The organism is Mariniphaga sp., from assembly GCF_041687215.1.
Taxonomy (GTDB): Bacteria; Bacteroidota; Bacteroidia; order Bacteroidales; family Prolixibacteraceae; genus Mariniphaga.
This window is the reverse complement of sequence record NZ_JAWLCI010000033.1, coordinates 1-54,060: the sequence shown is the minus strand read 5'-3', so window position 1 is coordinate 54,060 and position 54,060 is coordinate 1. Positions and strand designations below refer to the sequence as shown.

Below are 54,060 nucleotides of genomic sequence, written 5' to 3'. Positions count from 1 at the left end.
AATATTTACAATGTGGAGTTTTTTGTGGGTGAACAATCTATTCATCAGGGGAATACACAAACAGGTAATTTTATGTTCGAACCTTCGCCATGGGGAATTGGGGTTGAAACCATGACCATGGTGGTTACAACCAACTCGAAAACAGGCAGTCTGGCCGATTTACTGGGTGTGGAAGAACTGGTTTTTCAGCACAGTTGGGAGGTGTTGCTGGACGGCGGAAATCCAATTCCGGTAGAAATTACCAGCATTGAAAATAAAAACGGCGTGCTCGAAATTGAATGGGAAAAATACGAACGGTTCAATTTTCAAAAATACATTTTATACAAAAATTTTGGAGAAGTGGAATGGGATGGCGAAAAGCATAAGATTGCCGAAATAAACAATCAGGAGATTCACCGTTTTGCAGACTCTTCGTTTGTTGGCGGAACCGGTATTTACTGGGTTGAAATTTATGCCAGCAACCAAAAGGCGGTAAGTCAGAAGCACCGGTTCGATTATCCGTTTCCGCAACTCGACACAACCTGGATTTCAGGTGGCAGTGCCCGGTTTAGCTGGGCAAAAAACGACTTTTACAATGCTGTGGAAAAAGTGACCCTCACCATGCCCGATTACTATCCAAATCCCGATATTGTTCTCTTTTCATCTGAAAATTTAAACGATACGGCAGTTGTAGTTGACAACCTCCGGTTTGGAAGTGAAACAGAATACACACTTTCGTTTTACCCTAAATCGGACATCCGCATTTATGAGGAAAACCAGTTAGCCCGCTCGGTTTTAAACTTCGGCACTGGAAAAACCATTCCAGAATTCAGCAAAATTATTGGCTCGCCGAAACACGACAACGTTTATTTGTATTGGGACGGAATTGTTTCCCAATATAAATTTCCGGGAATGCAACTGAACTCAGCCGGTGAGTCCGGATTTTTTTCTTCATGGTTTATTTCAAATTACGATTTTAGCCTGGTTACCATGGTGAACAGTTTCATGAAAAAATATAATTCAGGAAATCTCAGTAAATACACTTCGTCGGAATGCTGGGATTACGGGTTTCACTGGTTTTCAAGCAACTCTTCTATCTCAGAAAACAACCGGATGATTGGTCCCGCCGGTTTCGGTGTAGGATTGTACGACGGAATTGCGGGCAGATTGCTTTTTACACAGGAAGATGACAACCTTTCACAACTTGTTTTGTCGCCCGACGGAAATTATGCATTCAGCCTAAAAAGTAACGGAAACGCAGGGTTGGATGAAATTTTTGTTTTTAATGTCACGGAAACTGGATTTGAGCTGGCCCACAGGTTTTCAGCACCGATTATTTCACGTGCCGGGTGGGTAGCTGAAGAGAGCCATTTGTTCTGGTTTCTGGAAGGAAATGAACGACAATATCCCGGCGAAACCGGTAATGTTTTTGGACTTTACAATGCCAGTCAGCTTAAAAAGGAAATTGAAATCCCCGTTAAAAAAGGTCATTTTTGCGGAATAGATACCAATTTGAATGAGGTTGCTTTTTGGGATGAAGTGAAAGGAAGCGACACCAAACAAAACCTTTACATATACGATTACACCACCGGCGAAATTAAAAAAACAATTGGGCTGAAACACAACTTCGACGTGGTTTACTTTTGGAATAACCACGTGTTCAGCGACAAAGGCTTTTACATCAACTCCTCTGAATATTAACCGATGAAGAAACAATTGATTACCATTGTGGTTTTTGTATTTTCTGTTTCTGCTTTTGGGCAGGAATGGTCGTTTGGCGCAAAACTGGGAATGGGAACTTACAATATGCTTGAGTTGAAAAACTTTCAGCGCTACCGGGTCAGGCAAAACGACCTGCCGCTTAAAACCACCGAAAGTTATCCGGTTTCGCCCATTTACAGCGCTGAAATTGCTTTGGGAAATGTTTTATACCTCGATAAAATCGGTATTTTTTACACTTTCAGTTCCACCGGTTCGCGGTCAACAATTTCCGATTATTCCGGACGGATTGATTTGGATGCCATTGTGAACGGCAACCAGCTCGGGCTTTCGTTTTTAAAGAATTTTTATCAACAAAATAATTTTTCAGCCGGGCCTTACCTCGAAGCTTCCTACCTGTTTTCTTTCCTGAAAGGTAAAGATTACTTTGAAATTAAATCACCAGCGGAGGTTACGGTACAAGAAAATTACCTGTTTCATTCGAAGGGTGCTGGTGCAGAATTCGGAATAGCTGCCACTTACCGGCTTTCCCCCATCAGCTTTCAGCTTAACCTGGGGTATTTACACGATTTTCCCGGAAAACTGTACCCCGAAGGAAACAAAGACTGGTGGCTGGCCGTGGAAAATTCGGAAATAAGAACAGCCTGGAACGGTTTCCGGATGGGGTTGCTGGTGGCGTACACCATTGCACCTAAAAACAAAAGGCTATACGAAAACCAATTTGCCGGGCGTTAAAGAACAATAAACCATTCAGTTGGTCTCCACAAAGTTTTTCGCCATCCTTGGCGAGGTCGTATGTTGTAAGCAAAGTCGGAAGTATTGAGTAAAAACTCCGGAAGAATTTACACTTTTATGATTGTTGGGCCATGCTCGTTTCACTTGTACAAATACTTCAGCGAATCCATCAGGTTGCAGAGTTCGGCAAAAGGTTTATCGCCGTGGTTCTGGTAAACGTTGCTGTGAAATTCATCTATTTCTTCCAGTATCTGCATGGCTTTTTTCCACTTGTTGTCGTTAATGGCTGTTAAAAACATTTTATTCTCGTCGCTCATTCGTTTATTGGCCAGTGCCAGAATTTCGTGTCCTTTTTTGGTAAGCACCAGTAATTTTGCCCGTTTGTCCGACTCGTCAGGAACTTCATCAAGTAAACCATTGTTTGTTAGCCTTCTTATGGTGTCCATTCCGGTTGTATATTCCAAATGATAGATATTTATCAGATCGGTTTTTTTTGCCTTTTCCATAAAATCCACCGTCTGAAGGAATAAGAACTCGAGCCGGGTATTAATTACCAAATCTTTTAAAGCTTTCCGGGAATAGAACTCGTGGTAACGCGCAATGCGCGAAACTGATTCCAAAAACCGTGTTTTCTCGTCAAACTTTTTTGTTACGGGAACTTCGTCGGTAAAAACACCTGAAATTTTATCTTGTGAAACTTTCCGGTTCAGTTCCGGTTCTTCGTCCAGTTTATTGGTAATCCAACGGGCAAACGATAAAAGATCAAGGTGTTTTTCATTCTGCTCGTAATCTTCGTATAAATCAATTACTTGCTTCAAAATGGCATATTTATTCTTTCCCATTCAGTCAAATTTTTTGTAAAAGTATAAAAGTTTTATTATAATTGCATCGGATACGATATATTTAAGTCGGATACGATAAAAATTACATAATTATGGAACAAAACATCAATATTACAGAGCAGGATTACATTAGCTTATGTGAACTGCTGAAAACGGAAAAGTTTTTACACACTACAGAAAAGCGAAATGTCGATTTTCTGGGCTCCGAAATTAAACGGGCCAAAAAAATAAAAGGCAAACGAATTAAAACCGATTTTGTGCGTATGAATTCGCTTGCTGAGGTACTTGATTTGGACACAAATCGTGAAATGAAAGTGCGTTTGGTTTACCCAAAAGATGCAGACTTTAAAAAAGGAAACATTTCCATTTTGTCCATGTTTGGCAGTGCATTGCTGGGTTATAAAGCCGGCAGCACCATCTCTTTTAATGCTCCGCGGGGAGTTAAAAAGGTGAAAATTAAAAATGTCATTTATCCCGAAGAAGTACATTAATTATTAACACAATAAAAATTTAAGTCATGGCAAAAAAAAGCATCGGGCTTAAAGAAGCCCAAAAAAGTCTGAAAGAACGACAACAGGAAAAAAGGCTAAAAAAACAAGAGGGAAAAGTAAAAAAAAAGAAAATCCAGAATTTAGTAAATTAATCTTTTGAATTTCAGATGATTGAATTTATTAACCAATAAAAGAAAATTACACAAAACCATAGTTGCAAAATGTAGGGCCGGTCCTTTCCAGGGCCGGTTTCTTTTTATCTGAAATTGGCAAAAACAATTTTTCTACCTTTGCAATCAAGTCAATTCATTCCAAATTTTATAAGGCAACAAAATGGATTACAGCGAAAGACGACAACGGGTGGAAGACCTTCCCATTTACAAGAAGGGGGAAGAGATTTATCAAATGACCCGGAAAATCTGTGATTTAATTCCCGAAGATAATGAACACCTTCAGTTTGTAAAAGGAGATATGCTTGCGGATGCCAGCATGCTCACCGTAAAGATTGCCGGCGCCGAGGGTGGCGATTTATACGATCTGCGCATGGAAGCGGCAGCCATAATTCGTAAAGCGGCCCGCGATCTGATGGTTTCGAACCATTCGCTGGAAATGTTTGGTTTTGAAGAAGTTGAATATTTCGAAATGGTGCGCGACCTGATTGAAGAGTACCGCCTGTTGTTCATCGACTGGGTTGCCGGATTCGACCGGTGGAACTACATCATCGACCGCTGGGGGTTGTTTAATCCGCCCGGTGTAGGGCCGTTCGACAAAGACCCGGATGATGATATTCCGTTTAATCCCGATGAGTTTTTCGGTGATGATGACGATGTTTAAATTAACGTCTCAAAAATCAAATCTCAAAAATCAACTAAATCCAAAACTGAAGACAAAATCAAAAACTGGATAAGCCATATTGGATTTAGATTTCCTGGAATTTGAAAATTACCTGCCCGTCCGGTTCAGGCGGGTTTGGAATTTGTTTATTTGTCTTTTGTTATTTTTTGTGCATCCCGGATTGGCAACGCATTTCGTTTTATGATCAGTCCGGCCCTGGCCAAAGTCATCACCAAAACACCGACAACAGTAAGAAGCCCACCAAGAAGCTGGTGCGGCAGGGGCAAGGTGCCAAAAAACAGGTACGCGCCGATGAGCACAAAAACACCTTTCGTGCTTTGCACCACCGATGATTTGGATGCTTCCAGATAACGAAACGAATAGTAAATGGTAAGAATGGCAAGAAAAGGGCCTAGTGTTGCACCAATGGCAATGTTCCTTAATGCAGAAACAGGAATCACGAACGACTGCCCGTAAACAAAAAACATCACCAGCGAAAAGAGCAACAGCCAGACTGAGCGATTGAGATTCAACAATTCCGGGCTCAGTTTTTTTACGTGTACTTTTACCACCAGTGAGGTTACCGTGGCAAAAAAAGCATTCAGCAAAACGATTCCTGTGCCGGGGATAAATAGTTTTTTCAGCTCGGTTTCACCTGTGTAACCGATAATAAAAGCACCGGCAATAGCCAGAAAACCACCAAATATCTCCACCGGACCAAATCTTTCGCCCAAAACCAAAACTCCGCCCAGTACCAGCATCACAGGATACATACTTCCTAAAAATGAAGTAACTGCGGGATCGGGAATAATATGGATGGAGAGGTAAAACGAGGTAGTTGTAAGTATTTCAAGAATGGCCAGTGCCAGTAATATGCGAATCTGCTTTTTGGTTAACTGCCTTATTTGACCTAACTTTTTATTCCATGCTGCATACAAAAAAATAAGCACGGAGCTTATGGCAAACCAGTAAACCCCGAACTGCGCCATGTGCACTTCATTCATTGCAGCTTTGCTGAATATGTATTCGTTGGAAAATGCCAGCGTGCCAATAATGGCAAAAAAGTACCCTTTAAATCTGTCCGATTTCATGCTACCGCTAAAAATTGGGGAGCAAAAATAAGAAAAATTAAAAGGGTAAATTCCAAATCAATTTGTTATTCCAAAACAAACCTGGTTTCCTTCACCTCATCGCTGCTGGTGCCTATGAAAACGATAAACTCGCCGGGTTCGGCCACAAATTCCAAATCGTAATTGTAAAATTTCAGGTCTTCTTCTGAAAGGGTAAAACTAACTTCTTTCGATTCCCCTGCTTTCAGGAATATTTTTTGAAACCCTTTCAGTTCCTTCACAGGACGGGTAATGCTGGTCACTACATCGCGAATGTAGAGTTGCACCACTTCTTCCCCGTCGTAATCACCGGTGTTGGTCAACGTCACCCTGGCTTCCAGTGTTTCATCCGCAGAAATTGTCGTTTTACTCAATGTTATTTCGCTGTACTCAAATTTGGTGTAGCTCAACCCGTAACCAAAAGGAAACAGCGGCGAGTTGGGTGAATCGAGGTAATTGGTTTTGAATTTCTCAAATGTATCGCCTTCCTGTGGCCTTCCGGTGTTGCGGTGCGCGTAGTAGATGGGAATCTGTCCCACATTTCGAGGGAAAGTCATGGTTAGTTTTCCTGATGGATTATAATTCCCGAACAGCACATCAGCAATTGCATTTCCGGCTTCCACGCCAGGATGCCAGACCTGCAAAATAGCATTGGCCAGTTCGTTTTCCTCTACCAGTGCCAGCGGGCGGCCGCTCATCATCACGAGCACCAAGGGTTTTTCTGTTTTTGCGAGCGCACGCACCAGTTTTTTCTGATTTTCGGGAAGTTGCAGGTTGGTTCGGTTAGCTGATTCACCGCTCATTTCGCTGGCTTCGCCAACCACTGCAACAATTACATCTGCCCTTGCCGAAACAGCCAGTGCCTCGCGAATCATTTCTTCCGGCGAGCGCTCATCGATTTCTACTTTCGGCCCGAACACATTGATTTTTTCAGCATATTCCGGATCATCCACAATATTGGCTCCTTTGGCGTAAAGGATTTCTACCTCGTCACCAACAACAATTTTGACTCCATCGATAACTTTCACTGCCAGGTGATGTTCGCCCGTGGGCGCCCAGGTTCCAAGCATGTTGTTCTGGCTGTCGGCCAGCGGCCCCACCAACGCCACCGTTCCCGACTTTTTCAGCGGCAAAACCTGATTGTTATTCTTTAGTAATACAAACGAACGGGCTGCCACATCACGCGCTGCCTGCCGGTTTTCAGCCGTTAATATTTCTTTTTCAGGACGCGTTTCATCGAAATATCTGTACGGATCATCAAGCAAGCCCAGTTTATATTTCGCCTCCAAAATTCGGCGACAGGCCAAATCAATTTCCGCTTCTGTCACTTTTCCTTCTTCCAGTGATTTTTCGAGGGTCGTTAAAAATCCTTCGCCCACCATGTCCATGTCGAGACCGGCTTTGAGCGAAAGTGCTGAAACCGCCTGTAAATCGCCCATTCCGTGTGCAATCATTTCATTTACAGAAGTGTAGTCGGAAACAACAAAACCATCGAATCCCCACTGGTCGCGCAGTAGATCGGTAAGCAGCCATCGGTTTCCCGAAGCAGGAATTCCGTTCACATCGTTAAACGACGACATCACACAGCCTGCACCGGCATCAACAGCCGCTTTGTAAGGCGGCATATAATCATTAAACATCCGGTTACGGCTCATGTCCACTGTATTGTAATCGCGACCTGCTTCCGAAGCACCATACAATGCCATGTGTTTTACAGTGGCCATCATTGTATTTTCGTGTGCCAGGTCGTCCTGTTGATAACCGCGTACCATGGCTTTGGCCACAAGCGAACCGAGAAACGGGTCTTCTCCTGCACCTTCGGCCACACGTCCCCAGCGCGGATCGCGGGCAATATCGACCATGGGCGAGAAATTCCAGAAAATACCGTCGGCAGTGGCTTCCTGTGCTGCAATGCGTGCAGTTTTTTCAATGAGTTCCATGTCCCAGCTTGCAGATATTCCAAGCGGAATGGGGAACGTGGTTTTGTATCCGTGGATTACATCGGAACCAAAAATCATCGGGATTCCCAAACGGCTTTCTTCAATGGCCAGTTGCTGAGCCTGCCTCACCTTTTGGGGACCGGAAACGCCAAAGATTCCACCAACATTACCTTCTTTAATTTTGGCCTCCACATCGGTACTTACCACTGAACCGGTCGGAATTCCTCCGCCGGGAGTTATTAAGTTTAGTTGTCCAATTTTCTCCTGAACGGTCATTTGGCTCATTAAATCGCCGACAAACCGGTCCATATCCGATTCTTTTTCCTGCTGTCCGCACGAAATAAACAAGGCAAAAGCAATTGTCAAAAACAATAATTTCTTCATAATTATCTGATTTTTATTCAATTTCAATGATTTCTGTTTGTGCTGAAATGCCGTTCTCATTAAACGCTTCTATGGTGAAATAATAGGTTGTATTTTTATCCAGGTTGCGCATCAGCAATTCGTCGTCTTCATAAATCAGCCACGACTGATACAATTTGTCCGGCGCAATTCCCCAACGGATGTTGTAGCCTTGTGCGCCTTTTACCGGGTTCCATGAGAAAGTGGCATCTCTGCGGTCGGATTCACGATTAACTTTAAACCCTTTTACCTGAGCTGGTTTTTCACCTAAACCCAACCCAAAAACCCTGATTTCGGACATCGCCAGGTTCGCGCCCGGCACTTCAATATTATTATACCGGATAAATTTACCATTAACCGGATGACTGAGAACAATGTAGGCATTGGGTGTGTCTTTCCAGCTATTGCTTCGGTCAACCACTGTTTGCCAGGTTTCGCCATCTTCCGAAACCTCAATGGTGAATCGATGCCGAAGCCCATCCACGCGTGTGTATATACCCGATTCGTGATCGTGATAATTCAGTTGAAAGGCATAAATTTTTCCCGGGTTCACCATTTCAATTTCCACCCATTGTTTATCGTCATTGGCTTCTGCCACCCAATAGGATTTGGGACTTTCATCGGTCAGTAATTCCGAAGTAATTTCTCCTTCTCTGTTCCTCACCAGCGGCATTTCAGAAATTTCATAATCGTCATCGGTTGAAGTACTTTTCCGAATTTGCATTTGCGATGAAGAGACGGTGGTTTTGCCTTTGTAAGACAGCAACATCCAACCGTTATGCTGTCCGGCTTTTGTTGGGTGACTGGGCGCAAACCGCGGGTAATCGCCGTAATGCGTATCGGAGTGCATCAGGCCTTCGTCATCAAAATAAGTGGGGAACATGCACACACGGCGTTCCCAGTGTGAGTTGGAAGCCAAAGCCATGGTGGCAAAATGCCAGTACTGCCCGTTGGTTTGTTTCACCGTTACCCCGTGGCCGGCGCCGTTGGTAAAGCCACCCGGCTTAAAACTCATCGGATTGTTTTTCATGTAAGTAAACGGGCCGAGCGGTGTTTCCCCAATGTAAACGCCATCGGCATAAACATTAAATTGGGTGCCGGGCGCGGCATACTGCAGATAGTATTTGTCATCATGTTTTGTCATTGAGGCACCTTCCATGTAACCCTCTTTTAGCGTTGGATGGAAATTGTTTTCGCCAAAACGTTCCCAGCCGTGTTCTTCTTCCACCAGGTTGATTAATTCTTTTTGCACCCCGGTTTCCAGAAAACGATCGTTTTTATTCAGTTCCTTCACCCGAATTGGATGTACATTGGATGAACCCCAGTACAAATAAGCTTTTCCGTCATCGTCAATAAATAATTCGGAGTCCTGAATGTTGTTGGTGATGGAAGCGGTGGGTGTCCATTTCCCGCTTTTGGGATCGTCGGTATAAAGAATGCTCCCGTACCCGGCGGGGTCACCGGCAAAATAAACCACCGAATCTTTGTAATTAAATGCCGTTGGCGCGTTGCTTCCTTCGAAAAACCACTGCGCCGGTTTGATAAACTGCCAGTTGACCAAATCTGTTGAATGCCAGTATCCAAACGAGCGGGTGACAAACATGGAATATTCGCCCCTGAATTCAATGACTGCCGGATCGGCGCCCGAACGGTAAGAAATATTCCGGCTCGAATTGTAAACCATGTAGGTGTAATCGATGTCGAGCGGGTTGCAGTAGGTTTGCGGGACTGGTTCCTGCCCCAGAGCAGAAAAACTTATAATTATAAACAACGCGGCAAAAGTTCTTTTCATTTTAATTTGTTTTGAATCAGCAGTTTTGTATTAAAAATGAATTCTCCGTCGGACAGTTCAACAATATAAAATCCGGAATCAATACCCGAACAATCCACTTTGAAATCCGCAGGAGACGATGCAATTTCTTTCGTTAAAACAAGTTTCCCACCGAGATCTGTCATTCTTATTGTAATTTTTTTGTTCTGAAAAGAAGGATTCGAATTGATAAAAAAATAATCTCCGGCAGGATTCGGATAAATTTTCAGGTCAGCTTTTATTTCCTGTATTTCTGAAGAAGAGGAAACTTGATACTGAAATCCCAGTTTATCGAGTCCGGCCTGCACATCGGCGTCCTCCATCACGGTATTCCAAAGCAGGCCGGTGCGGTGGTTTTCCAGCATCACTACAATGGGGCCCTGGTCGATTCCAATATACGCTTCCTGCACCCAGCCGAGGTTGTCGTTAAATGCATCGTACGGTCCGAATTTCCCAAACAATTCTTTTCCTCGTTCGCGGTAAAAATAGTTGAGTGCTTTCATGGATTCCTCGGGCGTGTAGGGCATGCTGCCCAGTGCTGCCGTGGGGCTGATGGTCCCGTTGTCGTTGTGTACCGGCTGGTGGGCGGTGTAACCATACGGATCGTCGCTGGCGGTGAGCCCCCAGTTTTTATCGCTGTAATTGGCATGATCCTTCGGATTATCGATTGCATACGTATGATGGATTTTTGCCGTGTTCACGTGTTCCTGCCAGTAATTGGCATACTTGTCGGATAAACCGTGCGGATTGATGCCCAGGTGTGAATAGTGAATCCAGAACAGCGGGCCGCCCCAGTCGGGCGACAAACGGATTTCGTGGTCGTAAAATGTGCGCGGATTAACCATGGCGCCATTGCCTGCCCAACCCTGATCGTAAACCACTTTGGAAACACCGTGGGTGGGAGAGGAGGCAGCCATAACATAAGTTACGAGGCATTCGTTCCAGCCGGTTACTTTCATGTTTTTCTGAAAGTTGATGTTGGGCGACCAGTGCCAGAACAACACATTTTGGCCGTTGCGGTACCAGTCCCAGTCGATGCCGCGCCAAAGTTCATCAGCCGTCTCCCGAATTTGAACCGATTTGGCATCGGCGTCGGTGAAATAGTTTTTCAGGGCAATCAACCCCTGGGCAACAAACGACGTTTCCACAAGGTCGCCGCCATCGTCGTCGGTAGAAAAGGGCTGTGTTTCGTATGTGTCGGCATTGTACCAGTGCGACCATGCGCCATGGTGCCGTTCGCAATTTTCCAGAAATTCCAGGATATTCAGAATCCGGTCTTTGATTTCTTCCTGTTGTTTGTATTCCCGTTCGTGGGCCACAATCATGGCCATTAATCCCATGCCGGTGGCGCCCGAAGCGGCGGTGCTTCCGTTTCCGTTGGAGCGTTCCAGTGCCATGCCGGTAGCCTGGTGGGCGCCTTCCCAAAAATACCGGAACGAATATCGCTGCACCATGTCCATCAGTTCATCATCAGAAAAATCGCGGATTTGAACTGAGGTTTCTGCCGGCTCCGATTCATTTTCCTGAAAAGTGGAAACCACCCGGTAAAGCACCTCGCTGTTCCGCTCCTGTTCCGAAACGAAATCGAGGTAATAATTTTCGGTGGTTTCGGCACGCTGTTCATAATTCGCTCCCCCGTCGAACGAAGCGTAAATACGGTAAGCCAAATCTTCCATGGGAAAATCCCAGTTCAGTTCGGCATGACTGTCGTAACCTGTTGCCACAAGATTTTCTACGGCAGGAATTTCGGAAATTTTTTTATAGGCTGAAATTTCGTCAATCAGAATCAGTCGCGATGTTCCGTTACTTTCCGACTGATTAAAAATGATGCCTTTTACTTTGGTGAAATCGAGGTCAGCACTTTCGCTGTCGTTAAAAAGCACAGATAGCGGGAATTTCACTTTTGTCCATTCACCTACCGGAATATTTTCGTTGTAATCTGCCAGGGAAAAAAGTTGCGAGTTCACATCGCCCGAACCATTTTTATTTACCGCCCGGAAACCAATTAAGGGCAATGCTGAGGCCGGAAGTTCAGTCTCATAAAAAAGATAAAATGCCAGCGAATCCAAACAGGAAATATCAGCGGTTGACCAGTCGGAACGATAAATGGTAGCCCGCCAGTTGCCGTCTTCAGCCGAAATGTAGTTGAATTTCAGCGAAGTGGAACCTTTATATGCCGTGGTGGAGCAAGGTACTTTGTCGTTGTATTGCGGAGCGCCGGGCGGGTGCGTAAATTCGAACGTACTTTCTCCCAGATTGTCTTTACTAACTACACCTTGATCGTAAAATGTATTGTCGGTTCCTTCGGTAAAAAAGAATACTTCCTGCGCCCGGGCAATTCCCTGTGCAAAAATTAATATTCCGGTTAAAAACAGGATTCTTACCATGATTAGTCAAAATGCGGACTGCTAAAATCCAGTTTTTGCAATCCCTGCTGCACATCTTCATTTTGCATGAATAAATTCCACAACAACCCGGTGCGGTGGTTTTCTATCATCACCGGAACCGGTCCCTGATCGATGGCAAGGTAACGTTGCGGATACCATTCGTACTCTTCGCTAAATGCATCGTAAAAACCGTATTCACCCCGGATTTTATCGCCCAGATTTTCGTAAAAATGACGGATAACCGGCATTACTTCATCGGGTGCATACGGAAATGATGAGAGTGCCGCTGTGGGCGAAATCACACCCAAATCGAACGACGGACGGTGCCCGGCATAACCGGTTTGCCCGGAATTGCCTGTTTCTGGTTTTTCGTCGGTCTGCCCTCTGAAAAACTGTCCGGCACCCGGAACAGAATAACTTGAAGTAAGTCCCCAGCAGTTTTTGCCGTAACCTTTATAACCGTTTGGATTTTCGATACAATGCTGCCGGTTAATCATGGTGTGGGCAACGTTCAACTCCCAGTAATCGGCATATTTGTCAGTGAGCCCGCGCGGGTCAAGGCCGAGATAAGAATAATGCGCCCAGAAAAGTGGTCCGCCTTTTTCGGGATCGGCGTGGTGCTTTAAACGCAATGTGTGGCCCCAGGTGGTATTTTCACCTGAAATAGCGCCGTTTTGCGCCCAGCCTTCGTGATAAACTTCGGGTTTAACAGGATGAGTGGGCGAAGCAGCTGCCAGAATGAAAGTAATCAGGCACTCGTTGTACCCGGTAATTTTATGGTTCATTTCCCAGCCCACATTAGGCGACCAGTGCCAGTAAAGTGCGTTTTCTCCGCGAGTGTACCAGTCCCATTCCACTTCGCGCCAAAGTTGGTCGATTTTGGCCGACAGTTGCTGTTCTTCGGCATTTCCGTCTTTAAAATATTCTTTTACCGCCAGTAACCCCTGAACCAGTAACGACGTTTCCACTATGTCGCCCCCATCGTCATTTTTTGAAAACGGTTTCACTTTCCCGGTTTCGCCATTCAGCCAGTGCGGCCAAACACCGTGAAAACGGTCGGCCTTTTCCAGGAAATCCACAATATGCTGAAAGCGTTCAAGACCCTGTTGCCGGGAAATAAAACCGCGTTCGATTCCCACAAGAATTGCCATGAGGCCAAACCCGCTGCCGCCGGTGGTTACAATGTGTTTATCGTTTTGCGGATAGACGTCATCGGCATGGAACCGTTCGCGTGCCATTCCGGAGTTGGGTTCGGCGCCATCCCAGAAATACTGAAAATAGCGGTACTGCACTGAATCGAGCAGTTGTTCGTCGGAAAGAGAAACGGCACTTTTTGTTTCCTGCTCTCCTCCGTTTTTCTTAGATTGCCCGCATCCTGTTGCCAGAAAAATCAACAAACCAACCATTATAAAATTCTTCATATTCTCTGTTTAAAAAAAGAAAGGCCGCCCGAAATTAAACCAGGCAGCCTTTCAACCTACTAAATGAAACTAACTAAACTAAACTAACCTGGCCATGAAAAACAGAAAACGTATTAAAGTTCTGCATTCATCATGGCTTGAACATCTTCCTGCGAAAGTGCTTTGTGGAATATATATAACTCATCCATCTGGCCAGGCTCTGCATTATGATTCCATCCGGAAAAATTTGGCTGGCCTGACATAATTGATAAATCGCCAACTCCTGACCAGTCAATCCCCGGAAATTCGACCTGGCTAACCTGCACTCCGTCCATGTAAAATGCTGCCTCAGTTTCTGTAATTGAAATCGCGAAATGAACCCAATCGGTTTGAGATGTTGGATCGATGGTTGCCGGCGCGCCGGGGTTTAACCAGGTTGCGTTTGTTCCGTTACCAATAAGGAGCAAAAACTTCTGGCTGGTAGCGTTTCCTTCTCGGATGAACCCAAACCCGCTTGGTTTATCTGATGGACCTGCCGGTTCAGCAGGTGCTATTGAAATAATTCCAGCCCTATCTGCAGAGGCATCAATTTTTAACCAAAAACTGGCACTAAATTCTGATCCTTGAGCTAGTCCTGCAGACGGAAAAGTTAAATATGAATCGGTTGCTCCAAGATAGGAATCTCCTGATAAACCACCCCCAAAACTGAAAGAGGGAGATCCAACTTCGGTTGCTTCGGTTTCACTAACTGCATCTTCATAATTCCCATCAAAATCCATATAAAATACAGCTTGTTCCTTAAGCATTATTGTTTTAACTTCTTCCTGGGTAAGTGCTTTATTAAATAATCTTAATTCATCCATCTGGCCAGGCTCTGCATTATGATTCCATCCGGAAAAATTTGGCTGGCCTGACATAATTGACAAATCGCCAACTCCTGTCCAGTCAATGCCCGGGAATTCTCCCTGACTAACCAGTTCGCCATCCATATAAAATGCTGCTTCTGTTGCTGAAATCGTGATTGCAAAGTGAATCCAACCATTCTGAACTGTTGGATTTATTGTAGCCGGATCTCCCGGGTTAAACCATGATGCATTGGTGCCATTACCAACAAGAAGTAAAAACTTCTGACTGGTAGCTCCACCTTCACGTATAAATCCAAACCCGCTTGGTTTATCTGATGGCCCTGCTGGTTCAGCAGGTGCTATTGAAATAATTCCGGCCCTATCTGCAGAAGCATCAATTTTTAACCAAAAACTGGCACTGAATTCCTCACCTCCGGCAAGACCTGCTGAAGGGAAAGTTAAGTATGAATCTGTAGCTCCGTCATAACCGGTACCACCAAGGATACCTGGGCTAAAACCTGGAGAACCAACTGCTGCAGCACTGCTAAGACTTACCATATCTCTATATTCATTGTTAAATGGCATATAAAATACTTCGCCCGGATACAATGGAACATAAGGCGGTGCTTTGGAAAAATTCACATTTTTTGTTGTGGTTTTTCCTTCCAAATCAGTAGCGGTAACAGAAAGTACATGGGTTCCTGTGGTTACATTATCGAAAAGGTATTTTTGTTTAAAAACACGGTAATCCAGAAAATCATTAAAACTGGCAATTTCATTTCCATTAATTAAAATTGAAACAGACCCAATCTCAATGTCATCGCGTACTTCAAAATCGATATTTAGTGAAGCAACGGCGTCATTGGTCTGAAGCTCGTATCCTTCAGGCGGAAACTTTACGGTTACCTGTGGTGCTGTTTCGTCGGGCCCCGGTTCCACTTTCGATATATCATCGATATAGTTTTGTGTACATGCACCGGCTAAAAAAACAGCCAAAGCAAAAAATATAATTTTGTTTATGGTTTTCATTGTATTCATTTTTTAGTTAATTCCTTCTGCCAATTGTGGTAATTCAGCAACCTGATCGGCCGGGAACGGCAAATAGGCTTTATCCATGGTGAATGTTTTGCCTTCGTGGCTCAATTCTGCTGTGTTCTCAGTTCTTACCATATCGTAAAAACGAATGCCCCATTCGGTTGCCAGTTCAGCAAATTTTTCATCCAGAACCTGCTGGGTTGTTACATTACTCAAATTGGTGAGTCCGGCCCTTGCCCGCACCAGGTTTACTGCCTGGTCTGCCGTTAAAGAGGCACTTCCTGATGCCCCTCTGGTTAATGCTTCGGCATACATGAGCAACATTTCGGAGTAGCGGATTACAATCAGGTTTTTGTTGCTTCCGAAACCTGTTCTTCCGGGAATGAGTTCAGTTGAAGGCTGAACAAACTTGCCGCTTACAAAATTGAGGCGGGCATTATTGTTGAATATATCACCTTCACGATTGGTGTTGGTTATCCATTCCGGAATGGAACCGTATTCGTTCTGAACCTGCGTAATACCATCGGGCGTAAATATAACCGAGGTTTCAAGACGCACAGTTTCTCCCCTGTCGAGCATAAATTTGATGTATTTCATGGTTGGTTCATAAAAACCCCAACCTGCACCTGCGCCTGATACTTTCGGTGTCCAGCCACCAATTCCAAATGGAGCAAAGCCGTGACCAAACCGGTCGCCTTCACCCTGGTTAAAGTCTGAAAACTGGAATTCAAGAATGTTTTCATCATCCAGTTTTCCGGCTTTTTTAAACAGGTGGTAAAAATCGTCGGCCAGCTCATATTCCCCCGAATTGATTATCGCAGAGGTTGCATCGGCTACGCCCTGGTAGTTTTCCAGTTCGAGATAAGCCAAGGCCTGAATGGCATAAGCTGTATATCTGGTCATTCCACCACGGATATCATTTCGTTTGTTGGGGTGCATATCAGGCAGTTGGGGAATGACCTCAGCCATTTCGTCCACAATGTATTGCATAACTTCCGCCTTATTGCTCAGCGGCGTATTTTGAATATTATCCAGTTCGTCGATGATAATGAGGCCGCCAAATGTTCGTGCTATGTTGAGGTATAAATAGGACCGAATTACCCTGCATTCGGCAATGTATTGATTGGCAAGCGCATCATTACCTGCAGCAGGCCTGTATTTTTCAATTTCATCCATTGCCGTAAACACATTCACAACATCGTTATAATGTCCCTGCCAAACGGCATTGGCATTCCAGTGGCTTGGAAAATATCTAAACTCATCCTGTTCCTGCATGGGAACCTGGTCTCCGGCAGCGTTTACATCATCACCACGTATTCCCAGCGTTACAGGTTCTTCCCAACCACGGGTATATAGTCCCTGGTAGGCACCCAGCAGAGGGAGAATCATATTTTCACCCACAGTGTAATCCACATCGCTTGTAAATGTTTCATTTTCAAAAGGAGCATCCAGTTTATCGGTGCAACCGATTACTGAAACCATTAATAATCCTGCAATAACAACAGGGATATTGAATTTGAATATATTTTTTACTTTCATCTTTTTCATTTTTTAGAATTTAAGATTTAGTCCCAATGTATATACTGCCGGCACAGGATCGAACTGTCTGTCGATTCCGTCGGGTATTTCCGGATTAAAGCCGTTGTATTTAAACAGGGTTAACGGTCTTTCGGCAGTAAAAGTAATTCTGGCATCGGGCATTCCTTCGCCAAAAAGTTCAGAGCCTTTTAAATTATAAGCCAATTGTGCATTTTGTATTCTGAAAAACGAACCGTCTTCTACCAGATAATCGCTGAAATTTTGGTTCCAGCCCCTTCTTAAACCTGAAGCCGACGGGTATTTATTGGAAGTGCCTTCGCCATTCCACAATCCGTTCGCCAAATCGGCATCAATGTTTGTATCATTGGTCCAGATAATTTCGCCACGTTTGCGGTTCAGAATTTTGTTGCCGGTTTGCCCCATGATATTCATGGAAAACTCGATGTTTTTGTAAGCTATTCCCATGGAACCTCCATAATTAAATGTAGGAATGTAGGAACCCAGGAATACCTTGTCATCATCGTCCAGCACATCATTTCCATCCTGATCTCTGAATTTTAAGTCTCCGGGAACAAGACCATTTGCTGAAGCTATGGGGTCGTTGTTAATTTCAGCTTCAGTTTGATAAACTCCTTCCACTTCGTAGCCATAAAAAGACATTAGAGGTTCGCCAATTTGTGAGCGCTGACGAAATTCTGCCGATCCTCCGTTTATATAAGCCTGACCGTAAAGGTCGGTTACCTCGTTTTTCAACGTGGAGAAATTGGCGCCAATATTGTACCTGAAATCGTTTGAAATTTTATTGCTCCAGTTCAAAACCACTTCAAAGCCCTGGTTACGAATGGTTCCAACATTTCTCAATACACTGCCACCCTGCAGCTTAAGACTAACCGGAATGGCTGCATTTTCGGTATCTCTGATATAATAATCCGATTCGATGCTTAAACGGCCATCAAACATTTCGGCTGTAATACCTATATTGGTGCCTGAAACGGTTTCCCAGCCCAGGTATCCAAATGTACTGGTTGTAACTGTTCCGTTCACTTGTGAGTCGTCTATTGCCAGAAAAACCGGATTGGTTGTATTTGCTCCGTCCTGCCGGGCAATTCTGTCATTTCCCAACTGGCCCCAACCGCCTCTTAATTTCAGATAATCGAACAGGTTAACTCCCTGGAAAAAGTTTTCTTCGGAAACTACCCAACCCAAACCAAATGCAGGGAAGGTTCCCCATTTTTCCTGGTATTTTGAAGTACCTTCCTGGCGGAGGGTAAAATAGGCAATGTACCTGTTGTTGTAGTTGTAGGAAATCCTTCCGAAATAGGAAACACCGTAAAGTCGTTCCGCATTGTCACCCGCAGTTTTAGATGATTGCGACAAGGATTGATCGATATACCATGAATTTTCATTCAGCGGAATATCTTCAGCATAACCGCTCAGGTAATCATACCATTCGTCACGATAGGAGGTACCCACCATAGCAGTTAAATTATGGCTGCCAAAACTATCGGTGAAAGTAAGTGTATTATCAAAAAACTGATTTACTTCGGTAGTCCGGGTGGATGATATCGATGAAAGCGCCCGGTTTGTGGAATTGGTAATATAATAAGGTAATCCAATATTCCTGCCTTTTAAAAACATAAGCGAAACATTGTAATTAGTTTTAAATTTCAGTTTATCCTGAATTAAATCTACCTCGGCATATATTCCGGAAAGTGCTTTCCGTATATCCTGTCTGTTTTCGTTAAAATCAAGGCTTAAAAACGGGTTTTGCGAACCACGGTATCCTATGAGCTGCGCACTTGAATAACGGCTTGGGTTAGCAATTTCGTCAGACAGGAGCTGTTCATAATTTTCATCATCAAAAACCGGCAAAATGGGCACTGCATGATATGCGCTGAACCAGGCTCCATCGCTTGCAATATACCTGGTTGCGTTGCTTATATTGAAGTTTACACCTGCTTTAAGCCAGTTGTTGGCCTGATGATCAATTTTAGTTCTTAAATTCAACCGTTTAAATGAACTCTCGCTTTCCAGCAATCCTTCCTGATCAAAATAGCTCATTCCAAGCGAATAAGAGGTTTTGTCATTCCCTCCCAGAATCGACAGTGAATGATTTTGCTGCAAGGCATAAGGTTTCATTATTTCGGCATACCAGTCGGTGTTCATATTGGGAACATTCGGATTTATCCGGCTTCTGCCATAGCGTTGCATGGCATTTTCAATAAAACTGATGTCGGCTGCTGAACCGGTTTGGTTGATGTTAACCCACAAACTGTTGGGCATTTGCCATTTGCAGCATATTTTGCGGCACCTGCATCCCAATGTAACCTTCATAAGTAATAACAGATTCAGTATTAAGTGACCCATCTTTGGTGGTAATAAGAACTACGCCATTTGCAGCTCTTACCCCATAAATAGCCGATGCCGATGCATCTTTTAATACCGAAAGTGTTTCAATGTCGGATGGATTCAGAAAATCGATATTATCGAAATACATTCCGTCAACCACATAAAGCGGCGATGAGTTGCTGCTGGTTGGGAACGATCCAATCCCGCGAATTCTTACCGTTGGTTCACCTCCCGGAGAACCGGCGCTAACAATTTGTACACCGGCAACCTTCCCCTGCAATGCCTGCATAGCCTGGCCGGAGGGTGTTTTTACAAGTTCATCTGCATTCACAGTTGTAATAGACGATGTAAGGTCTCTAACCTTTAACTGTCCATAACCCACAACCACAATTTCTTCTAAACCGATAATGTCTTCATTCATTTCTAAATTAATAGCGGTTGACCCATCAACTGCTATTTCTTCTGTAAGAAAACCAATGTAGCTAAAAACCAGGGTTGCATTAGAAGGAACCTCAATGGAATAATTTCCGTCAAAATCGGTTACTGTACCGGTTTGAGTTCCTTTCACCAGAACGGTCACACCTGGAAGTCCCAGGTTTTGTTCATCAGTTACCTTGCCTGTTACAGTTATATTTTGCTGTGCAAAAAGCATGGTAACCGAAAGAAAGAGAAGAAAGAAAATTGATAATTTTTTCATAGTTCATATTTTATTTCAGTTGTTTTTTCAAATTTCCGACATCCTTTAATAAATAAAAAATTACGTGCCTCACTACTGCTTCTCAATGGAAAATGAAGTAAGAGGTCGGCCTCATTTTTACCTCATCAAATTCAAATTTTGTTACTTATATATATATAATTGAGATGTTTAAAAATTGTTCATTGTTAAAAATTGAAATTAATTCAATACTTATTTTTATCGAATAATGTAGCTAATTTTCGATGGACAGATAAAATAAAATAACATTGAAATGGGTTACTCTATCTTATTATTGTTATCCACCAGCTTAATGATTAAAGATAAATCAGCCTGATTTTTAAAATGTTACATTATTTCTGAAAAATGTTACATTATTCACATATTTTTACATCAAGCGTAATTTTACTATCTTTTGCCTGACCTAATTTATATGAAAAAATATTGTTCCATATTTCAGGTTTTCATCCTCTTTGGTGTTTGTCAAAGCTCCTTTTTATGGGCGCAAACAACTGAACCGGGGCTAAAAAACTTTACCAAAAAAGAGTACAATGCTGCCAACCAGAATTGGTCGGTGGATGCCAGCCCAAATGGTTTTATGTATTTTGCCAACCATGCCGGATTACTCGAATTCGATGGCACAAGCTGGAAACTTTATAAACTACCCAACCAAACCATCCTGCGTTCAGTAAAAGTAATTTCTGACAGTATTATTTTTACCGGCGGATACCGGGAATTGGGATATTGGGAAAAAGATTCAAACGGAAAACTAAACTATCATTCATTAAATGAACTCGCAGGAGAACATCTTTCGCGAAATGATGAATTCTGGACCATTTGTACTTTGAATGATGAGGTATATTTTCATTCCTTTTCTAAAATTCTGAAATACAGTAATAATACCATTTCGGGAATATCGTTTTCAGGATTTGCCAACACCATGTGCAAAGTGGGTGATAAAATTCTTCTCGGAGTTTCGGAACAGGGTATTTTTTCCATTGAAAATAACGAAGCAGTACCTTTTATTACTGATGTAAGATGGCAAAACACGAGTTTCAGATTTATACTTCCTTACCATAATGAACAAATTTTGATAGGGACAATCGCCGACGGTATCTTTCTCTGGAACGGAGAAGAATTAAACGAATGGAATCCGGAATGGAACGATTATTTTATAAAAAATGAAGTGAACAGAGCGCATATAAATCCAAACGGAGAGTTGTTTATAGGAACAATTGTTGACGGTCTTTCGGTTTTTGATAAAAATGAGCAGCGGATTAAAAATTACAAAACATTAAACGGACTTCAAAATAACACGGTACTTGGAATTTCATCAGATATTTTTGGAAACACCTGGCTGGCATTAGACAGCGGTATAGATTTTATTTCAGAGAATTTCAACAATGGGATTGAGATTGAATCAATTCCCGGAATTGGCAGTATTTATGATGCCGCAGTTTTTGAAAATAAAATTTACCTCGGAACAAACCGCGGATTGTTTTCAAAATCTTCCGCCACAGGCAATTCCGGCTACCAGTTTATACCCGAAAGCCGGGGGCAGGTTTGGAACTGCTCGGTTTTAAATAATCATTTTTTCGTGGGTTTTAACCATGGAATATTATACATACAAAATGATCAAACCCAATTAATTTCTGAACAGGCAGGTGGTTTTTCCCTTAGGGAAGACCCCTTTGTTCCCGGACGAATAATTGAATCTACATACACCAGCATGGTTATTCTGGAACAGGAAAATTCGGTTTACAAACAAACCGGAATCATTAAAGGTTTTTACGATCTTATCCGCTATATTGAATTCGACCATCTGGGCAATCTTTGGGCCAGCCACATGCACCGTGGAATTTATAAACTTCAGCTTAATTCATCGCGCGACAGTGTTGTAAGTACTCAATATTACGGCGAAAATTCAGCCTTTAAAAAAGATCATTCCATTCATGTATTTAAAGTTGAAAACCGGATTGTTTTCACAACTGCCGATAAACTATTTACCTATAATGATTTGGATGACACCATTGTGCCTTTTACATTTTTAAATGAAGAACTGGGGCACTTTGCATCGGCACACCGGATTGTTACCGCACCTGAGAGCCACTATTGGTTTATTACCAAAGAAAAAATCGGATTATTTCATATTAGAGATAATATGGTAAAGCTGGTAAAATCAATTCCAAAACAGGTTTTTTCGCCCTATGAAATGATAGATGATTTCGAAAATATTCTGCCTCTGACATCAACAAAAGCCATTGTTTGTCTGGAAAACGGAATTGCACGGGTGGATGCTGCACAAACCGATACCCTATTTGAAATTAAAAATTTTACACCTACAATGCGGGAAATTTTGTTGACCAGCAGCCAGGGCGATAAGCTTATTGTTCCGGGAAACAGTGACAATGTTGAAATTAAACACCGGTTTAACAATGTCCATCTGCGTTATGCATTTCCGCATTTTACCAGCCAGCCCATTTATTTCCAGGCAAAACTGGAAGGGATAGATCAGGACTGGTCTGCGAAAAAAACGGAACCGGTATTTACTTTCGACAGGTTGCCGCCCGGTGAATTTACCTTGCTTATAAAAGCAACTGATGTATGGGAGAATGAAAGTAAACAGCACCAGCTTTTTATTGAAGTTTTACCGCCATGGTACCTGACCAGTTATGCACGAACCGGCTATGTTCTGGTTTTATTGCTAACAGTATTTGGGTTACAAATTTGGGGAATAAAGCGAACCCGAAAAAAGGAACGCAGACGGCTTGAAAAAAGAGAACAGGAACTGATAAAACTTCGAAATGAAAAGCTCCGAAACGAAATTGAGCATAAAAGCAAGGAGCTGGCCAACTCAACCATGGCGATAATTAAAAAGAATGAATTTCTGCTTAAACTGAAACAAGATTTTTCCAGGCATAAGGACCAGTTGGGTTCCCGGTATCCCGACAAATATTATTTAAGCCTTACCAGAAAAATTGACGACAACATATCCAGCCAGGATGACTGGCATTTATTTGAAACCAATTTTGAACGTGCCCATGAGCAATTCCTCCACAATTTGAAAGAGCAATTTCCTGATTTAACTCCCAAAGATTTACGATTATGCGCCTTTTTAAGAATGAACCTTTCATCGAAAGAAATTGCGCCGTTGCTGGGCATTTCTGTGCGTGGCGTGGAAAATCACCGCTACAGGTTGCGCAAAAAAATGGGGCTGGACCACGACGACAATTTGATTGATATGATTTTGAAAATGTGATGTTTCTATTAATTTAAGGTGTAGTTATACAATTTTCCACCTTCGCTGCCAACAACCAAATTTAAACCGGTTGAACTGTCGGAAAGTTTTCCAATGGTAAATTCGCTGTTCCCAAACAAAGGAAATCCCTGATGCAGTTTGCCATCTGGATTAAAAAGATAAATATGGTTTGATGTGGCATCTGTAACTCCAACTTTTTTCAGATCGGTAGCAAAAGTGTAAATATTTGGCTGGTGACCAATTGGATTGTCCAGTTTTTGGCTGAAGAGTTTTTTCCCGTTTTCATCCATTACAGTAACTTCACTTCCATCAACAAAAACAAAATCAGGAATGTCATTTCCATCTAAATCATCTGCAGTAAAAAAATGGTTTTCGCTAAACCGTGCCGTTTTCTTTTCTTCCACTTTTCCGTCGAAATAGAGATAATACACTTTTCCACCTGAATCGGTTGCCACTATTTTTGGCGTTCCGTTCAGATTAAAAACCAGCGGATTTTTACTGTTAGTAAACTGTTTAGAAACCGGAACCCGTGTTTCTCCCTGCCTGTCCTGAATGTAAATTTTCGAATTATCCTTAAATACGATATAATCATTCCCCGATATCCTGAAATGCTGAACCGGAGTAACTACCTCAGAATCAGTCTGACCAAAAATCCAACCCGAAATAATTTTCCCCTCAAAATCGTATGCATAAATTTTGCGGTCTTCCCCGGCTACAAAGTAGCGGTAATCGCGGTTATTGTAATAATCAAATACATTTACACCATTGGTGGCCGGAGATTTTAAGGTAATCGGAAAATGAGCCACATTGTTGCCGTTTCGGTCGATGAGGTACAATTTATCTTTGGTATTGAAAAGAAACTGCAATCTGCCGTTTTTGTAATAATCCACCTGTTTAATTTCGCTCAATACCGGGCCTGGCAGCGGAACAGTCCAGCGAATAAAACCTGAACCAGATATCAGGTGAAGGTTTTGCTGAACATCCTGAAAAATGATTTCACGATTGGCCTTGTCGGTGTGATTTATTACCAGCAGGGGCTTGGTAGCAATATCACTTCCGATTTGACTTTGCCAGGTAGTTTGTGCATTTTCATCCGTTTCGGTTTGGAAATCAATGGCCAGCGAATTCAAATATGAATTTTTGTTACGCTGAATTTGCCAGTTAACCATTCCAAACCGGCGAAGAGTTTCCTCTTTTTCCTCAATTTGTTTTAAAAGGCCGGTTGCGAAAATCTCATTTCGAAGGCTAAAAGCTTTATTTACATCCACAAATACATTAATATTTGTCCGGCTCAATCTGGTTTGCCGGAATTGCTGATACCCATTATCGCGCGCAAGTGTGGAGCCCCGAACCATGTTTAGCAAATATTCCTGCAAGCCCTGTTCGGTGTTTGAAAACACCAATAAATTATCGTAAACCGTTACAAACCTTGCATCAGCCAATTCAAAAGGACTGCCCATCCACAATCCGGGAAAAGAGGGATAAGGAAAGCGGTAAATGCGAAATTTAGTTTCATTATCTGTTGAAAAATCGGAAAACAAATTATTGATTTCGGTTTCGGTGAGGGTGGCATAATTAGCCATTAAATTCTGAAGTCGCTCTTCAGTTGCAGAGCGTCCTTCGGTATGTAAAATGAACAGGGTTGTTTTATTTGAGGGGTCAACCGGGATGGTTGTAGTGGCTGCAATCACTTCATCTTTTACCATGTCCTGAAAAACTTTTCGCACATTGGCCCTGAAACCCCGGTCGAATCTTTTCATCCGCTCTTCGCGGTGATAATATGCCGGAGAGTGGATATAAAACTCTTCCAGTTTTTCGAAATATGATTTCTTATCGGAAAAAGAAAAACTGCAAAAAAAGGAGGTATTGTATGGCAGAATTTCTTCTGCTTTGGAACGAACTGGTTGCTGGTTATCAAAAACCGACATAAAATGATTGAGCGAATCGTCGGCAGCAGAAGTTCCGTTTAATACAAGTTGTCCGTCTTTAAATTGAAAACCAAGTTCGCTCCAGGCTGCAAACTCCCTGAACTTTTCGGCATTTGATGTAAACTGAAAACGCGTGGTTACCCCAAATTCATCTGCTTTTTCAAAGGCTTTACGATTTAAAACTCCGGTAAAAAAACTGTTAATCCAATTGTGATTAATAAACAATGAAACGTCTTGAGATGAGGAATTCCTGTTCACTTCCAGAAAATACGGATTGTTTTGAATTCCGTTGGTTGAAAGTTGCCTGATGGCCTGTTCGATAATAATTGCCCGGTTACTTGCCAGCAGCAAATCGTCTGCAAAAGAGAAGAAAAGAATCTCTTTATTATTATTGTCAGTAATTTCCGTTATCTGATGTTTCCCGTAATCCCTTGAGTAATAATTAAATATTTCAGGAGGATATACGGTTTCAATAAATTCTGTCAAAGCATTTTCCCGGCTATTCGAACCCGAATTTGTGATGAGCAGAGGTACCAACTCATTTCTGCCGGCTGTTCCGTAAGCAAGCAGAAAAGAAGTGTTGCGTAAACTTTTTGGTAAATTATCCTTACCCAAAATTAAAGAATCTGCTTCATGTAAAAAGCTGAACCAGTTAGCACCAATTCCTGCTTTTTCCAATTCATTTACAAAAGAATTTTCGAATGGTATGCTCCGGATGGAATTCAATTCAAAAAAGAAAGGCGCCGATACCGGGACTGCCCTGTAAACAGAGGTGTCCTTTAAAAAAGGATTTGATCTGTTTGTAAAATAGAAGTATCCTGTGGCAGCCGCCAAAATGATAATTACAACAATAACCAGGTTACGTTTCATTTTTCCTGAGTTTTCCCCAAAACTACTAAAACCGGTGAGCTGGAAAGCAGAATTTTCTGATTAATAATGAAATGCCTGTTGTTGATAACTTGATTGCTACAACTGTTTGGCTACCTCAACTTCCTGGAATGCTTCAACGTGGTCGCCAACTTTCATGTCGTTAAAGTTTTCGATATTCAATCCGCATTCGTATCCGTTTTTCACTTCTTTCACATCTTCTTTAAAACGTTTCAGAGAGCCAAGGTTCCCGGTGTAAATTACAATACCATCGCGGATAACCCTGATTCTTGAATTCCGGGTAATTTTGCCATCGCGCACAATGCAACCGGCAACGGTACCTACTTTGGTCACCTTAAATGTTTCGAGGACTTCAGCAGTCCCGGTAATTTCTTCTTTAATATCAGGTGAAAGCATTCCTTCCATTGCTGCCTTTATTTCGTTAATGGCGTCATAAATAATGGAATACAAACGAATATCGATTTGTTCTTTTTCGGCGAGTTTACGCGCACTCATTGACGGTCTCACCTGGAATCCGATAACAATAGCTTCGGAGGCAGCGGCCAGCAGAATATCTGATTCTGAAATCTGACCCACCGCTTTATGCTTAATGTTTACCTGAATTTCTTCGGTAGAGAGTTTAATTAACGAATCAGCAAGCGCTTCAATTGAACCATCCACATCGCCTTTTACAATCAGGTTCAGTTCCTGGAAGTTTCCAATGGCAATGCGACGTCCGATTTCATCGAGGGTAATATGTTTCTGGGTGCGGAGACCCTGTTCGCGGGCAAGTTGTTCACGCTTGTTGGCAATGTTGCGGGCATCGCGTTCATTTTCCATTACGTTAAACTTATCGCCAGCCTGTGGCGCACCGTCGAGACCTAAAATGATGGCTGGTTCAGCCGGCCCGGCAGCATCAATCTTCTGATTTCGCTCGTTAAACATGGCTTTTACGTGGCCGAAATACTGTCCGGCCAAAACAATGTCACCGGCTTTAAGTGTTCCGTTTTCAACCAAAACTGTGGCCACATAACCGCGCCCCCTGTCCAGTGTCGATTCGATAATAGTACCTGTTGCCCTTCTGTTTGGATTGGCTTTAAGTTCCAGTAATTCAGCCTCAAGTAAAACTTTTTCAAGAAGTTCATCGATGCCAGTGCCTGCTTTTGCCGAAATATCCTGCGACTGGTATTTTCCTCCCCAGTCTTCCACCAAAAAGTTCATGTTGGCCAGTTCTTCCTTAACGCGTTCAACATTGGCGTTGGGTTTGTCAATTTTATTTATGGCGAAAACAATGGGTACGCCAGCAGCGGTTGCGTGATTTATTGCTTCAACTGTCTGGGGCATAACGTTATCGTCGGCAGCCACAATAATAATGGCAATATCGGTAACCTGTGCACCACGTGCACGCATGGCAGTAAATGCTTCGTGGCCCGGGGTGTCGAGGAACGTAATTTCACGGCCGTCTTCCAAACTCACGTGGTAAGCTCCAATGTGCTGGGTAATACCTCCGGCTTCACCGGCAATTACGTTGGTGTCTCTTATGTAGTCGAGCAATGAAGTTTTTCCGTGGTCAACGTGTCCCATAACAGTAACAATGGGCGGACGAGGTTTTAAATCCTCTTCGGCATCTTCTTCAGCGTCAAATGAATCCTGCAGATCGGCACTTACAAATTCAACTTTGTACCCAAATTCTTCGGCCACAATAGAGAGCGTTTCAGCATCGAGCCGCTGGTTAATGGACACGAACAACCCAAGGCTCATGCAAGATGAAATAATTTCATTTACATTTACATTCATCATATTGGCCAGTTCGTTAACCGAAACGAATTCGGTTGCCTTCAATACTTTTTTATCCTGGGTTTGTTTTTCCTGGTCTGCCTGTGCCCTTTCACTGGCTGCAGCTCTTTTATCACGACGGTGTTTGGAACCTTTTGATTTTCCTTTTGAGGTCAGACGTGCCAGCGTATCTTTAATTTGCTTTTGAACTTCTCCTTCGTCCACCTCTTTTTTAAGCAGAACTTTTTTTCTTTTACCGGTTGGTTTCTGTGATTGTTGATCTCCTCTTCCCTTTTCTCCGGGTTTATCTTCAAATTTTATCCTGCCTGATTCTTTGACTCTTTTTCTTCTTTTTTTCCTGGCAGTTGAATCGGAAGTATCTTTTTGAACACCTGTTTTTTTCTCGGGTAAATCAATTCTTCCAACTACAGTTGGCCCGTTAAGTTTGCCTGATCTGGCCCTTATTATTTCTTCTTTTTTAACAGGTACTTCCGAAATCTGTTCTTCTTGTTTGGCGGGAGCCTTTTCTTCCGGTTTGGTTGTGGGTGTTTTTTGTCGCCTGCGTTCTTTCCGTTCTTTTTCGCGTTCTTTTCTCGATTTTTTCGCAGGCCGCGTTTTTTGATTCAACGCATCAAGGTCAATTCTCCCGATTACTTTGAGTTCTTCCACTTTTGGAACTTCTGTTTCTATGGTTTCTTCTTTGGTTTTTTCCGCTTCTTTTTCCGGCTCTTTTTCTGGTTTTTCTTTTACTTCCGGGGTCTCAACCGGTTCTGGTTTTTCTTCTTTTTTGGCTGCAGGTTTTGCCTGTTCCTCAGTTTTTTCAACTTTTTGTGTTTTCTCTTTTTCAGGTTCTTTTTCCTGCTTTTCGGGTGCTGTTTTTTCTACTTTTTTTGCAGGTTTTTTCAGGCTTTCCAAATCAAACTTTCCTACAACCTTAATTTTATCTTCAGGTTTAGGCTTTTCAACAGGAGCTTCCTCCTCTTTTTTCTTTTTAACCTCGGGAGCTGGTGCTTTTTTGGGAGTTACTTTGGGAATTTCTTCTTCGAAATCCTCCTCTTCATCGTCAAAATCTTCTTCTTCTGCAGGCTTGTCATCAATAGAAATAACCTCCTGTTTTGGCCTGTGGCTTTTCAGAATTATTTTTTCTGATTCCTTTTTGAGGTTCAAATCAACTTTATACTCTTTTTCCAAAAGTGCCAAAGCGTCTTCAGAGATTTTCGTATTCGGGTTTGTATCGTAATCAAAACCTTTCTTATGCAGAAATTCCACGATGGTGTGAATTCCCACATTGAATTCTCTTGCAAGTTTACTAAGCCTTATTGTCTTGCCTGCTGTCATATAATCTTTTTTTCTTTTCCTAACCCTATATTAAAAGTCTCTGCAAGTTTAGCCAAAAGCTTTAAGAGTAGTTTAAAATTAAGTTTAATTTTTAGTTACTCAAATTCAGCCTTTAACACTTTCAGTACATCGTCAATGGTTTCTTCTTCCAGGTCGGTTCGTTTAATCAGCTCATCCCGCGGAATGTTCAATACATTTTTGGCGGTATCGCAACCAATTCCCTTCAGTGCATCAATAACCCAACCTTCAATTTCATCGGCAAATTCATCCAGGTTCACATCGTCGTCATCTTCTTCCATTTCGCGGTAAACATCAATTTCGTAACCTGTTAACTGGCTTGCCAGCCTGATGTTCAGACCACCTTTCCCAATGGCCAGCGAAACTTCTTCGGGTTTCAGATAAACCTCCGCCCTTTTGTCTTGTTCGTTTAATTTAATGTTGTTGATTTTTGCCGGATTTAATGCACGTTTAATGTACAACTGCGTGTTTGCAGAGAAATTAATTACGTCAATATTTTCATTCCTCAACTCACGAACAATTCCATGAATACGGGAACCTTTCATTCCCACACATGCCCCAACGGGGTCAATTCGTTCGTCGTATGATTCAACAGCCACTTTGGCTCGTTCGCCCGGTACACGCACAATTTTTTTGATGGTAATCAGTCCGTCAAAAATTTCAGGAATTTCAAGCTCGAAAAGCCTTTCGAGGAAAGTCGGAGCTGTACGCGATAAAATAATAAGCGGATTGTTGTTTCGCAGTTCCACCTTATAAACAATTGCCCGCACGGTATCTCCCTTGCGGAAATAGTCTGATGGAATCTGTTCCTGTTTTGGAAGGATGAGTTCATTGCCTTCGTCATCCAGAATCAAAATTTCTTTTTTCCAAACCTGATAAACTTCACCGGTTACGATGTCGCCAATTTTGTCTTTGTATTTGCCATAAATATTGTCTTTCTCCAGTTCCATAATTTTACTGGCCAGGTTTTGACGAAGATTTAAAATGGCACGCCGGCCAAAATCAATCAGTTTTACCTCATCAGTCACATCTTCACCAACTTCGTAATCGGAATCAATTTTTTGCGCTTCAGAGAGTGAAATCTGCAGGTTGGGATCTTCCAGTTCATCGTCTTCCACCACCTCGCGGTTTCTCCAAATTTCAAAGTCTCCTTTGTCGATGTTAATAATTACATCGAAATTTTCGTCGGAGCCGTACTGTTTAATCAGCACGCTTCGAAAAGCATCCTCGAGTACGCTCATCATGGTCACCCGGTCAATGTTCTTCAGTTCCTTGAACTCGGCAAAAGTATCGATAAGGTTAATATTTTCCATCGCTATTCTTTTTATTTAAATGAAACTACAACTTTTGCGCTTTTAATGTCGCTATATTCAATTTGATGTTCTCTCACAATCAACTGTTTCTTTTTATTTCCTTCCACTTTTTCGCGGGCAGAAGTTTCAAACAAAATAAATTCAGGTTTTACTTCTTTTAAAAGGCCTATACGTTTTGTTCCGTCGGCAGTTACAATTTCCAATTCACGTCCGGTGTTTTTCAGGTACTGCTCTTTTACCCTGAAACTTTCAGTTAACCCCGGCGATGAAACCTGCAATTCAAAATCTTCTTTCTCCCTGTCGAGGTTGCTTTCCAGATGCCGGCTGATTTCCACACACCGGTCGATGGTAAGGCCGTCGAAACTGTCAACAAACACTTTGATGGCATTTGACGCACTTACCTGCACATCAACAAGGAAAGCCTTTTTATCAAGCTTTTCCTTTACCAGTTCCTCTATTTTCGCCTTGTTCACCATATTTGCCAGTAACAAAATAGGGAACCTCTGGTCCCCTATTTCAGGTTTTCTGAAAAATCTGCGCAAAAATAGTAATTTCTTACTTAAATACAAAAAATTGAGGAGTTGATAAATGCCTTAAAGCGAATTAATTAATCTTTTGTATTTTTAGCCTTTGAATAAAAGAAAATAAGTGACTGACTATTTTATAAACAAGAAGAAAATAATTAACGACCCGGTGTTCGGGTTCATCAATCTGCAGTCGGAACTGGTATTCGACCTGATTGAACATCCTTATATGCAGCGACTTCGGCGTATAAAACAGCTTGGTCTTTCATACCTGGTTTACCCGGGAGCCAATCATTCGCGGTTTGAGCATGCACTTGGCGCCAGTCATTTAATGCGGCAGGCTATTTCGGTTTTGCGGCTGAAAGGCCATGAGATTTCAGAAGAAGAAGCTGATGCAGTTACGGTGGCTATTTTGCTCCACGACATCGGCCATGCCCCGTTTTCGCATGTTCTGGAAAACACTTTGGTGGAAATTCCGCACGAAACCATTTCCCTGCTGATGATGAACGAGTTGAACCGGCAATTTAACGGAAAGCTGGACCTGGCCATCAAGATTTTTAAAAACCAATACAAAAAACAGTTTTTGCACCAGTTGGTTGCCAGTCAACTGGATATGGACCGGCTGGATTACCTAAGCCGCGACAGCTTTTTTACCGGTGTGGCTGAGGGAATTGTGGGCATTGACCGCATTATTAAAATGTTAACAGTTTGGAACGACCAACTGGCCGTTGATTACAAGGGAATTTATTCCATTGAAAAATTTCTGATTGCCCGCCGGTTGATGTACTGGCAGGTTTATCTTCACAAAACAGTAGTTTCAGCAGAATTCCTTTTGATTAATATATTAAAAAGGGCAAAAGAACTTTGGGCACAGGGTGAAAATTTATTCACCACACCCACACTGAAATTATTTCTGGATAATAATTTTTCGCACGCTGATTTTTTTCAAAATATATTGGTACACGGGAAAAATGTACTTGACTGGTACGCATTGCTCGACGACAACGATATTTTATCTTCGGTAAAAGAGTGGCAATCGCATTCCGACCCGGTTCTTTCGAAACTTTCGCAAAATCTAATTAACCGGCAACTATTCAGAATAAAACTCACTGACCGGCCGGTTTCTAAAAAATGGATGGAAAAAACGTTAAATCAAATTACAAAACAGATTACAAACGATAAAAATTTGTCTTCCTATCTGCTCATGTCAGGTGAAATTACAAACAGCGCTTACAACCGGCATACCGAAAATATTAAGATACTTTTTAAAAACGGGAAAGTAAAAGATATGGGGAAAGCATCTGACATAAACCTCTCGGTTTTAACCAAAACCGTTAGGAAATATTTTACCTGTTATCCAAAAGAATTGGACATTAATTAGTTTAAACCTATATTTGCATCGCAAAAAAAATGATGAATGGAATTTAAAGCTACAGACATTGCTTCGTTTCTGAACGGAGAAGTGGTTGGAGACGGCAATGTTAAAGTGTCTGGCGTTTCGAAAATTGAGGAGGGGCAACCTGGCACACTCTCTTTTCTGGCCAATCCGAAATACGAAAATTACATCTACAACACAAGTTCATCCATTGTATTGGTGAACCGAACGTTTAAGCTTAAATCAGAAGTACAAGCTACATTAATTAAAGTTGACGATGCCTACCAGGCTTTTGCCTCGTTACTTGATTTATATATGCAGGCAAAAGAGAGCACCCGCCAGGGAATTGAGTCACCCGTTTCTATTCACGAAACCACAAACATTGGAACCGATGTGTATATTGGAGCATTCACCAGCATCGGAAGAAATTCCAAAGTTGGAAAGGGCACAAAAATATTTCCGCAGGTATTTCTTGGTAACAATGTTAGTGTTGGCGAAAATTGTATTTTATACGCAGGTGTTAAAGTTTATGACGATTCTGTAATTGGTAACAACTGCATTTTACACTCAGGATCTGTAATTGGTTCCGACGGGTTTGGGTTTGCACCGCAAGAAGACGGCACCTACAAAAAAATCCCTCAAATAGGGAATGTAATTCTTGAAGAGAATGTGGAAATTGGCGCAAACACGGCAATTGACTGTGGAACATTTGGTTCTACCATTATCCGCAAAGGAGCAAAAATTGACAACCTGGTGCAGATTGCCCATAATTGCGATATTGGAGAAAACACCGTAATTGCTGGTCAAACTGGTATGGCAGGCACTACCAAAGTAGGGAAAAACTGCAAATTTGCCGGCCAGGTTGGGCTTGCCGGTCATCTAACCATTGGCAACAATGTTCAGATTGGCGCCCAGTCAGGTGTTAGCAAATCAATTAAAGATAACGAAATTGTACTGTCTTCGCCGGCAGTAAATTACAGAGAAGCAATTAAAACATATACCATTATCCGGAACTTGCCAAAGCTCCGCGAAGAATTAATACAGCTTCAAAAAGATGTTGAATCCTTGAAACAGGCAAAAAATGCCGGTTCAAAGTAAATTTCAGGAATGGTGGTAAAACAAAAAACATTAGCCAATTCATTTAAAATTGAAGGCAAAGGGTTGCACACAGGTGTAACTGTAACCATGAATTTTTTGTCGGCTCCCGAAAACCATGGATTTAAATTCAAGCGTATCGATTTGGAACACCAACCCATTATTGACGCCGATGTTGATTTGGTGGTAGATACATCGCGGGGAACATTGCTTGAAAAAGATGGCGCCCGCATTGGAACCATTGAACATGCACTTGCTGCACTTGTTGGCATGGACCTCGACAATGTACTGATTGAGGTGAACAACGAAGAAGCCCCAATTATGGATGGCAGTTCACGTTACTTTGTGGAAGCCATTGAAAAAGCAGGCGTGATTGAACAGGATGCTGAACGGGAATATTTCGAAATCAGTGAAAAAATAGAAATTTACGACGAAATATCAGATTCCCATATTGTTGCCCTACCTGATGACGATTACCGTTTGAACCTTACCATTTCATTTAAATCGAGGGTGCTAAACAACCAGTACGCCACCTTGGAATCTATCGGTGACTTTAAAACCGAAATTGCAAATTGCCGAACCTTCGTGTTTTTACACGAACTGGAATTTTTGCTGAATAACAACCTGATAAAAGGTGGCGAACTGAATAATGCCATTGTAATAATTGACAAGGGAGTAAGCCAGGAAGAACTCGATCGCCTGGCAGAACTTTTTCACCACGACCGTGTGGAAGTGAAACCACAGGGAATTTTGAACAACCTTGAATTGCATTTCGATAATGAGTGTGCACGACACAAACTGCTCGATGTAATCGGGGATTTGGCACTTTGCGGAAAACGTATCAAAGGCCGGATTATCGCTTCAAAACCAGGACACAGACCCAATACCATTTTTGCCCAGGCGTTAAAAGATGCCTGGAAAAAAACCCAGACCGGTGCGCCGGAATACGATCCCGAGGCCACCCCATTAATGGACACTGTTCAAATAAAAGAATATTTACCTCACCGCTATCCGTTTTTAATGGTGGATAAAATTTTATCCTTTACCGAATCGGAAGTAATTGGAATAAAAAACGTTACCCATAACGAACCATTTTTCCAGGGACATTTCCCTGACGAACCTGTTATGCCCGGCGTATTACTTATCGAAGCAATGGCTCAAACCGGCGGTTTGCTTGTTCTTTGCAAACTCGAAGGAAAATATTCAACATATTTTATAAGAATAGACAATGTAAAGTTCCGCAAAAAGGTAGTACCCGGCGATACACTTATTTTTAAGGTTACATTAACTTCACCCATCAGACGAGGCATAGCTACCATGAAAGGAGTAACTTACGTGGGCAGTAAAATTGTTGCTGAAGGTGAATTTATGGCCCAGATTGTAAAACAAAATGATAATTAATCCAGAATCAGAATAGCATTATGAAACAACCACTGGCTTATGTTCATCCCGATGCAAAAGTTGCAGAAAATGTTGTAATTGAACCTTTTGTATCCATTGATAGAGATGTAGAAATTGGCGAAGGAACCCACATTGGTTCCAGCGTAACCATACTGGCAGGCACAAGAATTGGTAAAAACTGCAAAATATTTCCGGGAGCAGTTATTGGCGCCATTCCGCAGGATCTTAAATTCAGGGGCGAATACACAACCGTTGAAATTGGCGATAATAATACCATACGTGAATATGTGACTGTTAACCGTGGCACAGCTTCAAAAGGAAAAACTGTGGTGGGAAACAACAACCTGATTATGGCGTATGTGCACATTGCCCACGACTGCAAGGTTGGGAACGCCGTTATTTTGGGAAACAACACCCAACTGGCCGGGGAAGTGGTTGTTGACGATTGGGCCATTATTTCGGGAATGACCGGAATACACCAGTTTTGCCACATCGGTTCTCACGTTATGATTGCAGGCGGATCGCTTGTGCGTAAAGATGTACCGCCTTTTATTAAGGCTGGCCGTGAACCGCTTTCCTATGTTGGGATAAACTCCATTGGGCTGCGGCGCAGAAATTACTCCAACGAAAAAATCAGGGAGATTCAGGACATTTACCGCTACATTTACCAAAAAGGGTTGAACAACGCCCAGGCAGTGGAAATAATTGAAGCCGAAATGCCGGCCACCCAGGAACGTGACGAAGTGTTGCTCTTTGTTAAAGATTCGAAACGAGGAATCATCCGGGGGTATTATCCAGATTAATTTATTCTCTGGCTTTATTTTTAAGCTTTCCTTTTAAATAAAATTTAAACAAATCCGGTTTCAAATTCAATTCCGATTTTGAAGAATGGATAATTGATTTATTTCAAATTATGACACGTACCATATTATTCAGCATTTTCCTGCTGTTTTCATTTTTTGTTTCAGCGCAGAATAACCATAATCACCATAATCATGAGCACACCGATTTGCATAAATACCACATTGGAGTGGGCGGAACGGTCGCATATTTAAAAGGTGAGTCTGGTTTTGCCCCAGGCGCTCACCTGCATTTTATCCGTCAGTTTGGGCATCAAAACCGCTGGGGACTGGGACTTGGTTATGAAACCATTTTTGACGAACACAAACACAACGGATTAAACCTGCTGGTAAATTATCATCCGCTGAAGCATTTGTCGCTCAACGTAGGCCCTGGGATTATTTTCAGTGAGCATGACGGAGAAAATGAAACGAAGCCGGCATTTCACACCGAAGCTGTTTACGAATTTAATGTGGGTAAATTCCACATTGGCCCCATGGCCGGTTTTGGAATCGACAAAGAAGACACCCATTTTTCAGTGGGTGTACATGTGGGGATTGGATTGTGAAAAAATAAAACAGTTGCTTTTTATAAAGAATTTCCATGCTCCCATCCCTGCGCCTGCAACTCTATTTTCGTACCGCCAGTAGTCATCAAATTTGCTCCTCCAGAAGCTTCGATAATTTCGCCAATGATCGTAAAATCGGGGTCGTTTTTGAGTTTTTCGACGTCATCTGGCGATAGGGTGAAAAGCAGTTCGTAATCTTCACCGCCGTTTAGAGCGGCTACCAACGGATTGATGTTCAACTCTTCGGCCATTTTTTTGGTTTGTAAATCCATGGGCACTTTTTCTTCAAATAAATTGCAACCTACTTTGGAGTTTTTGCACAGGTGCAGAATTTCAGAGGAGAGTCCGTCGGAAATGTCAATCATGGAAGTGGGTTTTATTTTCAGCTTTTCGAAGGCATTCACCACATCGCCTCGGGCTTCGGGTTTTAGTTGCCGGCCCAAAATGTAATCGTATCCATCAAGTTTTGGTTGTTCGTTCGGATTCACTTTAAACACTTCATTTTCCCGCTCCAGAAGCTGGAGGCCCATGTACGCACCGCCCAAATCACCCGAAACGCAAAGCAAATCGCCCGGTTTAGCGCCGTTGCGGTAAACCAGTTCTTCCGGCCGGGCTTCGCCCAGTGCGCTGATGCTGATGGTCAGCCCCGTGAGCGAACTGGTGGTATCGCCGCCCACCAAATCTACCCCGTAGTTTTCGCAGGCCAGGTAAATGCCGGAATACAACTCCTCCACCGCTTCCACCGAAAACTTATTCGACAAAGCCAAATTCACGGTAATTTGTTTCGGACGGGCATTCATGGCGTAAATATCCGACAGGTTTACAATCACCGATTTGTACCCCAAATGTTTCAGCGGAACATACATCAGGTTAAAATGTACACCTTCAGTAAGCAAATCGGTGGAAAACACCACGCATTTGTCACCGTAATCAAGCACTGCGGCATCGTCGCCCACGCCTTTTAACGTACTCTTGTTTTTTAACTGAATATGTTGTGTCAGCCGGTCAATCAGGCCAAATTCACCTATCTCCGAAATTCTTGTTTGTTTCTTTTCTTTGCTCATTGTTAATAAAAGACAAAATGGTGTTTTAATCAATTCTTTCCGGGACAAAATTACCCATACTTTTATATCTTTGCAATTTATTTGTAAACAGTCTGGATAAACGTTTGTTGTTTATTCAAAACACGTTAAAAAAATGACAGACCAGGATAAAATATTAGCGGAAGTAACGCAAAGCGAATATAAGTACGGCTTTTTTTCCGACATTGAAACCGACATCATTGATATAGGTTTGAACGAGGATGTGGTCCGTACCATTTGGGAGAAAAAAAAGGAGCCTGATTTTATGCTCGAATTCAGGCTGGATGCTTTTAGAAAGTGGCAAAAGATGAAAATGCCCAACTGGGCTTACCTGAAGGTGCCACCCATCGATTTTCAAAGCATCAGCTATTATGCGGCGCCAAAGAAAAAGCCACAATACGAGAGCCTCGATGAAGTGGACCCCGAATTGCTGGAAACTTTCAACAAGCTGGGCATTCCGCTGGAAGAACAGAAACATTTGGCCGGCGTGGCTGTAGATGCTGTAATCGACAGCGTTTCAGTAAAAACAACCTTCAAGGAAGTTTTGGCTGAGCAGGGCATCATTTTCTGTTCATTCAGTGAGGCGTTGCAAGAGCACCCCGATTTGGTAAGAAAATACCTCGGACAATCTGTTCCTGTGGCCGACAACTTTTTTGCAGCGCTCAACTCGGCTGTTTTCAGCGACGGTTCGTTTTGTTATATTCCCGAAGGCGTACGTTGCCCCATGGAACTCTCCACCTATTTCAGAATAAATTCGGCCAATACCGGACAGTTTGAACGCACACTGATTGTAGCCGACAATGACAGCTACGTGAGTTATCTGGAAGGTTGCACCGCTCCCATGCGCGACGAAAACCAGCTTCACGCGGCCGTGGTGGAAATCATTGCGCTCGACCGTGCCGAAGTGAAATACTCGACCGTTCAGAACTGGTATCCCGGCGACAAAAACGGAAAGGGCGGGGTTTACAACTTCGTAACCAAACGTGGGGTTTGCCGCGGAGTTTCATCCAAAATAAGCTGGACGCAGGTGGAAACCGGTTCGGCCATCACCTGGAAATACCCAAGCTGTATTCTGTTGGGTGACAACTCGGTGGGTGAATTTAACTCGGTGGCGGTGACCAACAACCATCAGCAAGCCGATACGGGTTCAAAAATGATTCACATTGGGAAAAACACCAAAAGCACCATTATTTCAAAAGGGATTTCCGCAGGGAAAAGCGATAACTCGTACCGCGGACTGGTGAAAGTATTACCAGGAGCTACCAACTCGCGCAACTTTTCGCAGTGCGACTCGCTGCTGCTGAACGATACCTGCGGTGCGCACACGTTTCCGTATATTGAAGTGGGTAACAAATCGTCCATTGTGGAACACGAGGCTACCACGTCAAAAATCGGGGAAGACCAGATTTTCTATTGCAACCAGCGTGGCATTGACACAGAAAAAGCCATTGGCATGATTGTGAACGGTTATGCCAAGGAAGTGCTGAACAAGCTGCCCATGGAATTTGCTGTTGAAGCGCAAAAGCTGCTGCAAATCAGCCTCGAGGGAAGTGTTGGTTAAAAATCCGGAAATGAAATAACAAAAAATCAATGTTAAATACGAGTAATGGTCATTGTACTCATTACTCAAAATCTCAGTACTAAAAATGTTATCAATTAAAGACTTATATGTTTCCGTAGAAGGAAACGAAATTCTGAAAGGAATCAACCTTGAAGTAAAACCCGGTGAAATTCATGCCATTATGGGACCAAACGGGTCGGGCAAAAGTACGCTGGCCAATGTGATTGCCGGAAAGGAAGAATATGAAGTAACCCATGGCGAAATAACTTACATGGGTGAAGACCTGCTGGAAATGGCGCCCGAAGACCGGGCCAAAGCCGGGCTTTTCCTGAGTTTTCAGTATCCGGTTGAAATTCCGGGTGTTCCAATGGTGAATTTCCTGAAAACAGCCGTGAACGAACACCGCAAACACCGCGATGAAAAAGAACTGACTGCCGGTGAATTTTTAAAGTTCATGCGCGAAAAAATGGAGATGGTGGAAATGCACGCCCAACTCACCAACCGCTCGGTAAACGAAGGCTTTTCCGGAGGTGAAAAAAAGAAAAACGAAATTTTCCAGATGGCGCTGCTGGAACCCAAACTGGCCATTTTAGATGAAACCGACTCCGGGCTCGACATTGACGCGCTGAAAACTGTTGCACACGGGGTAAATGCCTTGCGCACGCCCGAAAATGCAACCATTGTTGTTACCCATTACCAGCGTTTGCTCGAGTACATCATTCCCGATTACGTGCACGTGCTGTACCAGGGAAAAATTGTAAAATCGGCTGGCAAGGAACTGGCTATTCAACTGGAAGAAAAAGGGTACGACTGGATTAAACAAGAAAACGGAAATTAACATGAGTGTACTGGTAGAAAAAGCAGATTTATCCTTAAAATACACCGCGCATTACAACGAGGTGAAGGAAAGTCTGCGCGAGGATTCGGCCGATGTGCTGAATACACCGCGCAACAAGGCTTTTCAGGACTTTGTAATGCAGGGAATTCCCACGCGGAAAAATGAAAATTACAAATATACCAACCTGCAGCCGCAGTTTTTCCCGGAATACCGGTTTATTCACCGGCGCGAACCGGCCAAAGTGGATTTAAATGCCGTTTTCCGGTGTGATGTGCCACAACTGGACACCCACCTGGCTTTTATTTTTAACGGTTGGTATTACGAAAACAACCAGCAGGTAGGACAGCTTCCCAAAGGAGTTATTCTGGAAAGCCTGGAAAAAATGGCTCATGAAAAACCCGAACTCCTGATAAAATACGCATCGCTGGCCAATACAGGCGATGACCCGCTGGTGGCGCTGAACACAGCCTTCGCCAAAGATGGCTATTTTCTGTATGTGCCGAAAAATACGGTGATTGAAAAGCCCATTCAGTTGATTAACTTTTTGAAGGCCAATCAGGATGCGTTTGTTACACAGCGGAATTTCATTTATGTGGAGGAAGGCGCCGATGTGAAAATCATTTCGTGCGACCACACCCTTAACCTGAATAAATACCTCAACAATTCAGTAACTGAGGTTTTTGTGGGCGCCAATGCAAACTTTGAGTATTACACCCTGCAGAATCAGCACAACAGCACCACCAGCCTGAATTCGGTGTTTATTCATCAGGAAAGAGATTCCAGAGCAACCACACTTTACTCATCGCTGCACGGCGGGTTAATACGCAACAATTTGAAATTTATCCTCGACGGTGAAAATGCCGAAGCCAACCTTTTCGGAATGGCATTTATCGATAAGAAACAGCATGTGGATAATTTCACCCAGGTGATTCACGCAAAACCGCACTGTCTGAGCAACCAGGTTTACAAAAATGTACTCGACGACGATTCTACCGGAGCCTTTTCGGGTCGAATTCATGTGGTACGCGATGCCCAGAAAACCAACGCGTTCCAGCGGAACAACAACCTGTTGCTCACCGACAAAGCCACTATGCAAACCAAACCGCAGCTTATTATCGATGCCGATGATGTAAAATGCAGCCATGGTGCAACCGTGGGCCAAATTGACGAGGAAGCTTTATTCTATCTCCGTGCCCGCGGAATAGAAGAAAGCAAAGCCCGTTTGATGATGATGAATGCCTTTGCCCACGAAGTGGTACAGCGTATTTCGGTAGAGCCGTTGCGCGACCGCATCGACGAACTGGTGGACAAACGGCTGAAAGGCGAAGTGGCCCGCTGCCACGAATGTGCCTATAATTGTGAATGTTAGCACGTAATGTGCTGCTCAGATATTCACCCGCAATATTCCTTTAAAAGTTGGAAATTGCGGGTTTCTTTTTTTTGAAACGGTTTTTCTACCTTTATCACCTGTAAATATTTGGAAGATGAATTACGACGTCCACAAAATACGAAGTTATTTCCCGGTGCTGAAACAGGAAGTTTACGGCAAACCGCTCATTTATTTCGACAATGCGGCCTCTACTCAGAAACCCGTTCAGGTTTTGATGGCGCAGGAGCGATTGCAAAATGATTACTACGGAAACATTCACCGGGCAGCGCACTACATGGCCGACAAAGCCACGGTGGAATTTGAAGCGGTGCGCGACAAGGTGAAGGAATTCATTAACGCCGAAAGTCGGGAGGAAATCATTTTTACCAAAGGAACCACCGAAAGCGCCAACCTGGTGGCGGCATCGTTTGGCGAGCAATTCCTGAAACCCGGAAGCGAAATCATTGTTTCCGAAATGGAGCACCACTCCAACATTGTGCCCTGGCAACTAATTGCATTAGCAAAAGGAGCTAAAATTAAAAAACTGCCCATTTCGGAGTCGGGCGAGTTGCAAACCGGCCTGCTGACGGAACTCATTTCATCGAAAACCAAACTGATTGCCGTGGCCCACGTTTCCAACGTGTTGGGAACGATTAACCCGGTGGCACAAATCATTGAAACAGCACACAAACGAAATGTTCCGGTTTTTGTGGACGGAGCGCAGGCGGTGCAACACATTCCGGTGGATGTGCAGGCGCTGGATGCCGATTTCTATGCTTTTTCGGCCCACAAAATGTACGGTCCCAACGGCGTGGGCGTACTTTACGGGAAACGGAAATGGCTGGAACAGATGCCTCCCTACCAGGGTGGCGGAGAAATGATTGCCGAAGTTTCATTCGAAAAAACTACGTTCAGCGAAATACCTTTTAAGTTTGAAGCGGGAACGCCAAACATCACCGGAGTGATTGCTTTTGGCGCGGCCATCGATTTGCTCCGGGAAACCGGTTTGGAAAACATTTCGGCTTGGGAACAGGAGCTGCTTTCTTATGCCACTTCACAACTAAAAGAAATTGAAGGCTTACGCATTTACGGGGAGGCACCAAAAAAATCGGGAGTTATTTCGTTTAATATTGCCGGAATTCATCCGTATGATTTGGGCACCATGCTCGACAAAACGGGCGTTGCCGTGCGTACCGGTCACCATTGCGCCGACCCGCTGATGAAGCATTACGATATTCCCGGAACCGTGCGGGCATCGTTTGGCCTGTACAACACGAAAGAGGAAATCGACCGTTTTATGCAGGCGCTGAACAAAGTGGTGCAAATGTTGACTTAAGATGAAAAAATATATTCCAGACTGGTTTATTTCCGGCTTGTTCCTGATGATTTTAATTGCCTGGCTAAAACCCGGCATTGGCATGGATTTGCAACCGGTTCATTTGGGATTGGTTATTGACATTGGGGTTATTCTTATTTTTTTCTTTTACGGTTTGAAACTCGACCCGGCCAAACTGAAAGCCGGCATGAGCAACTGGAAAATGCACGTAGCCATTCAACTCACCACTTTCCTGTTGTTTCCGCTACTCATTTTGCCGTTTTATCCTTTGCTGGAAGGCACGAACCTCGAAATGTTCTGGATTGGAATGTTTTTTCTGGCTGCATTGCCATCCACGGTTTCATCATCGGTGGTCATGGTTTCCATTGCAGGCGGTAACATTCCCGGCGCCATTTTCAACGCAAGCATTTCAGGTATCATCGGCATTTTGATGACCCCGTTTTGGATGGGACTATTCCTGACGGGCGCTGAAGAGGGTTTCGACTTTTCGCATGTACTGGTTCAGCTTATCACCCAAATTATTGTACCTGTGGTTGCTGGCCTGTTGCTTCACCGGTATTTTGTGCGTTGGATAACCCGTCATCTGCCTAAACTGGCGGCATTCGATAAAATCATTATTTTGCTGATTGTTTACGAATCGTTCAGCCGTTCGTTCATGTCGGGAATCTTCACTTCGGTAAGCTGGCTGGCGTTGGGCGGGCTTTCTCTGGCCGTTGTTCTGCTCTTTTTTATTGTTTTGAATTTCACCGGATGGACAGCGAAAAAGTTGCATTTTACGCGCGAAGACCGCATCACACTCCAGTTTGCAGGCACCAAAAAATCGCTGGTGCATGGTTCGGTGTTTGCCAGTGTGTTGTTCGGTGGCATCAGCGGAGCCGGAATTTTCCTGTTGCCCATCATGATTTATCATAGTTACCAGTTGTTTTACATCAGCATCCTTGCACGGAAAATGGCCAAAAAAAAATTGAAAAGTCCGGCTTAAAACAAGGGTAACTTTTCTGCAATTTGAACATCAGAAATTTGTGTAGACACAAAAATTTCCGACATTTGTATCCTTAATTTCACTTTTGAAAAAATGACGATTGAAGAAGTTCAGCAAGAGATAATTGACGAGTTTTCAGTTTACGAAGACTGGATGGATAAATATGCCTATCTGATTGAGTTGGGAAACGAGCTGGAGCCGCTCGACCCGAAGGATAAAAACGACCAGAACCTGATAAAAGGATGCCAGTCGCGGGTTTGGCTGGTGGCCGAAAAGGAAAACGGGCAGATTCAATTCAGGGGAGAAAGCGATGCGGTAATTGTTAAAGGTTTGGTTGCGTTGCTGTTGCGGGTGGTTTCGGGAAGAAAACCAAAAGAAATTCTTGAAAACGAAATGCACTTTATAGATGACCTGGGATTGAAACAGCACCTTTCGCCCACAAGGGCTAACGGACTGCTTGCCATGGTAAAACAAATCAGGCTGTATGCTGTTGCTTATGACAGGTTGGAAAAATAAGAAGGAGGAATAGAAATGGACAAAAGAATAGACCAGATAATCGAAAACCTGAAAGAGGTTTACGACCCGGAGATACCGGTAAATGTATATGATTTGGGATTGATTTACAACGTGGATGTGGACGATAAAAACAACGCCAACATTGTGATGACGCTGACAGCACCCGGCTGCCCCGTGGTTGACATACTAATGGACGATATTACCCAGGCTGCCCGTGCTGTAGAAGGCATTGAAAACGTAAACGTTGACCTCACCTTCGACCCGCCCTGGGATAAATCGATGATGAGCGAAGAAGCCCGTTTGGAATTGGGGTTCTTCTAAACAAAATACATCAGACGAAAATTGACCTCTGAAAACCCCTGATTCGTTTTCTAAATGATTATGATTGGCAAAATGCCAGTTTTTGTTTTTGGCTTTATTTTCAACTTCGAAAATCAAATTCTTTTTAAATTTCGGGAAAATTGGTTTTATGCAACCGGAAAAGAAGCAGTTGGAAATTTTACTGATGCACTATTTCAGGGAATGTTATTCCGGTTTTCCGAGGGGGAAACTGGTTCCTTCTGAATCACCCGATTTTATTCTGACCCTGAAAAGCAGGAACAATCTGGGTATAGAACTTACCCGTTTAAATCCTTTGAATGCGAGGTTGCCAGACGAAATGGAACTTCTGAAAAACAGTACCAGGAAAAAAATAATTGAAACGGCCAGATTTCTGTTTGAAGAAAATTCCTCTTTGAAATTATTTGTAAAATTCCTTTTTTCAGAAAACAAACTTATACCGGAAGAGAGAGAACTTCCGGTTTCTGCACAATTGACAAACATTATTCGCAAGGCCGTTGCAGCCAAACACCCCAATTCATTTTTCAGAGAATCTTTTGAATCTGAGGTTTTGCCTGAAGGTCTTGACGCTCTTTTAATTGTACACCATCCTGAACTGCTGGTTTCTTTTTGGGAACGCTCCAACAATCTGGGCGTTTCCGATGATGTTGTGGCCGACATCAGAGAAGCGATTTACAAAAAGGATGAGAAATTGCGGCATTACCAAAAGCGGAGGTTAAACTATTACTGGCTGCTGATTAACACTGACCGCCTGCGAGGTATAAAAAGTTACAATCTTCCCAATAAAATTTTGAATCACAACTTTCAATCACGTTTTCAGCACGTTTTTTTATTCGATTTAATCAAGTCTGATGTATTTCAGCTTGTTTGAATCATCATCTTGCTAAAATAGTATAAGTTCTTGTTAATTCTTTATTAAACAAAATTGGGTTTCATTCGTAACCTTTGTAATTCCAAATTGAATTGTAAAGGCATGAAAAAAGCATTCGAAGTTGAAAATCCCGATTTTAATTTAAGTCCGTTAACCGGAATGACCCGGCAGCACTACATTGAAATGGCAAAATACCTGCTCGAAAGGGCTTTTACCCATATCAACTCGATAGAGGATCCGCTAACATTTCCACCCGTTCCAGGGAAAACCTACCCTCAACCCGACGATCCCGACTGGCGCTGGCGTTCGCTGGAATTTGAGGCGCTTGAACGGACGTTTACTTTAGCCGGGCCGCTAATTCACGTCGATCCGGAAGTGGAAATCAAAGGGATTAAACTGCGGGATTATTACAGTTTGCAGTTGTATAATGCACTAACTCGGGGCCATAAAAATTCGTTGCCCTTGCCCGAAGATTTACCCGATTCAACTTACCAGTTTACCTGCGAATTTGGTGGCCTGTTTAAGACGCTGCTGCTGATGCCCGAAACACTTTGGACAACCTATACTGAGGAACAAAAAAATGAAATGGTAGTTACCATCTCAAAATGGGCACACCACCGAACCACCCAAAATAACTGGCGGATTTTCAATATAGTCACACTTTCTTTTCTGAAAAAATATGGTTACGAAATTGATGATGAACTGCTGAAAAGCCATTTGCTGTGGGTGGCTTCCTACCACTCCGGTAATGGCTGGTACCTGGAGCAAACTTATAATTATTATTCCATTAGTTTGTTTATTGTTTACACCACTATTTGGTGCCGCACTTTTGGCGATGAATATTATCCTGAAATTGCAGAAATTATTGAACGATCGGCGAAAAAGCTGATGGAATCCATCACCAGTTTTTTTGGTCGCGACGGGTACATTAACATGTGGTCGCGAAGTATTTGCTACCGCACCTGGGTTTCGGGGGCATTCCCGGTTGCATTTATGCTAAAGGAAGACCCTTTAATCGACGCAGGTTTTGCACGACGCCTCTGTACCGGATCTTTATTGCAGTTTGTAACTCGCGAAGAGTTTTACCATAACGAAATCCCCAGTCTCGGTTTTTACGGGCAAAAGGAATACATGGTACAAAACTACAGTTGTCCGGCCAGTCCGTTTTTAATGTTTCTACCGTTTATTTGTCTGGCATTGCCAGAAGATTCGCCCTTTTGGACTGCCCGCGAAAACGAGGGATTCTGGGAAGAATTGGGTGAAAATTCAAAAACAACGGTGCTTAAACATCCCGGGCTGGTTCTGGCCAACCACGGAAAATCGGGAGCTTCGGAAATCATTCCGGGAAAAGTATATTACGACGATCCCAATTATTCCAAATTAATTTACAATACACATTTCCCCTGGGAAGATCACAATCCTGCAGGCGGAACGTCCATGGAATATAGTTTTAGAAGCTGGGATCCGCGTGATGTTCGGGGCGATGATATTAATTTTTATTTAACCGGGCTGAAAGTGGACAACAGCGCAGAAAAAAACCGGACTTTTTCCATCTCGCAGAGTATGGTTTTTAACGGAGTTAAAGATGGTGTGATTTACCGTCAGGCGATAATGCGTAAACCGCCGAATAACGGAGTGGGTTATATCATCGATTTGGCTGACATTATTATTCCGGGTGGTGTAATCCGGGTGGACCGCACCCGGCTGGCATTCGAGCACGAACTTACATTGGGTCACTTTGGATTGCCACACATCAAAGGCGAAAAAGCTGTGGTGAATCAATTTGCTGAAGGCAATAAAAAGGTTATAACAGCAGCCATTAAAGGGCGCCGGGTAGCGTTGATCAATTACACCGGTTGGGATGAGGTTGATTGTTTGGTTCATGAAAACCGTAATGCTGAAGCCGATGAAAGCACTGTGCTTTTTACCCGAAAAAAGCGGCTGGCAAAAAACCCCGCCATGGAAATTATGATTACGGTAATGTTGCACAAAACCGACAATTCGAAGTGGACACCCGAAGAACTTTCACCAATTAAAAATTTTGAAATAATGGAAGTTACGCCGGTTTTTTCTACAATGGGAGCAAAAATTACGCTGGCTGATGGGAAAATTTATGAAGTTTATTTTGAAGAAATAGATGGAAATCGCAGGTGCTGAATCAAGCTGAATTTTTCAATACTGATTTTCAGTGAATTTTAAATATAATTGAAATATTGGATTTTTGTGTTTCTTAGTAATTTTGTGCTTTGGTAGCATTTTTCCTTTTGCCACAAATACACCAAGACACTAAACTTCACAAAGATTAATTTATTAATTTTGATTGCGATTTCAAAAATGAAAAACCATGCGAAACCTTCTTCTGCTTTCAATTTTTGCCTTGTTTCTTTTCTCTTGTAAAAGAAAAGGAACCAACGAATACCTCATTTCTCCTGTGCCTTTTACAAAGGTGACAGTTGACGACGATTTCTGGTCGAAACGCATAAAAACCAACCACGATGTAACCATTCCCATCGCCATCCAGAAAAGCGATGAAACCGGACGTATCGATAATTTTGCCATTGCCGGCGGATTACAGGAAGGCGTTTTTTGTTCGCCTTTCCCGTTTGATGATTCTGATATTTACAAAATTATTGAAGGGGCAGCTTACTCGTTGCAAATGTTTCCTGATCCAAAACTCGAAAAAACCATCGACTCGCTCATTTATCTTATCGGCGAAGCGCAGGAAGATGACGGGTACTTGTTTACCAACCGCACCATTATGGGCGACAGCGGGCATGCGTGGATTGGGACTGAGCGTTGGGAAAATGTGGATGATTTAAGCCACGAACTTTATAACCTGGGTCATTTTTACGAAGCGGCCACCGCGTACTACCAGGCCACCGGGAAACGCAAAATTCTGGATATTGCTATAAAAAGCGCCGATTTGGTTGACCGTGATTTTGGTTACGGTAAAATTGAAAACTGGCCCGGGCATCAGGAAATTGAAATTGGCCTGGCAAAACTTTACAGGGTAACCGGAGAAAAAAAATACCTCGATCTGGCTAAATTTTTTCTCGATATCCGCGGAAAAGGTATTGGAGAAAAAAATACCTACAATCAGTCGCACCTGCCGGTTGTTGAACAAACCGAAGCAGTGGGGCACTCGGTCCGTGCAGCTTACATGTGGACCGGCATGGCCGATGTGGCAGCGCTTAACGGAGACCAGGCTTACATCGAAGCCATTTCAAAAATATGGGAAGATGTGGTTTACAAAAAACTTTACATAACAGGAGGAATTGGAGCTGAGGGCGGCCACGAAGGATTTGGCGGATCGTATGAATTGCCCAACGAAAAAGCGTATTGCGAAACCTGCGCTGCCATCGCCAACGTGTTCTGGAACCACCGGATGTTTTTGATGACCGGCGATGCCAAATACATCGACGTTTTGGAACGTTCGCTTTACAACAATGTGCTGTCGGGAGTTTCACTCAGTGGCGACCGGTTTTTTTATCCCAATCCGCTACAATCAAATGGGCAACACGAACGTAGCGAGTGGTTCGGGTGCGCCTGCTGCCCGTCGAATATTTCGCGGTTTATTCCGTCTATGCCCAATTACATTTACGCTCAAAAGGAAAACGATTTGTATGTTAACCTTTTTGTTTCGGGTTCAACCACATTCGAAACGACGAAAGGTAACATTAAACTGACGCAGGAAAGCAACATGCCATGGAATGGCCATATCTCCATTACTATTGAGCCGGAAAAGGAAACCAAAGCTAATTTGTATGTTCGTATTCCGGGTTGGGCTGCTGAAAATCCGGTTCCGGGCGATTTGTATGAGTTTATGAATAAACCGTCTGCTTTGCCAATATTTAAAATTAATGGTGCCGAAATTTCTACTGAGATCAAAAACGGGTACGTAGTTCTTTCCAGAAGTTGGGAGCCGGGAGATAAAGTTGAGGTAAATTTTCCCTATGAAATACGAAAAATTAAGGCACATCCCAACATTGAAGACGACCGTGAGAAAATGGCGTTGCAACTTGGTCCGCTGGTGTATTGTGCCGAATGGCCCGATTACGAAGATCCCTATATTTTCGATTTGTTTTTGGTCGAAAATGAAAACCTTTCATTCGGATATTCTCCCGGAAAACTGGATGGAATGAACGTAATTTCAGGCCATGCATCTGTTCTTAGAAAAGGTGAAGGACCAGACAGGGGAGAGGTTTATCCGCGTAATTTCACTGCCATTCCATACTATGCCTGGGCTCACCGCGGAAAAGGCCAGATGATGGTGTGGATACCCGTTTCTGAAGAAGCCACCCGGCAAAAACCTGTGCCAACCATAGCTTCTGAAAGTCATATTGAAGCTTCGCATGTAACCAATGCCCTGCAGGGAATTAACGATCAGCTTCTGCCCAAAAATTCGGCTGATAAAAGCCATACGGTTTATCACTGGTGGCCGGCTACCGGAGAAAATCACTGGATTGTTTACAATTTTGCACAACCTGCAAGGGTTTCTGAGTGTGGCATGTATTGGCTGAAAGATATTCCCAACGGAGGTTGCGATTTGCCTGAGTGGTACAAACTGTATTACAGAAGCGGGCAAAACTGGGTGGAAGTGGATGCTGAAACACCTTATCCGATGATGGAAGACGAGTTGAACCGGATTGTTTTTGCACCCGTTACCACCAATGCGTTAAAACTGGAGGTTCAGCTCTCGGATGAATATTCCGCCGGATTGCATGAATGGACAGTGAAATAACTGAAAATCTCAATTTATTTCATAAAAAAAGGGTAACCCGGGGGCCACCCTTTTGTTGGTAACCGGCAACAGCCGGTTTAATTGCGGGGCACTGGAATACAAGTTACGGAAAATTGTTTTACAAAAGAATAGGTAATATTACTGGGTTTTTACACCGGTTTTTTCAACTTTGGTTATTGCAGCAAGCTTACAACAAACCAAATAGAAATATTGATGATAATGGCAATTGCTCCCTGGTTATCCAGTTTTATTAACCGGCCATCCCAAAATAAAATGAATATTACAGTGGAAAGAATTGCTGAGATTTGAATGAGTTTGAGCGTCCAAACTTCGTTTGTTATGTAAGCGATTCCAGAAATTGCAAATGCCGCTGCAACCAGAATGCACATCAAAGAGGCAATAGTTCTGATTGTATCTGTTCCCATGAATTTTGCCAAAACCCAGGAGTTATCCGGCCATTCAAAACCAGGGCGAAGCTCGAAAATTCTTTTACTGTGTGCAAAATAAAAGAGGTGAACCAATCCGTGGAGCATGATAAAAATTCCAATAATTACTTTCATAACCAAATTTTATAACCTTCAATAAAGTACGCAATATTAGTTGAAATTCAGATAATTGAATGTGAGATATTTTCACATTAACCAGTGAGGGATTTAACTTTAGTTGTTGTTTTTTTTAAATATCCAGAATGAAATGTTCCAGATTTTGCCAGACTTGCATCAGATTAGGCGAATATTAAACAACTTCTGCGTTAGTAGCAATTACAGGAATCTTTATAAAATCTTTATGCTCCTCATCCCTTTTTTTATGCAGTGTTTATGAAATCGACACCAACTTTGTCTGAGAATTTTATTTGACAAAAAATGCGAAATGAGCCAGGTTCTTAATTTCAGGCAAATATTTAAAATACTAAGCAGAATTTCATTTATTGTAACAGTTTCGCTATTGTTATCTGCGGGTATTGCTTTTGTTTTCTCTGAAAATGCCAAACCTTTTTTATATACTTCTTTTATAACAGCATTAGTGGGTGTTGTTTTGTTTTTTTTATTCAAAGAAAAAAGCGATGATGATTCGATTCATCGAAAAGATGCTTTTTTTTCGGTTTCCCTGGCATGGTTTTATATAAGTCTTACAGGCAGTTTGCCATATATTATTTCAGGAGGTATCCCCTGGTTTGTGGATGCCTTTTTCGAATCTGTTTCCGGTTTTACAACAACCGGTTCGTCCATTTTAACTGATATTGAAGTTCTGCCCAAATCCATTTTGTTTTGGCGTAGTTTAACCCATTGGATTGGCGGGATAGGTATTATTGTATTGTTTATTGTGGTTATGCCTTCATTGCACGAAGGCGGCTATCAGTTGTTTACGCTTGAGTCTTCGTTTCAGGATAAAATTCAACCCCGGATAAAATCGGTTGGTCAGCGTTTGCTGTTCATTTACATTTTCCTAACTGCCACAGAAACAGTGTTGTTGCTTGCAGGAGGTATGAATCTGTTTGAAAGTGTTTGCCATGCTTTAGGAACAATAGCCACCGGAGGATTTTCGCCCAAAAACACAAGCATTGGAGGATATTCTCCATTTATTCAGTATGTTGTGATGGTTTTTATGCTGTTGTCAGGAATGAATTTTATCATTCATTATTATTTACTGAAAAGGGAATTCAAAAAAGTAAAGGAAAACGAGGAGGTAAAATTTTATCTTCTGATAACATTATTTATCGGTGCAGTAATTACCGTTGTTTTATATACCAAAACCGGAATCAGTTTTGAAAAGTCATTCAGGGATTCGTTTTTTCAGGTTATTTCCATTGTAACCTGCACAGGTTATGCCACTGCCGATTATTTACAATGGCCGGTTTTTGGGTGGTTAATTATTTTCTTTGCCATGTTTCTGGGAGGAAGTACCGGTTCTACTGCCGGAGGGATAAAAATGGCGCGTCATCTGCTTTTTATCAAAAATCTGGGCAGGTTTTTTAAAGAATCTTTTTACCCCAGAGCAGTATTTCCAATAAAACTAAATGGAAATAAATTGAGCGAAACGACAAACAAAACCATTTTAACTTATTTTTCAACCTACCTGATAGTATTTCTGGCAGGAACAATTATTTTATGCTTAACAGGTTTGGATGGAAAAACAGCTGCAAGTTCTGCTGCCACTGCCATGGCCGGAATTGGCCCGGGTATTGGCACGGTCGGGCCTGCTTCCAACTTTGCACATTTGTCTGATGTGGCGAAGCTTACCATGTCAGTGCTTATGATTTTGGGAAGATTGGAAATTTATACTGTGCTGATTTTATTTACAAGAAATTTTTGGAGGGAATAACCATTTCATTGCTGCTATAATTACATTTGAAGGATGATTACCCGGTTAAAAGACAGGAAGAAATGAAATTAAAAACAGATATTTTAAAATCCCAAAAAATTAATCACTATGTGCTTGCGGTAGTAATTACCGGAGGAACAGCACTGATTTGCACTCCTCTGGCCAATACTCAAAATTACCATGTGGTTTCATTTATTCTGCTTTTTATTGTTTCAATTCTGGCTACTTTCATGGGAACGGGCCCGGTATTGCTGGCCTCTACCCTGAGTGCCATTTTCTGGAACTTCTTTTTTATTCCTCCTCAATTCACTTTTCATATTGAAAAAACAGAGGATATCCTGATTTTTGGCCTCTTTTTTATCATTGCCCTGGTTAACGGGGTATTAACCACAAGAGTGCGGAACCAGGAAAAACTGGTGCGCGATAGGGAAAAACGAACCAATGCCCTGTTTCAGCTAACCAAAGAACTTTCGAAAGCCAGCGGTATGGAAGAAGTGTTGAAGGTAGCCATCCGGGAAATTAAAAACAACTTTCAGGTTGATTCATTTTTTATTCTTCAGGATGGAGAAAACAAGCTGAATAATGCCGGGCGGTTACAGAAATATAAAAAACTTATTCCTGCAGAATACAACGTTGCTGAGTGGGTTTTCAACCATTCGCAAAAAGCGGGTGCTTTTACCACAAACTCTATGGGAATTGATTTAACCATTTTCCCGCTTACCGGTACCCGCATAAGTCCGGGTGTGGTTGTTGTAAAACTGAATGAAGCATTTGCGGGTGACCAAAAAACCTACTGGGATACTTTTTTGGTTCAGATTTCCAACGCACTTGAACGTGAATTTTTGGGTGAAATGGCCCAACGGGTAAGGTTTTTAGATGAATCGGACAGGTTGTACAAAACTTTGTTCAATTCCATTTCACACGAATTAAGAATTCCGGTTGCCACAATAATGGGCGCTTCCGATTCCATTATAAATTCCTCCGATTCGGAAAATATGCAATCGGCTTTGTGCACCGAGATTTTTACAGCTTCGCTCCGGCTTAACCGGTTAATTGAAAATTTACTGAATATTTCACGGCTCGAAAGCGGGCATATTTCAGCCAGGTTAGACTGGTACGACATAAACGACCTGGTAAATAAAGTGGCCGACGACCTGAAGGAAGAGCTGAAACCATTTGCACTGAAAATTAATGTACAGCATGATATGCCTCTGGTGAAAATTGATTTTGGCCTGATGGAACAGGTGCTGTACAATCTGTTAATAAATTCTACACAGTATGCGCCTCCTACTTCAGAAATAACTCTTTCTGTTGGTTTTGCCGGCGGAATGATGAGAATGGAAGTTACTGACAACGGACCCGGATTTCCTGAAAATGAGCTTAAAAATGTATTTAAAAAGTTTTTCCGGGTTGATGAAAGTAAAACCGGCGGTTTAGGCCTGGGGTTGTCCATAGCCAAAGGTTTTGTGGAAGCGCATGGAGGCAGTATTGCCATTGAAAACCGACAATCCGGGGGTGCCCGGTTTGTAATAAATATTCCAACTGAAATTCCCGATATTAAAAACCTACAGGAACAAGACGATGAAAGACAATGAAACAATTTTGGTCATTGATGACGAAAAGCAGATTCGCAGGTTACTCGAAATAACATTATCTGCAAATGGCTATAAAGTTATTCTTTCTGCCAACGG

General features: G+C 42.7%; 39 protein-coding genes. 23 read left to right on the top strand and 16 right to left on the bottom strand.

The window, feature by feature from the left end; all coding sequences use genetic code 11:
* Both ACESMA_RS12610 and ACESMA_RS12605 read left to right on the top strand, forming a co-directional pair.
* The coding region (locus ACESMA_RS12610) for a hypothetical protein (RefSeq protein ID WP_372949188.1) at positions 1 to 1,680 on the top strand (1,680 nt) is incomplete at its 5' end.
* Positions 1,681 to 1,683: 3 nt separating this feature from the next.
* A complete protein-coding gene (locus ACESMA_RS12605) occupies positions 1,684 to 2,433 on the top strand; it encodes a hypothetical protein (protein WP_372949187.1) in 750 nt (249 codons plus the stop codon).
* Positions 2,434 to 2,573: 140 nt separating this feature from the next.
* Here the strand turns inward: ACESMA_RS12605 and ACESMA_RS12600 are convergent, their stop codons facing one another.
* Positions 2,574 to 3,275, bottom strand: a complete 702-nt coding sequence (locus tag ACESMA_RS12600) for a MarR family winged helix-turn-helix transcriptional regulator (RefSeq protein WP_372949186.1) — start codon at positions 3,273 to 3,275, stop codon at positions 2,574 to 2,576.
* Between the two features lie 92 nt (positions 3,276 to 3,367).
* On the opposite strand from ACESMA_RS12600, the gene ACESMA_RS12595 reads away from it, so the two are divergent.
* From ACESMA_RS12595 to ACESMA_RS12585, 3 genes are all read left to right on the top strand, one after another.
* Complete coding sequence (locus ACESMA_RS12595; protein ID WP_372949185.1) at positions 3,368 to 3,766, top strand: GreA/GreB family elongation factor; 399 nt, start codon at positions 3,368 to 3,370, stop codon at positions 3,764 to 3,766.
* Between the two features lie 26 nt (positions 3,767 to 3,792).
* Positions 3,793 to 3,918 (top strand): hypothetical protein, encoded by a 126-nt coding sequence (locus ACESMA_RS12590; protein ID WP_372949184.1) that lies wholly within the window; start codon positions 3,793 to 3,795, stop codon positions 3,916 to 3,918.
* 181 nt (positions 3,919 to 4,099) lie between these two features.
* The gene (locus ACESMA_RS12585) at positions 4,100 to 4,600 is read left to right on the top strand and encodes a hypothetical protein (RefSeq protein ID WP_372949183.1); all 501 of its coding nucleotides are present in this window, start codon (positions 4,100 to 4,102) and stop codon (positions 4,598 to 4,600) included.
* A 146-nt stretch (positions 4,601 to 4,746) separates the two neighbouring features.
* On the opposite strand, the gene ACESMA_RS12580 is transcribed toward ACESMA_RS12585, so the two are convergent.
* From ACESMA_RS12580 to ACESMA_RS12540, 9 genes are all read right to left on the bottom strand, one after another.
* Positions 4,747 to 5,691 (bottom strand): DMT family transporter, encoded by a 945-nt coding sequence (locus tag ACESMA_RS12580; protein WP_372949182.1) that lies wholly within the window; start codon positions 5,689 to 5,691, stop codon positions 4,747 to 4,749.
* A gap of 65 nt (positions 5,692 to 5,756) precedes the next feature.
* On the bottom strand, positions 5,757 to 8,033 hold the full coding sequence (bglX, locus tag ACESMA_RS12575; protein ID WP_372949181.1) for a beta-glucosidase BglX: 2,277 nt from the start codon (positions 8,031 to 8,033) through the stop codon (positions 5,757 to 5,759).
* Positions 8,034 to 8,046: 13 nt separating this feature from the next.
* Positions 8,047 to 9,843: a family 43 glycosylhydrolase gene (locus ACESMA_RS12570; RefSeq protein WP_372949180.1), complete on the bottom strand. Its 1,797-nt coding sequence runs from the start codon at positions 9,841 to 9,843 to the stop codon at positions 8,047 to 8,049.
* Positions 9,840 to 12,248, bottom strand: a complete 2,409-nt coding sequence (locus ACESMA_RS12565) for a glucoamylase family protein (RefSeq protein WP_372949179.1) — start codon at positions 12,246 to 12,248, stop codon at positions 9,840 to 9,842. Before ACESMA_RS12565 ends, ACESMA_RS12570 begins: the two co-directional genes overlap by 4 nt.
* A gap of 2 nt (positions 12,249 to 12,250) precedes the next feature.
* A complete protein-coding gene (locus ACESMA_RS12560) occupies positions 12,251 to 13,669 on the bottom strand; it encodes a glucoamylase family protein (protein ID WP_372949178.1) in 1,419 nt (472 codons plus the stop codon).
* Positions 13,670 to 13,782: 113 nt separating this feature from the next.
* Positions 13,783 to 15,522 (bottom strand): LamG domain-containing protein, encoded by a 1,740-nt coding sequence (locus tag ACESMA_RS12555; protein ID WP_372949177.1) that lies wholly within the window; start codon positions 15,520 to 15,522, stop codon positions 13,783 to 13,785.
* 12 nt (positions 15,523 to 15,534) lie between these two features.
* Positions 15,535 to 17,076, bottom strand: a complete 1,542-nt coding sequence (locus tag ACESMA_RS12550; protein WP_372949176.1) for a RagB/SusD family nutrient uptake outer membrane protein — start codon at positions 17,074 to 17,076, stop codon at positions 15,535 to 15,537.
* A gap of 3 nt (positions 17,077 to 17,079) precedes the next feature.
* Positions 17,080 to 19,350 carry a SusC/RagA family TonB-linked outer membrane protein gene (locus ACESMA_RS12545; protein WP_372949175.1) on the bottom strand — a complete coding sequence of 757 codons (2,271 nt, stop codon included), beginning with the start codon at positions 19,348 to 19,350 and terminating at the stop codon, positions 17,080 to 17,082.
* Entirely contained in the window at positions 19,328 to 20,113 is a 786-nt protein-coding gene (locus tag ACESMA_RS12540; protein ID WP_372949174.1) for a TonB-dependent receptor plug domain-containing protein, read from the bottom strand. Before ACESMA_RS12540 ends, ACESMA_RS12545 begins: the two co-directional genes overlap by 23 nt.
* A 430-nt stretch (positions 20,114 to 20,543) precedes the next feature.
* Between ACESMA_RS12540 and ACESMA_RS12535 the strand changes: the two genes are divergently transcribed.
* Positions 20,544 to 23,369 (top strand): LuxR C-terminal-related transcriptional regulator, encoded by a 2,826-nt coding sequence (locus tag ACESMA_RS12535; RefSeq protein WP_372949173.1) that lies wholly within the window; start codon positions 20,544 to 20,546, stop codon positions 23,367 to 23,369.
* Between the two features lie 8 nt (positions 23,370 to 23,377).
* On the opposite strand, the gene ACESMA_RS12530 is transcribed toward ACESMA_RS12535, so the two are convergent.
* The 4 genes from ACESMA_RS12530 to rimP form a co-directional block, all read right to left on the bottom strand.
* Positions 23,378 to 26,167, bottom strand: a complete 2,790-nt coding sequence (locus ACESMA_RS12530; RefSeq protein WP_372949172.1) for a hypothetical protein — start codon at positions 26,165 to 26,167, stop codon at positions 23,378 to 23,380.
* Positions 26,168 to 26,263: 96 nt separating this feature from the next.
* On the bottom strand, positions 26,264 to 29,278 hold the full coding sequence (gene infB, locus ACESMA_RS12525; protein ID WP_372949171.1) for a translation initiation factor IF-2: 3,015 nt from the start codon (positions 29,276 to 29,278) through the stop codon (positions 26,264 to 26,266).
* A 95-nt stretch (positions 29,279 to 29,373) separates the two neighbouring features.
* On the bottom strand, positions 29,374 to 30,609 hold the full coding sequence (nusA, locus tag ACESMA_RS12520; RefSeq protein WP_372949170.1) for a transcription termination factor NusA: 1,236 nt from the start codon (positions 30,607 to 30,609) through the stop codon (positions 29,374 to 29,376).
* 11 nt (positions 30,610 to 30,620) lie between these two features.
* Entirely contained in the window at positions 30,621 to 31,085 is a 465-nt protein-coding gene (rimP, locus tag ACESMA_RS12515) for a ribosome assembly cofactor RimP (protein ID WP_372949169.1), read from the bottom strand.
* Positions 31,086 to 31,257: 172 nt separating this feature from the next.
* On the opposite strand from rimP, the gene ACESMA_RS12510 reads away from it, so the two are divergent.
* From ACESMA_RS12510 to ACESMA_RS12490, 5 genes are all read left to right on the top strand, one after another.
* Positions 31,258 to 32,514, top strand: coding sequence for an HD domain-containing protein (locus ACESMA_RS12510; protein WP_372949168.1), 1,257 nt, complete (start codon positions 31,258 to 31,260; stop codon positions 32,512 to 32,514).
* A 36-nt stretch (positions 32,515 to 32,550) separates the two neighbouring features.
* A complete protein-coding gene (gene lpxD / locus ACESMA_RS12505; protein ID WP_372949167.1) occupies positions 32,551 to 33,606 on the top strand; it encodes a UDP-3-O-(3-hydroxymyristoyl)glucosamine N-acyltransferase in 1,056 nt (351 codons plus the stop codon).
* A gap of 9 nt (positions 33,607 to 33,615) precedes the next feature.
* The gene (locus ACESMA_RS12500; RefSeq protein WP_372949166.1) at positions 33,616 to 35,004 is read left to right on the top strand and encodes a bifunctional UDP-3-O-[3-hydroxymyristoyl] N-acetylglucosamine deacetylase/3-hydroxyacyl-ACP dehydratase; all 1,389 of its coding nucleotides are present in this window, start codon (positions 33,616 to 33,618) and stop codon (positions 35,002 to 35,004) included.
* A gap of 20 nt (positions 35,005 to 35,024) precedes the next feature.
* A complete protein-coding gene (lpxA, locus tag ACESMA_RS12495; protein WP_372949165.1) occupies positions 35,025 to 35,807 on the top strand; it encodes an acyl-ACP--UDP-N-acetylglucosamine O-acyltransferase in 783 nt (260 codons plus the stop codon).
* A 110-nt stretch (positions 35,808 to 35,917) separates the two neighbouring features.
* Entirely contained in the window at positions 35,918 to 36,412 is a 495-nt protein-coding gene (locus ACESMA_RS12490; protein ID WP_372949164.1) for a hypothetical protein, read from the top strand.
* 20 nt (positions 36,413 to 36,432) lie between these two features.
* Here the strand turns inward: ACESMA_RS12490 and thiL are convergent, their stop codons facing one another.
* Positions 36,433 to 37,476, bottom strand: coding sequence for a thiamine-phosphate kinase (gene thiL / locus ACESMA_RS12485; protein WP_372949163.1), 1,044 nt, complete (start codon positions 37,474 to 37,476; stop codon positions 36,433 to 36,435).
* A gap of 133 nt (positions 37,477 to 37,609) precedes the next feature.
* On the opposite strand from thiL, the gene sufB reads away from it, so the two are divergent.
* From sufB to ACESMA_RS12435, 10 genes are all read left to right on the top strand, one after another.
* The gene (sufB, locus tag ACESMA_RS12480) at positions 37,610 to 39,055 is read left to right on the top strand and encodes a Fe-S cluster assembly protein SufB (protein WP_372949162.1); all 1,446 of its coding nucleotides are present in this window, start codon (positions 37,610 to 37,612) and stop codon (positions 39,053 to 39,055) included.
* Between the two features lie 85 nt (positions 39,056 to 39,140).
* Complete coding sequence (gene sufC / locus ACESMA_RS12475) at positions 39,141 to 39,893, top strand: Fe-S cluster assembly ATPase SufC (protein ID WP_372949161.1); 753 nt, start codon at positions 39,141 to 39,143, stop codon at positions 39,891 to 39,893.
* A gap of 1 nt (position 39,894) precedes the next feature.
* Positions 39,895 to 41,262: a Fe-S cluster assembly protein SufD gene (gene sufD, locus ACESMA_RS12470; RefSeq protein WP_372949160.1), complete on the top strand. Its 1,368-nt coding sequence runs from the start codon at positions 39,895 to 39,897 to the stop codon at positions 41,260 to 41,262.
* Between the two features lie 115 nt (positions 41,263 to 41,377).
* Positions 41,378 to 42,598 (top strand): aminotransferase class V-fold PLP-dependent enzyme, encoded by a 1,221-nt coding sequence (locus ACESMA_RS12465; RefSeq protein ID WP_372949159.1) that lies wholly within the window; start codon positions 41,378 to 41,380, stop codon positions 42,596 to 42,598.
* A 1-nt stretch (position 42,599) separates the two neighbouring features.
* A complete protein-coding gene (locus tag ACESMA_RS12460) occupies positions 42,600 to 43,580 on the top strand; it encodes a bile acid:sodium symporter family protein (RefSeq protein ID WP_372949158.1) in 981 nt (326 codons plus the stop codon).
* Between the two features lie 93 nt (positions 43,581 to 43,673).
* Positions 43,674 to 44,096, top strand: a complete 423-nt coding sequence (locus ACESMA_RS12455; protein WP_372949157.1) for a SufE family protein — start codon at positions 43,674 to 43,676, stop codon at positions 44,094 to 44,096.
* 15 nt (positions 44,097 to 44,111) lie between these two features.
* Complete coding sequence (locus ACESMA_RS12450) at positions 44,112 to 44,417, top strand: metal-sulfur cluster assembly factor (RefSeq protein WP_372949156.1); 306 nt, start codon at positions 44,112 to 44,114, stop codon at positions 44,415 to 44,417.
* A gap of 148 nt (positions 44,418 to 44,565) precedes the next feature.
* Positions 44,566 to 45,306 (top strand): hypothetical protein, encoded by a 741-nt coding sequence (locus ACESMA_RS12445; protein ID WP_372949155.1) that lies wholly within the window; start codon positions 44,566 to 44,568, stop codon positions 45,304 to 45,306.
* A gap of 102 nt (positions 45,307 to 45,408) precedes the next feature.
* Positions 45,409 to 47,463: a DUF2264 domain-containing protein gene (locus tag ACESMA_RS12440; RefSeq protein ID WP_372949154.1), complete on the top strand. Its 2,055-nt coding sequence runs from the start codon at positions 45,409 to 45,411 to the stop codon at positions 47,461 to 47,463.
* A 187-nt stretch (positions 47,464 to 47,650) separates the two neighbouring features.
* A complete protein-coding gene (locus ACESMA_RS12435) occupies positions 47,651 to 50,047 on the top strand; it encodes a glycoside hydrolase family 127 protein (RefSeq protein ID WP_372949153.1) in 2,397 nt (798 codons plus the stop codon).
* Between the two features lie 173 nt (positions 50,048 to 50,220).
* Here ACESMA_RS12435 and ACESMA_RS12430 read toward each other — a convergent pair whose 3' ends face one another.
* Positions 50,221 to 50,607: a hypothetical protein gene (locus tag ACESMA_RS12430; RefSeq protein WP_372949152.1), complete on the bottom strand. Its 387-nt coding sequence runs from the start codon at positions 50,605 to 50,607 to the stop codon at positions 50,221 to 50,223.
* A gap of 310 nt (positions 50,608 to 50,917) precedes the next feature.
* Between ACESMA_RS12430 and ACESMA_RS12425 the strand changes: the two genes are divergently transcribed.
* Positions 50,918 to 52,369: a TrkH family potassium uptake protein gene (locus tag ACESMA_RS12425; protein WP_372949151.1), complete on the top strand. Its 1,452-nt coding sequence runs from the start codon at positions 50,918 to 50,920 to the stop codon at positions 52,367 to 52,369.
* 62 nt (positions 52,370 to 52,431) lie between these two features.
* Positions 52,432 to 53,964, top strand: coding sequence for an ATP-binding protein (locus tag ACESMA_RS12420; RefSeq protein ID WP_372949150.1), 1,533 nt, complete (start codon positions 52,432 to 52,434; stop codon positions 53,962 to 53,964).
* Positions 53,965 to 54,060 lie beyond the last annotated feature (96 nt).

Bases quoted from the DNA above. Each gene is read 5' to 3' on its own strand.
- ACESMA_RS12605 (WP_372949187.1), top strand. From the start codon at position 1,684: ATGAAGAAACAATTGATTACCATTGTGGTTTTTGTATTTTCTGTTTCT.
- ACESMA_RS12600 (WP_372949186.1), bottom strand. From the start codon at position 3,275: ATGGGAAAGAATAAATATGCCATTTTGAAGCAAGTAATTGATTTATAC.
- ACESMA_RS12595 (WP_372949185.1), top strand. From the start codon at position 3,368: ATGGAACAAAACATCAATATTACAGAGCAGGATTACATTAGCTTATGT.
- ACESMA_RS12590 (WP_372949184.1), top strand. From the start codon at position 3,793: ATGGCAAAAAAAAGCATCGGGCTTAAAGAAGCCCAAAAAAGTCTGAAA.
- ACESMA_RS12585 (WP_372949183.1), top strand. From the start codon at position 4,100: ATGGATTACAGCGAAAGACGACAACGGGTGGAAGACCTTCCCATTTAC.
- ACESMA_RS12580 (WP_372949182.1), bottom strand. From the start codon at position 5,691: ATGAAATCGGACAGATTTAAAGGGTACTTTTTTGCCATTATTGGCACG.
- bglX (WP_372949181.1), bottom strand. From the start codon at position 8,033: ATGAAGAAATTATTGTTTTTGACAATTGCTTTTGCCTTGTTTATTTCG.
- ACESMA_RS12570 (WP_372949180.1), bottom strand. From the start codon at position 9,843: ATGAAAAGAACTTTTGCCGCGTTGTTTATAATTATAAGTTTTTCTGCT.
- ACESMA_RS12565 (WP_372949179.1), bottom strand. From the start codon at position 12,248: ATGGTAAGAATCCTGTTTTTAACCGGAATATTAATTTTTGCACAGGGA.
- ACESMA_RS12560 (WP_372949178.1), bottom strand. From the start codon at position 13,669: ATGAAGAATTTTATAATGGTTGGTTTGTTGATTTTTCTGGCAACAGGA.
- ACESMA_RS12555 (WP_372949177.1), bottom strand. From the start codon at position 15,522: ATGAAAACCATAAACAAAATTATATTTTTTGCTTTGGCTGTTTTTTTA.
- ACESMA_RS12550 (WP_372949176.1), bottom strand. From the start codon at position 17,076: ATGAAAAAGATGAAAGTAAAAAATATATTCAAATTCAATATCCCTGTT.
- ACESMA_RS12545 (WP_372949175.1), bottom strand. From the start codon at position 19,350: ATGCCCAACAGTTTGTGGGTTAACATCAACCAAACCGGTTCAGCAGCC.
- ACESMA_RS12540 (WP_372949174.1), bottom strand. From the start codon at position 20,113: ATGAAAAAATTATCAATTTTCTTTCTTCTCTTTCTTTCGGTTACCATG.
- ACESMA_RS12535 (WP_372949173.1), top strand. From the start codon at position 20,544: ATGAAAAAATATTGTTCCATATTTCAGGTTTTCATCCTCTTTGGTGTT.
- ACESMA_RS12530 (WP_372949172.1), bottom strand. From the start codon at position 26,167: ATGAAACGTAACCTGGTTATTGTTGTAATTATCATTTTGGCGGCTGCC.
- infB (WP_372949171.1), bottom strand. From the start codon at position 29,278: ATGACAGCAGGCAAGACAATAAGGCTTAGTAAACTTGCAAGAGAATTC.
- nusA (WP_372949170.1), bottom strand. From the start codon at position 30,609: ATGGAAAATATTAACCTTATCGATACTTTTGCCGAGTTCAAGGAACTG.
- rimP (WP_372949169.1), bottom strand. From the start codon at position 31,085: ATGGTGAACAAGGCGAAAATAGAGGAACTGGTAAAGGAAAAGCTTGAT.
- lpxD (WP_372949167.1), top strand. From the start codon at position 32,551: ATGGAATTTAAAGCTACAGACATTGCTTCGTTTCTGAACGGAGAAGTG.
- ACESMA_RS12500 (WP_372949166.1), top strand. From the start codon at position 33,616: ATGGTGGTAAAACAAAAAACATTAGCCAATTCATTTAAAATTGAAGGC.
- lpxA (WP_372949165.1), top strand. From the start codon at position 35,025: ATGAAACAACCACTGGCTTATGTTCATCCCGATGCAAAAGTTGCAGAA.
- ACESMA_RS12490 (WP_372949164.1), top strand. From the start codon at position 35,918: ATGACACGTACCATATTATTCAGCATTTTCCTGCTGTTTTCATTTTTT.
- thiL (WP_372949163.1), bottom strand. From the start codon at position 37,476: ATGAGCAAAGAAAAGAAACAAACAAGAATTTCGGAGATAGGTGAATTT.
- sufB (WP_372949162.1), top strand. From the start codon at position 37,610: ATGACAGACCAGGATAAAATATTAGCGGAAGTAACGCAAAGCGAATAT.
- sufC (WP_372949161.1), top strand. From the start codon at position 39,141: ATGTTATCAATTAAAGACTTATATGTTTCCGTAGAAGGAAACGAAATT.
- sufD (WP_372949160.1), top strand. From the start codon at position 39,895: ATGAGTGTACTGGTAGAAAAAGCAGATTTATCCTTAAAATACACCGCG.
- ACESMA_RS12465 (WP_372949159.1), top strand. From the start codon at position 41,378: ATGAATTACGACGTCCACAAAATACGAAGTTATTTCCCGGTGCTGAAA.
- ACESMA_RS12460 (WP_372949158.1), top strand. From the start codon at position 42,600: ATGAAAAAATATATTCCAGACTGGTTTATTTCCGGCTTGTTCCTGATG.
- ACESMA_RS12455 (WP_372949157.1), top strand. From the start codon at position 43,674: ATGACGATTGAAGAAGTTCAGCAAGAGATAATTGACGAGTTTTCAGTT.
- ACESMA_RS12450 (WP_372949156.1), top strand. From the start codon at position 44,112: ATGGACAAAAGAATAGACCAGATAATCGAAAACCTGAAAGAGGTTTAC.
- ACESMA_RS12445 (WP_372949155.1), top strand. From the start codon at position 44,566: ATGCAACCGGAAAAGAAGCAGTTGGAAATTTTACTGATGCACTATTTC.
- ACESMA_RS12440 (WP_372949154.1), top strand. From the start codon at position 45,409: ATGAAAAAAGCATTCGAAGTTGAAAATCCCGATTTTAATTTAAGTCCG.
- ACESMA_RS12435 (WP_372949153.1), top strand. From the start codon at position 47,651: ATGCGAAACCTTCTTCTGCTTTCAATTTTTGCCTTGTTTCTTTTCTCT.
- ACESMA_RS12430 (WP_372949152.1), bottom strand. From the start codon at position 50,607: ATGAAAGTAATTATTGGAATTTTTATCATGCTCCACGGATTGGTTCAC.
- ACESMA_RS12425 (WP_372949151.1), top strand. From the start codon at position 50,918: ATGAGCCAGGTTCTTAATTTCAGGCAAATATTTAAAATACTAAGCAGA.
- ACESMA_RS12420 (WP_372949150.1), top strand. From the start codon at position 52,432: ATGAAATTAAAAACAGATATTTTAAAATCCCAAAAAATTAATCACTAT.